This window comes from Pseudomonas sp. Van50 (assembly GCF_055390755.1).
Genome location: NZ_AP024343.1, coordinates 1,376,497 through 1,433,243 on the forward strand (window position 1 = coordinate 1,376,497; position 56,747 = coordinate 1,433,243).

At 61.4% G+C, this 56,747-nt stretch carries 49 protein-coding genes and 2 pseudogenes (2 of these 51 only partly in view); 36 read left to right on the top strand and 15 right to left on the bottom strand.

The features are described 5' to 3' along the window. On the bottom strand, positions 1–649 hold the start of the coding sequence (gene plsB / locus ACZ5M5_RS05940; protein ID WP_060739012.1) for a glycerol-3-phosphate 1-O-acyltransferase PlsB. The gene continues 1,850 nt to the left of window position 1, outside the view; the window shows 649 of its 2,499 coding nt (coding positions 1–649); its start codon is at positions 647–649; its stop codon lies beyond the left edge, outside the window. Positions 650–883: 234 nt separating this feature from the next. Between plsB and ACZ5M5_RS05945 the strand changes: the two genes are divergently transcribed. After that, the gene (locus tag ACZ5M5_RS05945; RefSeq protein WP_003198198.1) at positions 884–1,093 is read left to right on the top strand and encodes a cold shock domain-containing protein; all 210 of its coding nucleotides are present in this window, start codon (positions 884–886) and stop codon (positions 1,091–1,093) included. A gap of 161 nt (positions 1,094–1,254) precedes the next feature. Here the strand turns inward: ACZ5M5_RS05945 and ACZ5M5_RS05950 are convergent, their stop codons facing one another. The 3 genes from ACZ5M5_RS05950 to dapE all read right to left on the bottom strand — a co-directional run bounded on the left by ACZ5M5_RS05950 (position 1,255) and on the right by dapE (position 3,677). Further along, entirely contained in the window at positions 1,255–1,632 is a 378-nt protein-coding gene (locus tag ACZ5M5_RS05950) for a hypothetical protein (RefSeq protein WP_053182357.1), read from the bottom strand. 84 nt (positions 1,633–1,716) lie between these two features. After that, entirely contained in the window at positions 1,717–2,526 is an 810-nt protein-coding gene (locus ACZ5M5_RS05955) for a putative RNA methyltransferase (protein ID WP_060739011.1), read from the bottom strand. Then, positions 2,526–3,677, bottom strand: coding sequence for a succinyl-diaminopimelate desuccinylase (gene dapE / locus ACZ5M5_RS05960; RefSeq protein WP_060739010.1), 1,152 nt, complete (start codon positions 3,675–3,677; stop codon positions 2,526–2,528). The genes ACZ5M5_RS05955 and dapE overlap by 1 nt, the downstream gene beginning before the upstream one ends. A 285-nt stretch (positions 3,678–3,962) precedes the next feature. On the opposite strand from dapE, the gene tcdA reads away from it, so the two are divergent. After that, the gene (gene tcdA, locus ACZ5M5_RS05965) at positions 3,963–4,775 is read left to right on the top strand and encodes a tRNA cyclic N6-threonylcarbamoyladenosine(37) synthase TcdA (protein WP_404943344.1); all 813 of its coding nucleotides are present in this window, start codon (positions 3,963–3,965) and stop codon (positions 4,773–4,775) included. Positions 4,776–4,886: 111 nt separating this feature from the next. Here the strand turns inward: tcdA and ACZ5M5_RS05970 are convergent, their stop codons facing one another. The 4 genes and pseudogenes from ACZ5M5_RS05970 to ACZ5M5_RS05985 all read right to left on the bottom strand — a co-directional run bounded on the left by ACZ5M5_RS05970 (position 4,887) and on the right by ACZ5M5_RS05985 (position 8,098). Further along, positions 4,887–5,291 carry a SufE family protein gene (locus ACZ5M5_RS05970; RefSeq protein ID WP_464738767.1) on the bottom strand — a complete coding sequence of 135 codons (405 nt, stop codon included), beginning with the start codon at positions 5,289–5,291 and terminating at the stop codon, positions 4,887–4,889. Continuing rightward, positions 5,288–6,492, bottom strand: a pseudogene (locus ACZ5M5_RS05975) (aminotransferase class V-fold PLP-dependent enzyme). The gene ACZ5M5_RS05970 and the pseudogene ACZ5M5_RS05975 overlap by 4 nt, the downstream one beginning before the upstream one ends. 176 nt (positions 6,493–6,668) lie before the next feature. Then, positions 6,669–7,703, bottom strand: coding sequence for a 2,3,4,5-tetrahydropyridine-2,6-dicarboxylate N-succinyltransferase (gene dapD / locus ACZ5M5_RS05980; RefSeq protein WP_060739006.1), 1,035 nt, complete (start codon positions 7,701–7,703; stop codon positions 6,669–6,671). Between the two features lie 32 nt (positions 7,704–7,735). Continuing rightward, positions 7,736–8,098 (bottom strand): ArsC family reductase, encoded by a 363-nt coding sequence (locus ACZ5M5_RS05985; RefSeq protein ID WP_053119206.1) that lies wholly within the window; start codon positions 8,096–8,098, stop codon positions 7,736–7,738. 274 nt (positions 8,099–8,372) lie between these two features. Between ACZ5M5_RS05985 and ACZ5M5_RS05990 the strand changes: the two genes are divergently transcribed. Then, complete coding sequence (locus ACZ5M5_RS05990; RefSeq protein WP_464738768.1) at positions 8,373–10,019, top strand: Na+/H+ antiporter; 1,647 nt, start codon at positions 8,373–8,375, stop codon at positions 10,017–10,019. 178 nt (positions 10,020–10,197) lie between these two features. Here ACZ5M5_RS05990 and dapC read toward each other — a convergent pair whose 3' ends face one another. From dapC to map, 3 genes are all read right to left on the bottom strand, one after another. Continuing rightward, the gene (gene dapC / locus ACZ5M5_RS05995) at positions 10,198–11,397 is read right to left on the bottom strand and encodes a succinyldiaminopimelate transaminase (protein ID WP_060739004.1); all 1,200 of its coding nucleotides are present in this window, start codon (positions 11,395–11,397) and stop codon (positions 10,198–10,200) included. A gap of 136 nt (positions 11,398–11,533) precedes the next feature. Next, positions 11,534–14,236: a [protein-PII] uridylyltransferase gene (locus ACZ5M5_RS06000; RefSeq protein WP_060739003.1), complete on the bottom strand. Its 2,703-nt coding sequence runs from the start codon at positions 14,234–14,236 to the stop codon at positions 11,534–11,536. A 53-nt stretch (positions 14,237–14,289) separates the two neighbouring features. Continuing rightward, positions 14,290–15,072 (bottom strand): type I methionyl aminopeptidase, encoded by a 783-nt coding sequence (map, locus tag ACZ5M5_RS06005; protein WP_053118843.1) that lies wholly within the window; start codon positions 15,070–15,072, stop codon positions 14,290–14,292. Positions 15,073–15,551: 479 nt separating this feature from the next. Here map and rpsB point away from each other — a divergent pair, with 479 nt between their 5' ends. From rpsB to ispD, 23 genes and pseudogenes are all read left to right on the top strand, one after another. Then, the gene (gene rpsB, locus ACZ5M5_RS06010) at positions 15,552–16,289 is read left to right on the top strand and encodes a 30S ribosomal protein S2 (protein ID WP_003198231.1); all 738 of its coding nucleotides are present in this window, start codon (positions 15,552–15,554) and stop codon (positions 16,287–16,289) included. Between the two features lie 195 nt (positions 16,290–16,484). Then, complete coding sequence (tsf, locus tag ACZ5M5_RS06015) at positions 16,485–17,351, top strand: translation elongation factor Ts (RefSeq protein WP_060739002.1); 867 nt, start codon at positions 16,485–16,487, stop codon at positions 17,349–17,351. Between the two features lie 360 nt (positions 17,352–17,711). After that, positions 17,712–18,455: a UMP kinase gene (pyrH, locus tag ACZ5M5_RS06020; protein ID WP_024779012.1), complete on the top strand. Its 744-nt coding sequence runs from the start codon at positions 17,712–17,714 to the stop codon at positions 18,453–18,455. After that, the gene (frr, locus tag ACZ5M5_RS06025; RefSeq protein ID WP_060739001.1) at positions 18,452–19,009 is read left to right on the top strand and encodes a ribosome recycling factor; all 558 of its coding nucleotides are present in this window, start codon (positions 18,452–18,454) and stop codon (positions 19,007–19,009) included. Before pyrH ends, frr begins: the two co-directional genes overlap by 4 nt. 13 nt (positions 19,010–19,022) lie before the next feature. After that, positions 19,023–19,778, top strand: a complete 756-nt coding sequence (uppS, locus tag ACZ5M5_RS06030; protein ID WP_060739000.1) for a polyprenyl diphosphate synthase — start codon at positions 19,023–19,025, stop codon at positions 19,776–19,778. After that, positions 19,778–20,584, top strand: a complete 807-nt coding sequence (locus ACZ5M5_RS06035) for a phosphatidate cytidylyltransferase (protein ID WP_464738769.1) — start codon at positions 19,778–19,780, stop codon at positions 20,582–20,584. The genes uppS and ACZ5M5_RS06035 overlap by 1 nt, the downstream gene beginning before the upstream one ends. Next, positions 20,581–21,771 carry a 1-deoxy-D-xylulose-5-phosphate reductoisomerase gene (ispC, locus tag ACZ5M5_RS06040; protein ID WP_060738998.1) on the top strand — a complete coding sequence of 397 codons (1,191 nt, stop codon included), beginning with the start codon at positions 20,581–20,583 and terminating at the stop codon, positions 21,769–21,771. The genes ACZ5M5_RS06035 and ispC overlap by 4 nt, the downstream gene beginning before the upstream one ends. A gap of 52 nt (positions 21,772–21,823) precedes the next feature. Further along, positions 21,824–23,176: an RIP metalloprotease RseP gene (gene rseP / locus ACZ5M5_RS06045; RefSeq protein ID WP_072408283.1), complete on the top strand. Its 1,353-nt coding sequence runs from the start codon at positions 21,824–21,826 to the stop codon at positions 23,174–23,176. A gap of 74 nt (positions 23,177–23,250) precedes the next feature. Continuing rightward, positions 23,251–25,626: an outer membrane protein assembly factor BamA gene (gene bamA / locus ACZ5M5_RS06050; RefSeq protein ID WP_060738996.1), complete on the top strand. Its 2,376-nt coding sequence runs from the start codon at positions 23,251–23,253 to the stop codon at positions 25,624–25,626. 45 nt (positions 25,627–25,671) lie between these two features. Next, positions 25,672–26,175, top strand: coding sequence for an OmpH/Skp family outer membrane protein (locus tag ACZ5M5_RS06055; RefSeq protein WP_003184901.1), 504 nt, complete (start codon positions 25,672–25,674; stop codon positions 26,173–26,175). A 3-nt stretch (positions 26,176–26,178) separates the two neighbouring features. After that, positions 26,179–27,234, top strand: coding sequence for a UDP-3-O-(3-hydroxymyristoyl)glucosamine N-acyltransferase (lpxD, locus tag ACZ5M5_RS06060; RefSeq protein ID WP_060738995.1), 1,056 nt, complete (start codon positions 26,179–26,181; stop codon positions 27,232–27,234). 105 nt (positions 27,235–27,339) lie between these two features. Next, a complete protein-coding gene (gene fabZ / locus ACZ5M5_RS06065) occupies positions 27,340–27,780 on the top strand; it encodes a 3-hydroxyacyl-ACP dehydratase FabZ (protein WP_003184897.1) in 441 nt (146 codons plus the stop codon). Then, complete coding sequence (gene lpxA, locus ACZ5M5_RS06070; RefSeq protein WP_053118863.1) at positions 27,777–28,553, top strand: acyl-ACP--UDP-N-acetylglucosamine O-acyltransferase; 777 nt, start codon at positions 27,777–27,779, stop codon at positions 28,551–28,553. The genes fabZ and lpxA overlap by 4 nt, the downstream gene beginning before the upstream one ends. A gap of 2 nt (positions 28,554–28,555) precedes the next feature. After that, positions 28,556–29,686, top strand: a complete 1,131-nt coding sequence (gene lpxB / locus ACZ5M5_RS06075) for a lipid-A-disaccharide synthase (RefSeq protein WP_060738994.1) — start codon at positions 28,556–28,558, stop codon at positions 29,684–29,686. Further along, on the top strand, positions 29,683–30,336 hold the full coding sequence (gene rnhB, locus ACZ5M5_RS06080; protein WP_060738993.1) for a ribonuclease HII: 654 nt from the start codon (positions 29,683–29,685) through the stop codon (positions 30,334–30,336). Before lpxB ends, rnhB begins: the two co-directional genes overlap by 4 nt. 201 nt (positions 30,337–30,537) lie before the next feature. Then, positions 30,538–34,059, top strand: a complete 3,522-nt coding sequence (gene dnaE, locus ACZ5M5_RS06085) for a DNA polymerase III subunit alpha (RefSeq protein WP_060738992.1) — start codon at positions 30,538–30,540, stop codon at positions 34,057–34,059. Between the two features lie 149 nt (positions 34,060–34,208). Beyond that, positions 34,209–35,156 carry an acetyl-CoA carboxylase carboxyltransferase subunit alpha gene (locus ACZ5M5_RS06090; RefSeq protein ID WP_060738991.1) on the top strand — a complete coding sequence of 316 codons (948 nt, stop codon included), beginning with the start codon at positions 34,209–34,211 and terminating at the stop codon, positions 35,154–35,156. Between the two features lie 136 nt (positions 35,157–35,292). After that, positions 35,293–36,620: pseudogene (gene tilS, locus ACZ5M5_RS06095) on the top strand (tRNA lysidine(34) synthetase TilS). 274 nt (positions 36,621–36,894) lie between these two features. Continuing rightward, a complete protein-coding gene (locus tag ACZ5M5_RS06100; protein WP_003184880.1) occupies positions 36,895–38,526 on the top strand; it encodes a CTP synthase in 1,632 nt (543 codons plus the stop codon). 4 nt (positions 38,527–38,530) lie between these two features. Beyond that, positions 38,531–39,376: a 3-deoxy-8-phosphooctulonate synthase gene (kdsA, locus tag ACZ5M5_RS06105; RefSeq protein ID WP_060738989.1), complete on the top strand. Its 846-nt coding sequence runs from the start codon at positions 38,531–38,533 to the stop codon at positions 39,374–39,376. A 246-nt stretch (positions 39,377–39,622) separates the two neighbouring features. Further along, a complete protein-coding gene (gene eno, locus ACZ5M5_RS06110; RefSeq protein ID WP_464738770.1) occupies positions 39,623–40,912 on the top strand; it encodes a phosphopyruvate hydratase in 1,290 nt (429 codons plus the stop codon). Between the two features lie 171 nt (positions 40,913–41,083). Continuing rightward, entirely contained in the window at positions 41,084–41,362 is a 279-nt protein-coding gene (gene ftsB, locus ACZ5M5_RS06115) for a cell division protein FtsB (RefSeq protein ID WP_003184873.1), read from the top strand. Further along, the gene (ispD, locus tag ACZ5M5_RS06120) at positions 41,359–42,066 is read left to right on the top strand and encodes a 2-C-methyl-D-erythritol 4-phosphate cytidylyltransferase (protein WP_072408301.1); all 708 of its coding nucleotides are present in this window, start codon (positions 41,359–41,361) and stop codon (positions 42,064–42,066) included. Before ftsB ends, ispD begins: the two co-directional genes overlap by 4 nt. Before the next feature lie 161 nt (positions 42,067–42,227). Here the strand turns inward: ispD and ACZ5M5_RS06125 are convergent, their stop codons facing one another. Beyond that, entirely contained in the window at positions 42,228–43,124 is an 897-nt protein-coding gene (locus tag ACZ5M5_RS06125) for a LysR substrate-binding domain-containing protein (RefSeq protein WP_060738986.1), read from the bottom strand. A gap of 107 nt (positions 43,125–43,231) precedes the next feature. Here ACZ5M5_RS06125 and ACZ5M5_RS06130 point away from each other — a divergent pair, with 107 nt between their 5' ends. The 8 genes from ACZ5M5_RS06130 to rpoS all read left to right on the top strand — a co-directional run bounded on the left by ACZ5M5_RS06130 (position 43,232) and on the right by rpoS (position 50,355). Then, a complete protein-coding gene (locus ACZ5M5_RS06130) occupies positions 43,232–44,344 on the top strand; it encodes an S-(hydroxymethyl)glutathione dehydrogenase/class III alcohol dehydrogenase (RefSeq protein WP_060738985.1) in 1,113 nt (370 codons plus the stop codon). A gap of 8 nt (positions 44,345–44,352) precedes the next feature. Then, positions 44,353–45,198 (top strand): S-formylglutathione hydrolase, encoded by an 846-nt coding sequence (gene fghA / locus ACZ5M5_RS06135; RefSeq protein WP_464738771.1) that lies wholly within the window; start codon positions 44,353–44,355, stop codon positions 45,196–45,198. A gap of 43 nt (positions 45,199–45,241) precedes the next feature. After that, the gene (ispF, locus tag ACZ5M5_RS06140; RefSeq protein WP_057451684.1) at positions 45,242–45,715 is read left to right on the top strand and encodes a 2-C-methyl-D-erythritol 2,4-cyclodiphosphate synthase; all 474 of its coding nucleotides are present in this window, start codon (positions 45,242–45,244) and stop codon (positions 45,713–45,715) included. Continuing rightward, positions 45,712–46,770 carry a tRNA pseudouridine(13) synthase TruD gene (gene truD / locus ACZ5M5_RS06145; protein WP_464738772.1) on the top strand — a complete coding sequence of 353 codons (1,059 nt, stop codon included), beginning with the start codon at positions 45,712–45,714 and terminating at the stop codon, positions 46,768–46,770. The genes ispF and truD overlap by 4 nt, the downstream gene beginning before the upstream one ends. After that, complete coding sequence (gene surE / locus ACZ5M5_RS06150; protein WP_103308749.1) at positions 46,758–47,507, top strand: 5'/3'-nucleotidase SurE; 750 nt, start codon at positions 46,758–46,760, stop codon at positions 47,505–47,507. Before truD ends, surE begins: the two co-directional genes overlap by 13 nt. A gap of 41 nt (positions 47,508–47,548) precedes the next feature. Continuing rightward, entirely contained in the window at positions 47,549–48,184 is a 636-nt protein-coding gene (locus tag ACZ5M5_RS06155; RefSeq protein WP_161796107.1) for a protein-L-isoaspartate(D-aspartate) O-methyltransferase, read from the top strand. Between the two features lie 211 nt (positions 48,185–48,395). Then, positions 48,396–49,241 carry a peptidoglycan DD-metalloendopeptidase family protein gene (locus ACZ5M5_RS06160; protein WP_060738980.1) on the top strand — a complete coding sequence of 282 codons (846 nt, stop codon included), beginning with the start codon at positions 48,396–48,398 and terminating at the stop codon, positions 49,239–49,241. 106 nt (positions 49,242–49,347) lie between these two features. Further along, positions 49,348–50,355, top strand: coding sequence for an RNA polymerase sigma factor RpoS (gene rpoS, locus ACZ5M5_RS06165; protein WP_047227588.1), 1,008 nt, complete (start codon positions 49,348–49,350; stop codon positions 50,353–50,355). Between the two features lie 490 nt (positions 50,356–50,845). On the opposite strand, the gene fdxA is transcribed toward rpoS, so the two are convergent. The 3 genes from fdxA to ACZ5M5_RS06180 form a co-directional block, all read right to left on the bottom strand. Beyond that, the gene (gene fdxA, locus ACZ5M5_RS06170; RefSeq protein WP_030139464.1) at positions 50,846–51,169 is read right to left on the bottom strand and encodes a ferredoxin FdxA; all 324 of its coding nucleotides are present in this window, start codon (positions 51,167–51,169) and stop codon (positions 50,846–50,848) included. Between the two features lie 142 nt (positions 51,170–51,311). Next, entirely contained in the window at positions 51,312–53,879 is a 2,568-nt protein-coding gene (gene mutS, locus ACZ5M5_RS06175) for a DNA mismatch repair protein MutS (protein ID WP_185045849.1), read from the bottom strand. A gap of 641 nt (positions 53,880–54,520) precedes the next feature. Beyond that, entirely contained in the window at positions 54,521–54,862 is a 342-nt protein-coding gene (locus ACZ5M5_RS06180) for a DUF6124 family protein (RefSeq protein WP_060738978.1), read from the bottom strand. Between the two features lie 536 nt (positions 54,863–55,398). Here ACZ5M5_RS06180 and ACZ5M5_RS06185 point away from each other — a divergent pair. Beyond that, a complete protein-coding gene (locus tag ACZ5M5_RS06185; protein ID WP_003198297.1) occupies positions 55,399–56,133 on the top strand; it encodes a LexA family transcriptional regulator in 735 nt (244 codons plus the stop codon). A 466-nt stretch (positions 56,134–56,599) separates the two neighbouring features. Next, positions 56,600–56,747, top strand: partial view of a Com family DNA-binding transcriptional regulator gene (locus tag ACZ5M5_RS06190; protein WP_081015322.1) — the 5' portion only. Its footprint extends 35 nt past the window's final position; 148 of the gene's 183 nt are visible here — the first part of the coding sequence; its start codon is at positions 56,600–56,602; its stop codon lies off the right edge, out of view.

Genomic DNA, 56,747 nt, shown 5'->3' on the forward strand with positions numbered 1-56,747 from the left:
GGGAGATGTCGGGGCCGATGACCGCCGCTTTCAAGTTGCGAAAGTGCACCCGCAGGATCCGCTGGGCCATGCGCACGGTGCGTTCGTGGCCCTTGTCGTGTTCGATCAGTTCGCGCAGGTGGATCGGTGCGGAGAATTGCACGCGGGTCTTGCGCCCCAGGATCATGATGCTCAACAGGCGGCGCAAGCGCCCGGTGACGGCCCAGCTGTCGGCGAACAATAGCTTCCAGGGGCTGGATTCGCTGTCGGGCGACTGGCCCCAGAACACGCTGACCGGGATGATCTGCGCGTCTTCGGCGGCATTGTGGGTCAGGGCGTCGACCAATCGGGTCAAGGTAGGCGGCGCACCGCGCTTGTCCTGGCGCCCGATCCAGTCCGGTGCCGGCGTCAGGTAGAAAAACGCCGCTGGCTCCAGCAGGTTACCCACCGAGACCGGCAGCACCGGACGGGGCAGGCCGGCCTTGGTGCATTCGGTGTCGAGCACCGCCAGGTCGGTGAGCGAAGGGTCTTGCAGGACGTAGAACACCGGACGACTGCGGTCGAGGTTGAGGGTAAAGGACGACTGGTTGATGGTCTCGGAGCGAACCCAGAGGTACAACAGTCGGCGCAGGGTGCCAAACACAAGACGGCGGAACGGGGAGCGGGTCATACGGCTTCTGCATGAGTGGATAAAACCGAGCGGCTGCTCGGGCCCGCTAGTGTGCCGGATTCATCGAAAATCGGCAAAAAAGCGCCGAAGTAAAGTCAGTTGAGAGTTTTTCCGTGTGTCATATACTCGGCAGGTTACCGCCCCGGCCTCCCATGGACGGCCAGACGGTGGTGAAAGTTCGTACGGCTTTCCATCGAAAAGTCGACTTATAAGATAAAAATGGGAGTGAGCATCATGGCAGCACGGGAAACCGGCAGTGTGAAGTGGTTCAACGACGCCAAGGGGTACGGCTTCATCCAACGCGAAGGCGGGGCGGATGTGTTCGTGCATTACCGCGCCATCCGCGGTGAAGGCCACCGTTCCCTGACCGAAGGCCAGCAGGTCGAGTACGCGGTCGTGGAAGGGCAGAAGGGCTTGCAGGCTGAGGATGTGGTGGGGTTGTAAACCCACTTGAAGCCATAGTAGATCCCCTGTGGGAGCAAAGCTTGCTCGCGATAGTGGCAGGTCAGCTTGCATCAATGTTGAATGTACCTCAGCCATCGCGAGCAAGCTTTGCTCCCACAGTGCTCCCACGCATTGGGTCTAGGCCGGGCCTGAGACGGGTGTCACGCCGTCTTCCAGGTAATCTCTTCTTCCCCATCGGCGCTGATGCGAATCCAGCGGTCCGCCGATTCTTCCCCTTCTTCCTCCACCCATGACCCAGGCGCGCAGCGCACTTCGACGTTCAGTGCGGCGAAGGCGGCGCGGGCGCAGGCGATGTCGTCTTCCCACGGGGTCTGGTCGCTTTCCAGGTACAGGCTGTTCCATTTGCCCACGGCCTTGGGCAGCCAGGTCACTGGGATGCTGCCGGCCTTGCACTTGTAGGTCTGGCCTTTCTGTACCCAGTCACTGCACGGGCCCAGGGCCTGGCCGAGCCAGGCGGCGATGGCCTTGTGGTCGACGTCGGCGTCTTTGAGGTAAATCTCGATATCGGGTTGGCGCATGGATGTCCTCGCTGCGGTCTTGAAAAATCCATTCGCGGATTTAACTGGCCCCGAACGGTTGCCCGGGGCCCGGAATCAAAAAGGTTATTGAAGAACGAAATAATCGTAGCGCATCGACACCGTGACCTCGAATGGCTCGGCCTGCTCGATCACGCTGGCGCGGCGTTCGGCGCTGGCGCGCCAACCGTGGGGCGTCATGGCCAGCAGGTTGGCGCGATCCTGGCCATTGTCGAGGGTCAGCTTGAATTCGAGGGTTTCGCTGTGATCCAGCACCATGCCCGACGGCACCAGGGCCAGGTGCTTGTCGTCGGTGTAGGCGCGTACTTCGTCGTACAGGCGCTCGCGCAACTCCATCAGGTGGCCGGCGGTGGGGCCGACCTTCATCAGGCCGCCGCCGGGGCTGAGCAGGCGCTTGGCCTCTTGCCAGTCCAGCGGGCTGAACACGCTGGCCAGGAACTGGCAGCAACCGTCCGCCAACGGCACTCGGGCCATGCTGGCGATCAACCAGGTCAGTTGCGGGTTGCGTTTGCAGGCGCGCTTGACCGCCTCGCGGGAAATGTCCAGGGCATAGCCATCGGCCTGGGGCAACGCCTCGGCGATCTGTGCGGTGTAGTAACCCTCGCCGCAGCCGATGTCCAGCCAGCGCCCGGGTGTGCGCTCGGCGGCCAGTTCCGCCAGGCGCCGGGCGACCGGGGCGTAGTGCCCGGCGTTGAGAAAGTCGCGGCGGGCTTCGACCATCGCCTGGTTGTCACCGGGGTCGCGGCTGTTCTTGTGCTGCACCGGCAGCAGGTTCAGGTAACCCTGCCGCGCGCGGTCGAAGCGGTGACCGGCGGGGCACACCACGCCGTTGTCCACCGCGTTCAGCGGTTCACTGCAGATCGGGCAGGCGAGCATCAGGCGAGCAACTTGATCAGCGTCTTGTAGTAGATCTCGGTCAGCACGTCGAGATCGGCGGCCAGCACGCGCTCGTTGACCTGGTGGATGGTCGCGTTGACCGGCCCGAGTTCCACGACTTGCGTGCCCATGGTGGCGATGAAGCGACCGTCGGACGTGCCGCCGCTGGTGGACGCCTGGGTCTCGCGCCCGGTGACATCCCGGATGCTCGACGACACCGCATCGAGCAGTGCGCCCGGTTCGGTGAGGAACGGCAGGCCGGACAAGGCCCAGTCGATGTGCCAGTCCAGTTGATGCTTGTCGAGGATGGCGGCGACGCGCTGTTGCAGGCCTTCGACGGTGGACTCGGTGGAGAAGCGGAAGTTGAAGACCGCTTCCAGGTCTCCGGGGATCACGTTGGTCGCGCCGGTGCCGGAATTGAGATTGGAGATCTGGAAACTGGTCGGCGGGAAGAAGTCGTTGCCGTGGTCCCAATGCTCGGCGGCCAATTCGGCCAAGGCGGGCGCGGCCAGGTGGATCGGGTTCTTCGCCAGGTGTGGATAAGCCACGTGGCCTTGCTTGCCGCGCACGGTCAGTTTTGCGCCGAGGGAGCCGCGCCGGCCGTTCTTGACCACATCGCCCACCAAGGTGGTGCTCGACGGCTCGCCGACGATGCACCAGTCCAGTCGTTCCTGGCGGGCCTTGAGGCGTTCGACCACGGCTTTGGTGCCGTGGTGGGCCGGGCCTTCTTCATCGCTGGTGATCAGGAAGGTCAGCGAGCCCTTGTGGTCCGGGTAGTCGGCGACGAACCGTTCGGCCGCCACGACCATCGCCGCCAGGCTGCCTTTCATGTCTGCCGCGCCACGGCCGCAGAGCATGCCCTGTTCGTCGATGACCGCATCGAACGGGTCGAGCTGCCAGGCCTTTACCGGACCGGTCGGCACCACATCGGTGTGTCCGGCGAAACACAGCACCGGGCCGTCATGCTTGCCATGGCTGGCCCAGAAGTTATCCACATCCTCGATGCGCATCGGCTCGAGCGTGAAGCCCGCGTTGCCCAGGCGCTGCATCATCAGTTTCTGGCAATCGGCATCCACGGGCGTCACGGACGGACGGCGGATCAGGTCGCAGGCGAGTTGCAGGGTCGGCGAGAGGTCGGCGTGGGCCGTCATGGAAACTCCGGGAATATAGTGTGAACGCAAGGCTTGTGCAGGCGCGGGCTGGCTCGCGCAAAATGGCGGTTATCTTATAGCAAAACGACCACTATTGGCCCAAGTATGCCGACGGTGTGTGACACAAAACTTGTGGGAGCGAGCTTGCTCGCGATGGTGCTGGATCAGCCAGCATCGATGTCGACTGATACACCGCCATCGCGAGCAAGCTCGCTCCCACAGAGGTTTTGCTTAAATTGCCGAGACAAAGCCCTATAATGCGCGCCGGTTTTTGGGGTAATGGTCATGAGTACAGAAGATCCACGGTTTGCCGGCATCGCCCGTTTGTATGGCATTGAGGGCCTGGAACGCCTGCGGGCGGCCCATGTGGCGATCGTCGGCGTCGGTGGTGTCGGTTCCTGGGCGGCTGAAGCCATCGCCCGTTGCGGCGTGGGCGAGATTTCGCTGTTCGATCTGGACGATGTCTGTGTCAGCAACGCCAACCGCCAGTTGCACGCCCTGGACAGCACCGTCGGCAAACCCAAGGTCGAAGTGATGGCCGAGCGGCTGCGGGGGATCAACCCCGACTGCACGGTGCACGCGGTGGCGGACTTCGTCACCCGCGACACCATGGCCGAGTACATCACGCCGAACATCGACTGCGTGATCGACTGCATCGACAGCGTCAACGCCAAGGCTGCGCTGATCGCCTGGTGCAAGCGCCGCAAGATCCAGATCATCACCACCGGCGGCGCGGGCGGGCAGATCGACCCGACGCTGATCCAGGTTTGCGACCTCAACCGTACGTTCAACGATCCACTGGCCTCCAAGGTGCGCTCCACCTTGCGCCGCGACTACGGTTTCTCCCGCACCGTGACCCGCCACTACAGCGTGCCCTGCGTATTCTCCACCGAGCAACTGCGCTATCCGAAGCCGGACGGCAGCATTTGCTTGCAGAAGAGTTTTGTCGGCGACGGCGTCAAGCTCGACTGCGCCGGTGGGTTTGGTGCGGTGATGATGGTCACGGCGACGTTTGGCATGGTCGCGGCGACCAAGGCTGTGGATAAGATCGTGGCGGGTGTGCGGCGACCGGCTGACAGGGCCAAGCCTCAGGTTTGAGGGGGCTGATGGCCTCATCGCGAGCAAGCTCGCTCCCACATGGGATCGGGCTGAATGCAGTATTTGCGTACACCAAATCCCCTGTGGGAGCGAGCTTGCTCGCGATTGCGGTTACTGAGTCAACTCAAACATCCGCTTTAGCACCGCATTCAAGCCATTGCTACGCGACGGCGACAGTTGCCGCGACAATCCCAGCTGGCTGAACCAATCCGGTAAATCCACCTGTTGCAACTCGTCAGCGGACAACCCGTTGACCCGTGCCAGCAGCAACGCCACCAACCCGCGGATCAACCGCGCATCGCTGCTGGCGCAAAACTGCCAGTGCCCGTCGTGCAAGCGACCCACCAACCACACCTGGCTTTCACAGCCGTGGACGAGGTTGGCCTCGCACTTGTCCGCGTCGCTCAGGGGCGGCAGACGTTCGCCCCATTGCATCAGTAGCCGGGCCCGTTGCTCCCAGCCTGACGCGTCCCGGAAGATCTGCAGCGCCGTGGTGGCATCGGCCGGCAGGTTCATCGCAACATCTCCAAGGCTTGGTCGAGGGCTTCGAAGAACCGTTCGATGTCGGCGGAATCGTTGTACAACGCCAGCGACACCCGAATCGCCCCGGACAGCTGCAAATGCTTGAACAGCGGCATCGCGCAGTGATGCCCTGCGCGCACGGCAATGCCTTGCTCGGTCAGCAGGTGCGCCAGGTCGGCGTTGTGGATGCCTTCGACCACGAAACTGACCAGGGCCAGGCGCGGGTTGCCCAGCAGGCGAATGCCGTTGCGGGCCTGCAGGCCATGGCGCAGGTAGTCGTGCAGTGCCGCCTCATGGTCGATGACCGCTTGCGGATCGAGGGCGGACAGGTAGTCCAGGGTCGCGCCCAACCCGATCACACTGGCAATCGGCGGCGTGCCGGCTTCGAAGCCCAGCGGCGCCGGACGGAAGGTGGCGCTGTGGTAATCGGCCTGTTGCACCATTTCGCCGCCGAACTGCCAATGGCGCAGCTTGCCGAGGGCTTCGGTACGGCCGAACAGCACGCCCAGCCCGTCGGGGCCATAGAGTTTGTGGCTGGAAAACACGTAAAAGTCGCAGCCCAGCGCTTCCACGTCGTGGCGGCCATGGACCACGCCTTGGGCGCCGTCGATCACCGTCAGCGCGCCGTGGGCCTTGGCCAGCGCCAGCAGCGCCGGCACGGGTTGCCAAGCCCCAGCACATTGGATAACTGGCTCACCGCCAGCAAACGCGTACGGGGGCCGATCAGTTCGGCGGCGGCGCCAGGGTCGATCACCCCGTCGGCATCCAGTGGCAACACCACCAGGGTCAACGAACGACGCTCGGCCAACTGCTGCCACGGCAGCAGGTTGGCGTGGTGTTCCAGGGCGCTGATGACGATCTCATCGCCCGGGTTGAATAAATGTTCCAGCCCGTAGGCCAGCAGATTCAGCGCCGAAGTGGCGCCGTGGGTGAAGACCACTTGCCCGCAGTTTCCGGCATTGAGCCATTGCGAGGCCTTGAGGCGGCTGTCCTCGAACGCCTGGGTGGCATGGGCGCCCGGCAAATGTTGTGCCCGGTGCACGTTGGCCGCGCCGTTGGCGTAGTAATGCGTCAGGGCATCCAATAGGGCTTGGGGTTTTTGCGTGGTGGCGGCGCTGTCCAGGTAGGTCTGGCCTTGCCGTTGCAGGGCGGCGATGGCCGGGAAATCGGCACGCCAGGGGGATTGGATCAACATGCTTTCGGGCCCTGCTGGAATGACGCCGGACCCTGTGGGAGCGGGGCTTTTTTGTGTGGGAGCCGAGCTTGCTCGCGATGGCCGCGACACGGTTTAACTGCAAGACCGCGTCATCGTTCATCGCGAGCAAGCTCGGCTCCCACAAAGGCTCGCGCCCACAGGTGCTGGTGTGAAGCTTAGTTGTGGGCGTGCAGTGCTTCGTTCAGCTCGATGGCCGACTTATGCGTCTTGCATTCCACTGCGCCGGTCTCGGAATTGCGGCGGAACAACAGGTCGGGCTGGCCGGCCAGGTCGCGGGCCTTGACCACTTTCACCAATTGGTTGTTTTCGTCCAGCAGGGCGACCTTGGTGCCGGCGGTCACGTACAGGCCCGACTCCACGGTGTTGCGGTCGCCCAGCGGGATGCCGATGCCGGCGTTGGCGCCGATCAGGCAGCCTTCGCCGACCTTGATCACGATGTTGCCGCCGCCCGACAGGGTGCCCATGGTGGAGCAACCGCCGCCCAGGTCCGAACCCTTGCCGACGAACACGCCCGCCGAGACACGGCCTTCGATCATGCCCGGGCCTTCGGTGCCGGCGTTGAAGTTGACGAAACCTTCGTGCATGACCGTGGTGCCTTCGCCCACGTAGGCGCCCAGGCGGATCCGCGCGGCGTCGGCGATGCGCACGCCGGCCGGGACCACGTAGTCGGTCATTTTCGGGAACTTGTCCACCGAGAACACTTCCAGCAGTTCGCCACGCAGGCGGGCTTCGAGCTGGTGCTCGGCCAGTTCGGCCAGGTCGATCGCGCCCTGGCTGGTCCAGGCCACGTTCGGCAGCAGAGGGAAAATGCCGGCCAGGTTCAGGCCGTGGGGCTTGACCAGGCGATGGGACAGCAGGTGCAGCTTGAGGTAGGCCTCAGGGGTGGAGCTCAGTTGGGCATCTTCGGCCAGCAGGGTGGCGACCAGGGGCTTGTGGCTTTCAGCCAGGCGGGTCAGCAGGGCAGCTTGTGCGGCATCGACGCCCTTGAGGGCTTCAGCCAGTTGCGAGGCCTGGGCGGTGGTGAAGGTGATGGCCTGGTTGCCTTCGCTGTAGCCGAGGATCGGCGCGATGGCTTTGACGACGTCGGCCGACGGGTTGAGCAGCGGCTGTGCGTAGAACACTTCCAGCCAGGCGCCTTGACGGTTTTGGGTGCCGACGCCGAAGGCCAGGCTGAACAGGGTAGTGGACATGAAATTACCTCTACAAAATGGACTGGGCAGGCTTACTTGATCTCTGCCGCATAAATATCTGGCTTGAAGCCAATCAGGGTTCGGTCACCGAGATCGAGCACCGGGCGCTTGATCATCGAGGGTTGGGCGAGCATCAGTTCGATGGCTTTCGTCTGGTCGAGATCGGCTTTGCGTTCGTCGTCGAGTTTGCGAAAGGTCGTACCGGCACGGTTCAACACCACTTGCCAGCCATGCTCGTTGCACCATTGGGTCAGGTGTTCACGGTCGATGCCGGCGGTCTTGTAATCGTGAAAGTCGTAGTGCACAGCGTGATCATCGAGCCAGGTGCGCGCCTTTTTCATCGTGTCACAGGCTTTGATGCCGAAAAGGTGCAACGTTTTGCTTGAATCGGTCAAGGAACTGCCCCCTTTGCAGGTGCTGGAAATAAAAGGTGAAGGATTATGCCATGACCGGACGGTTGTGGGAGCGAGGCTTGCCCGCGATGAACGATGACGCGGTCTTCTGCCAGACCGAGGTGTTTTCATCGCGAGCAAGCTTTGCTCCCACAGCTTGCTCACTAAAGAGCTGCTGCGACATAGGTGTAACGGCCAAGTTAATCCTAGGCGGTTAATATGGCACTTCAACGGCAAGCTGTTGCCGGATGTGTGTCGCTGCCAGTGGAAAGCCGTTATGCAAAGCGCTTATACCGTCCTGATCCTGTTGATGCTGGTAGGCGTGTCGCGCCTGATCGGACGGTTGATCCCGCTGCCGCTGCCCCTGGTACAGATCGGCGCCGGTGCCGTGCTGGCCTGGCCGTCCCTGGGCCTGCACGTGGCCCTCGATCCTGAGCTGTTCCTGTTTCTCTTCCTGCCACCGCTGCTGTTCTCCGACGGCTGGCGCATGCCCAAGCGCGAGCTGTGGCGCCTGCGCGGGCCGATCCTGACGCTGGCGGTGGGGCTGGTGTTGTTCACGGTGGTGGGCGCCGGCTACTTCATTCATTGGCTCTTGCCGAGTATCCCGTTGCCGGTGGCCTTTGCCCTGGCAGCGGTGCTGTCACCGACCGACGCGGTGGCGGTGTCGGCGATTGCCCGCGACCGTCTGCCTGCGCCGTTGATGCACATGCTCCAGGGCGAGGCGCTGATGAACGATGCGTCGGGCCTGGTGACGTTCAAGTTCGCCCTGGCGGCGGCCATCACCGGGGTGTTTTCCCTGGCCAACGCGAGCCTGACGTTCGTGTTGGTGGCGGTGGGTGGCCTGCTGGTCGGTGTGGCCCTGAGTTGGCTGCTGGGCCGGCTGCGGGCGTGGATGATTGCCCGGGGTTGGGACGACCCGGCCACCCATGTGGTGTTCATGTTGCTGCTGCCGTTTGCCGCCTATGTGTTGGCTGAGCGCTTGGGCGCCTCGGGCATTCTCTCGGCGGTGGCGGCGGGGATGATGCAGAGCTGGCTCGACCTGCTGCCGCGCCAGACCGGCACGCGGCTGCTCAATCGCAGTGTCTGGTCGCTGTTGGAATTCGCCTTCAACGGCTTGATCTTCCTGCTGCTGGGCTTGCAACTGCCGGACATCATCAAGGCGGTGACCCGCCTCGAGACCACGCTCTGGCCGACGTTGTTCTACCGTTGCCTGGATGTGCTGGCGATTTTCCTGGTGCTGCTGGTGCTGCGGTTTGTCTGGGTGCAAAGCATCTGGCGCTTGTCCGGGCTGTTGCGACGCTGGCGTGGCCAGGGCGAACTGACCCCGGTGCCGACCGCACGTTCTTGCTGGTTGCTGACTTTCGGTGGCGTGCGCGGCGCGGTGACACTGGCGGGCGTGCTGTCGGTGCCGTTGCTGTTGAACGCCGCAGAGGCGTTTCCCGAGCGAGACCTGCTGATCTTCATTGCCGCCGGGGTGATTCTGCTGTCGTTGATCGCAGCTTGTATCGCCTTGCCGTTGTTGCTGCGGGGCATCGAGAAAAGCCCCGACGACAAACGTCGCAACGAAGTTCGCGAAGCCTGGCGCAAAACCGCTGAAGCGGCGATCCATGCGCTGGAGGTGGAAGAACCGCCCGAGGCGGGCAGTACGTCGGATGCGGCCCAAGCGGCGCTGGCGACCGAGGTCAAGGCGCGGTTGATGTCCGAGTATCGTCATCAGCTCGACGTGTTCAACGACTCCGCCGAAGCCCAGGCGCTGGCGTTCGAAATGGACCTGCTGGAACGCCGGCTGCGCTTGAAGGCTTTTCGGGCGCAGCGGCTGGAGTTGTATCGCCTCAGCCGTCATCACCAGATCGGGGATGATGTGCTGCGTGAAGTGCTGGGGGAGTTGGATCTGGCGGAGGCGAATTTGGGGTTGGGTAAATAGATTGCGCAAAGCTAATTGTGGCGAGGGAGCTTGCTCCCGCTGGGGTGCGAAGCGCCCCCAAAACCTGACAACCCAGTATTTCAGATAAATTGAGTTGACCGCTTTGGGGCCGCTGCGCAGCCCAGCGGGAGCAAGCTCCCTCGCCACAACAGCGGTCCACTTCAGTCCGATACAGCCATCAACCCCGACGCTGGATAAACGCGCGGATCCGCTCCGCCGCTTCCACGCATTCGGCCAATGGCGCAACCAGGGCCATGCGCACGCGCCCGGCGCCCGGGTTGACGCCATCCACATCGCGGGACAGGTAGGAGCCCGGCACCACGGTCACGTGTTCCTGTTCGAACAGGTCGCGACAGAACGCTGCATCATCGCCGGCCACGTTCGGCCACAGGTAGAAGCTGCCGTCGGGGCGTTGCACGTCCAGCACCGGGCTGAGGATTTCCAGCACGGCGTCGAACTTCTCCCGGTACAGCGCGCGGTTGGCCCGTACGTGCACTTCGTCGTTCCACGCGGCGATGCTCGCCAGTTGGGTCTGAACCGGCATCGCGCAGCCGTGATAGGTGCGGTACAGCAGGAAACCCTTGAGGATGTCCGCGTCGCCAGCGACGAAACCGGAGCGCAGGCCGGGCAGGTTGGAGCGTTTGGACAGGCTGTGGAACACCACGCAGCGCTTGAAATCCTTGCGACCCAGTTCGACGCAGGCGCTGAGCAGCCCTGGCGGCGGGGTCTGTTCGTCGAAGTACAGTTCGCTGTAGCACTCGTCCGCCGCGATCACGAAGTCATGCTCATCGGCCAAGGCGATGAGTTTTTTCAGCACGTCCACCGGGATCAACGCGCCGGTCGGGTTGCCCGGGGAGCACAGGAACAGGATCTGGCAGCGTTTCCAGATGTCCGGCGAGACGGCGTCGAAATCCGGGTTGAAGCCGTTCGCGTCCAGGCACGGCAAATAGTGCGGCTTGGCCCCGGCCAGGAACGCCGCGCCTTCGTAGATCTGGTAGAACGGGTTCGGGCTGACCACCAGGGCGTCGTCGCCCCGGTTGACCACGGTCTGGGTGAAGGCGAACAAGGCTTCACGAGTGCCATTGACTGGCAGCACATGGCGCGCCGGGTCCAGCCAGCCGGTCGGCACGTTGAAGCGACGCTCGCACCAGCCGGTGATGGCTTCACGCAGTTCCGGGATGCCGAGGGTGGTCGGGTACACGGCCATTTTTTCCAGATTGCTGGCCAGGGCTTCAGCCACGAAGCTGGGCGAGCGATGCTTGGGTTCGCCGATGGACAGCGCGATGGGGCGTTTGTCCGGGTTGGGCGTGACGCTGCCAAGCAGGGCGCGGAGCTTTTCGAAGGGGTAGGGCTGCAACTGGTTCAAAGCGTTGTTCATCGAGGGCCTCGTCAATGTGGGCGCGGTCCTTGTGGGAGCGAGCTTGCTCGCGATGGCGGTGAGTCAGGCAGCATCAATGCTGGATGTTCCGCCGCTATCGCGAGCAAGCTCGCTCCCACAGAGGGGGATTGTTCGTTCAGATGCTGATGCGTGTCAGGTGAGCATCGGGTTCCTGGTTGACGCTCAGGTGCCGGACGATGGCCTCCTGCAGGCGGCTGCACAGCTGCGGATCGGACAGCGGCTGGTTGTGAGCGTCGGTGATGAAAAACACGTCTTCTACCCGTTCGCCGAGGGTGGCGATCTTGGCGTTTTGCAGCGACAGGTCGAACTCCAGGAAAATATGGCCGATCCGCGCCAGCAGGCCCGGGCGGTCCGGGGCGCTGAGTTCCAGCACGGTGACCTGGCGCTGGGCGTCGTTGTGGATCGTCACCTGTGGCGCAAACGCAAAATGCTTGAGTTGTCGCGGCACCCGGCGCTGGATGATGGTCGGGTAGTCCGCCGGGTTGCGCAGGGCTTCGGTGAGGCCGTCGCGAATCTGCTTGACCCGCGCCGGGTTGTCGCCAATCGAGTCGCCGTCGGTGTCGAGCACGATGTAGGTGTCGAGGGTGAACTGGCTGCTGGAGGTGATGACCCGGGCGTCATGGATGTTGAGGTTGAGCTGGTCCATCGCCGCCACGGTCACGGCGAAGAAGTCGTGCTGGTCCGGAGCATAGATGAAAATCTGCGTGCCGCCCTCGAACTCGCGCTGGGTGGTTTCCTTGATCAGCACCAGCGGCCCGCCATCGGCCGGTTGCTGCAGGATCGCGTCGCTGTGCCAGGCCACGTCGCCGGCGGTGTGGCGCAGGAAATAGTCATCGCCCAATTGCGACCAGAGCTGCTCGACATCGTCCGGATCGGTGCCGCCGCGTACCAGGATGTCCAGGGCCGCGCTTTGGGTGCGGCGGATCTGTTCTTCGCGGTCCACCGGGTTTTCCAGGCCGCGGCGCAAGGCCCGCTTGGTCTCGGTGTAGAGCTGGCGCAACAGGCTGGCGCGCCAGGAGTTCCACAGGCTCGGGTTGGTGGCGTTGATGTCGGCCACGGTCAGCACGTAGAGGTAATCCAGGCGCGTTTCATCGCCGACGATCTGGGCGAAGTCGTGGATCACCTGCGGGTCGGACAAATCCTTGCGCTGGGCGGTGGTGGACATCACCAGGTGGTTCTGCACCAGCCAGACGATCAGCCGGCTGTCCCACAGCGGCAGTTGATGGCGCTGGCAGAACGCCTCGGCATCCACCGCGCCAATCTCGGAGTGGTCGCCCTGGCGGCCCTTGCCGATGTCGTGGTACAGCCCGGCCATGTAGATCAGCTCGGGCTTGGGCAGCTTGCCCATGAGCTTGCTGGCCAGCGGGAATTTCTCCGACACCTGGGTGTACTGCAGCTTACGCAGGTGCTTGATCAGGTTCAGCGTGTGGGCATCGACCGTATAGATGTGGAACAGGTCGTGCTGCATCTGTCCGACGATGAAGCCGAACTCCGGCAAATAACGCCCGAGAATCCCGTAGCGGTTCATCCGGCGCAGGTTGCGGTGCACGCCGATCTTGCACTTGAACAACTCGATGAAGAGGCTGGTGTTGCGGATGTCGTGACGGAAATCTTCATCGATCAGATGACGGTTTTCCCGCAGCAGGCGGATGGTGTCGGCGCGTACGCCCTTGATTTCCGGCTGCTGGGCCATGAGCACGAAGATCTCGAGCATGGCGAAGGGCGTGCGGCGGAACACATTGGCGTTGCGCGCTTCGATGTAGCCGTCGTGCAGTTGGAAGCGTGAGTTGATCGGCTGCGGCGGCTCTTCGTCTTCGGGTGCGAGGATGACTTCCTCGAAGTGCTGGATGATCAGTTCGCTGAGCTGGGCGATGCTCATCACCACGCGGTAGTACTGCTGCATGAAGTTTTCGATGGACTGCTTGGCATCCTGCCCCTCGAAACCCAACAGGCCGGCGATGGAGCGTTGGTGATCGAACAGCAGGCGGTCTTCGGAGCGCCCGGCGAGCATGTGCAGGGCGTAGCGGACCTTCCACAGGAATTCCTGGGACGAGGCCAGCAAGGCGTTTTCGCTTTCCACCAGGAAACCTTCGCCGGCCAGGGCGCGCAGGTTCAGCGTGCCGTACTGGCGACGGGCGACCCACAGGATCGTCTGGATGTCCCGCAGCCCGCCGGGCGAGCCCTTGACGTTGGGTTCCAGGTTGTATTCGGTGTCGTTGTACTTATGGTGGCGGGCCTTCTGCTCGGCGTGCTTGGCCAGGAAAAAATCCTTGCTGGGCCACATGTGCTCTGTGCTGGTGACATCCAGCATGCGCTGGCGCAGGCGCTCGGGGCCGGCGATGGTGCGGCTTTCCATCAGGTTGGTGATCACCGTCAGGTCGGCGCGGGCCTCCTCGGCGCATTCCTGCACCGAGCGCACGCTCTGGCCGACCTCCAGGCCGATGTCCCACAGCAGCGTCAGGAAACGCTCGATGGAATCGCGGAAAACCTCATGGTCGGCGCTGTCCAGCAGGATCAGCAGGTCGATGTCGGAGTAGGGGTGCAGCTCCCCGCGCCCATAGCCGCCCACCGCCACGAGGGCGATGTCGGCGTCTTCGCTCCAATCGAACTGCTCCCAGGCCTTTTGCAGGATGTTATCGACGAACCAGGCGCGGTCCTCGATCAGCCGGCGAATGTCCCGGCCATTGCGAAAGCGCTGGTCGAGCACTTCGTGGGCCTGGCGGATTGCCTTCTTGAACGCCGAGATGGGGCTTGCCTTCAGGGCCAGTTCAGCCTGGAACTGGCCGCGGTCGAAGAGTTCGGGATCCACCTGCGGCATTGAATGGCTTTCCTTTCTATCTATATCTATCGGATCTATAGGCTGGGTTCGGATCAGGCGGAAACGCGCGCGATGGTGTCATCGCTACGCAGGGTGAAGATTTCATAGCCCGTCTCGGTGACCAGCAGGGTGTGTTCCCACTGGGCCGACAGCTTGCGGTCCTTGGTGATGGCGGTCCAGCCGTCGCCCAGCACCTTGGTGTCGGCGCGGCCCTGGTTGATCATCGGCTCGATGGTGAAGGTCATGCCCGCCTGCAGTTCCATGCCGGTGCCGGCCCGGCCGTAGTGCAGGATCTGCGGTTCTTCGTGGAACACCTTGCCGATGCCGTGGCCGCAGAACTCGCGCACCACCGAGAAGCCGTTCTTCTGGGCGTGCTTCTGGATCACTTCGCCGATGTCCCCCAGGCGGCAGCCCGGCTTCACCAGTTCGATGGCCATGTACATGCATTCCTGGGTGACCTTGGACAGGCGCTGGGCCCACTCCGGCACGTTGCCGACATGGAACATGCGGCTGGTGTCGCCGTGATAGCCGTCCTTGATGACGGTGACGTCGATGTTCAGGGTGTCGCCATCCTTCAACGGTTTTTCGTTGGGGATGCCGTGGCAGACCACGTGGTTGATCGAGGTACAGATCGACTTCGGGAAGCCTTTATAGTTGAGCGGCGCCGGGATGGCCTTCTGCTCGTTGACGATGTAGTCGTGGCAGATGCGGTCCAGCTCTTCGGTGGTCACGCCCGGCTTGACGTAGTCGGCGATCATCTCCAGCACTTCGGCGGCGAGTTTGCCGGCGACACGCATTTTGGCGATGTCCTCGGGTGTCTTGAGGGTAACGGTCATACAGGCTCTCTCTGCGCCCGACGGCGCTGTTCAAAACGAAATGGGCGGCGGATGATGACCAGCGCGGCCCTGAAAACGCGATTCTAACAGACCATCGGGGCAAAGCGCTCCCGGCCTGGAACTCTGTGGCGAGGGCGAGTGGGAGCAAAGCTTGCTCGCGATAGCGGTAGACCGGTCGACACCGTTGTAGACTGGCCTGCCCCAATCGCGAGCAAGCTTTGCTCCCACAGGTTTGCGGCTTAACTGACCGACATTGGGGCAAGCCTTGCTCCCACAATTCCCTCGCCACAGAGGAATTCAGAATCCATGTTCCGTTTTCGCCCTTGCTGTGGTATAAAATGCGCCGCTTTCCGGGGATGACCCCGTAAGCTTAAATCCACACACGTGTCGACACGATGACCTGGGTGCCTCGGCTTATATAGCCGCTGGTTGGTCATTGGGATACGTGGAGGCCAAACCCGACTTATCAAGGAACTATCATGTCCCAAGTCAACATGCGCGATATGCTGAAGGCCGGTGTGCACTTCGGTCACCAGACCCGTTACTGGAACCCGAAAATGGGCAAGTACATTTTCGGCGCGCGTAACAAGATCCACATCATCAACCTTGAAAAAACCCTGCCGATGTTCAACGAAGCACTGACCTTCGTAGAGCGCCTGGCCCAGGGCAAAAACAAGATTCTGTTCGTCGGCACCAAGCGTTCCGCTGGCAAGATCGTTGCTGAAGAAGCAGCACGTTGCGGTTCGCCGTACGTCGATCACCGCTGGTTGGGCGGCATGCTGACCAACTTCAAGACCATTCGCGCTTCCATCAAGCGTCTGCGTGACCTTGAAGTCCAGTCCGAAGACGGTACTTTCGCCAAGCTGACCAAGAAAGAAGCGCTGATGCGCACTCGCGATCTTGAGAAGCTGGACCGCTCCCTGGGCGGTATCAAGGACATGGGCGGTCTGCCTGACGCACTGTTCGTGATCGACGTTGACCACGAGCGCATCGCGATCACCGAAGCCAACAAGCTGGGTATCCCGGTCATCGGCGTTGTCGATACCAACAGCAGCCCGGAAGGCGTTGACTACATCATCCCAGGCAACGATGACGCCATCCGCGCCATCCAGCTGTACATGGGTTCGATGGCTGATGCTGTGATCCGTGGTCGCAACAACGTGAATGGCGGCACCGAAGTCTTCGCTGAAGAAGCTCCGGCAGCAGCCGCTGAGTAATTGACGCCCCTGGCGTTGACTCAGTAAGCAAAAAGGGGGCTTGGCCCCCTTTTTGCCACCTCGAAAACCATTTGCCGCCAGCGCAGTGACCTGTTTGTAACCTGCCGCGGCCTATAAGCAATGGTTTTCCAGGAAGAATTGATCGCCCGTTCGATCGGGTGGAATGGTTGAAAACCTATCCAAGAGGATTTTGAAATGGCAGAGATTACTGCAGCGTTGGTCAAAGAACTGCGCGAGCGTACCGGCGAAGGCATGATGGATTGCAAGAAAGCCTTGACCAAGGCTGGCGGCGACATCGAGAAAGCCATTGATGACATGCGTGCTTCGGGCGCCATCAAGGCTGCCAAGAAAGCCGGCAACGTCGCCGCTGAAGGCGCCATCGCCATCAAGGACGACGGCAAGGCTGCCGTTCTGCTGGAAGTCAACTCCCAGACCGACTTCCTGGCTCTGCAGGATGACTTCAAGGCATTCGTCGCTGCCAGCGTCGAGAAAGCCTTCGCTGACAAACTGACCGACGCAGCTCCGCTGATCGAGTCCCAGGAAGAAGCGCGCCTGGTCCTGGTCGGCAAGACCGGCGAAAACGTCAACATCCGCCGTCTGGTTCGCGTTGAAGGTGACGTGGTCGGTACCTACCTGCACGGCAACAAGATCGGTGTTGCGGTTGTCCTGAAGGGCGGCGACACCGAGCTGGCGAAAGACATCGCCATGCACGTGGCAGCTACCAACCCTGAGTTCCTGCTGCCTTCGGACGTTTCGGCTGAAGCGATCGAGCGCGAGAAGGGCGTTTTCCTGCAGCTGAACGAAGAGAAGCTGAAAGGCAAGCCTGCTGAAATCGCAGAAAAAATGGTCAGCGGCCGTATCTCCAAGTTCCTGGCCGAAGCCAGCCTGGTTGAGCAGGCTTTCGTCAAGAACCCGGAAATCAAGGTTGGCGACCTGGCGAAGAAAGCCGGTGCTGAAATCGTTTCGTTCACCTACTTCAAAGTAGGCGAAGGCATCGAGAAGCCGGTTGATGACTTCGCTGCTGAAGTTGCTGCCCAGGTAGCTGCTGCCAGCAAGCAATAAGACGGTTTTTACAACTGTCGCCCTGAAGAGGCTGCCCGCTTAACGCGCGCAGCCTCTTTTCGGATGGGGATGCCGATTTTTATTGGTTTCCTGTCGGAACTGGCTTACAAAGCCGTGTTCCGATGGCGCTGTGTCAGCGTCAAGCTTGGCTTTGTACGAAAAGTCGCCGAGCGGCGATCAGACAAGGCGAAAACTGGCGAGGAAGCGGAGTTTACTGGTTGTAAATGAGCATTCCGAGCCAGTTTTCAACGCAGTATGATCGTCGCGCAGGCACTTTTCGTGCAAAGGCTAGAGTGAGCGCAGGCTGCAAACAGCCTGCAAAGAATTTTTTGAACACATACGCCGCAGGAGAGATTCGCAATGGCTCAGCAGGGCAGTGGTTATCAGGCTCGCTATAAACGCATTCTACTCAAGCTTAGCGGCGAGGCCCTGATGGGCTCGGAAGAGTTCGGGATCGATCCGAAAGTGCTGGATCGCATGGCCCTGGAAGTTGGCCAGTTGGTCGGGATCGGCGTTCAGGTCGGCCTGGTCATCGGCGGCGGCAACCTGTTCCGTGGCGCGGCGCTGAGCGCGGCCGGCATGGATCGGGTCACGGGCGACCACATGGGCATGCTGGCCACTGTGATGAACGCCCTGGCTATGCGCGATGCGTTGGAGCGTGCCAATATCTCGGCCATCGTGATGTCGGCCATTTCCATGGTTGGCGTGACCGATCACTACGATCGTCGCAAAGCCATGCGCCACCTCAACGCCAAGGAAGTGGTGATTTTTGCCGCCGGTACCGGTAATCCGTTCTTCACCACGGATTCGGCCGCCTGCCTGCGCGCGATCGAGATCGATGCCGATGTCGTGCTCAAGGCGACCAAGGTCGATGGCGTCTATACCGCTGACCCGTTCAAAGACCCGCATGCCGAGAAGTTCGATCATCTGACCTACGATGAAGTGCTGGATCGCAAGCTGGGTGTCATGGACCTGACGGCTATCTGCCTGTGCCGCGACCACAAGATGCCGCTGCGCGTCTTTAACATGAACAAGCCCGGTGCCCTGTTGAATATCGTCCATGGCGGCGCCGAAGGAACACTGATCGAGGAAGTTCAACAATGATCAATGAAATCAAAAAAGACGCTCAAGAGCGCATGCAGAAATCCCTGGACTCTCTGAACCACGCATTCGGCCAGATTCGTACCGGCAAGGCTCACCCCAGTATCCTCGGCAGCGTCATGGTGCCTTACTACGGCACTGACACACCGCTGAGCAGCGTTGCCAACGTCACCGTGAAAGACTCGCGCACCCTGCAGGTCGTGGCTTTCGAGCGCAACATGCTCGCTGCTGTAGACAAGGCGATCCAGAGTGCCGGTCTGAACCTCAACCCAACTAACTTGGGGGAGCTGCTGCTGATCCCGATGCCGGCCCTCACCGAGGAAACGCGCAAAGGCTTCACCAAACAAGCCCGTAGCGCAGCGGAAGATGCGCGTGTTGCTGTGCGCAATATCCGTCGTGACGCGTTGGGTGAGCTGAAGAAGTTGGTCAAGGATAAGGAAATCAGTGAAGACGAAGAGCGTCGTGCCATCGCTGATATCGATAAGCTGACCAAAGAATCCGAGGCCCAGATCACCAAGGCCACGGACGAGAAAGAAAAAGACCTGATGGCCGTATAAGGGTCTCGTTTTCATGGAAAAGACCAAGCAGGCCGTGCCGTTCGCGGTTCCGCGCCACGTGGCGATCATCATGGACGGCAACAACCGCTGGGCCAAGAAACGTTTTATGCCTGGCGTCGCCGGGCACAAGGCGGGGGTCGATGCGGTTCGTGCGGTCATCGAGGTGTGCGCCGAGGCGGGGGTCGAGGTGCTGACCCTGTTCGCCTTCTCCAGCGAGAACTGGCAGCGGCCGGCCGATGAAGTCAGTGCCTTGATGGACTTGTTCCTCAAGGCCCTGCGTCGTGAGGCCAAGCGCCTCAACGACAACAAGATCAGCTTGCGCATCATCGGTGATCGCTCGCGCTTCCATCCTGAATTGCAGGCTGCGATGCGCGAAGCCGAGGCTGCGACGGCGGGCACCAATCGGTTCGTCCTGCAGATCGCCGCCAACTACGGTGGCCAGTGGGACATTGCCCAGGCTGCCCAGCGGTTGGCGCGGGAAGTCCAGGCCGGGCACTTGCGCCCGGAAGACATCACTCCTGAACTGTTGCAGACCTGCCTGGCGACCGGTGACCTGCCATTGCCGGACCTGTGCATCCGTACCGGTGGCGAGCATCGCATCAGCAACTTCCTGCTCTGGCAGTTGGCTTATGCCGAGTTGTACTTCTCCGACCTGTTCTGGCCGGACTTCAAACACGAAGCCATGCGTACCGCACTGGCCGATTTCGCTTCCCGTCAGCGTCGCTTCGGTAAAACGAGCGAGCAGATCGAAGCTGGAGCCCGGGTTTAATGCTTAAACAACGAATCATCACTGCCTTGATCCTGTTGCCTATCGCCCTGGGTGGTTTCTTCCTGCTCGACGGTGGCAGCTTTGCGCTGTTCATCGGGCTGGTCGTGACCTTGGGCGCGTGGGAGTGGGCGCGGCTGGCGGGTTTCCCTGCGCAGTCGGCGCGCGTGACCTATGCGGTGGCCGTGGCGGCCATGCTGTTCATCATGTACGTGGTGCCCGGCCTCGCGCCATGGGTGCTGGGTGCCGCGGTGCTGTGGTGGGCGACGGCGACCTTCCTGGTCCTGACCTATCCACGGACCACGCATCATTGGGCCAATACGGCGACCAAGCTGGTGATCGGCCTGTTGATCCTTCTGCCGGCCTGGCAGGGGCTGATCTGGATCAAGCAAGGCCCGTTGGGCAACTGGCAGATCATGGCCGTGATGGTGCTGGTCTGGGGGGCCGACGTTGGCGCCTACTTCTCCGGTCGGGCCTTCGGCAAGCGCAAGCTCGCGCCGCAAGTCAGCCCAGGCAAGAGCTGGGAAGGGGTCTATGGTGGCCTGGCCTTGAGCCTGGTGATCACCACGGTGGTCGGTTTCGTGCGGGACTGGACGGTCGCGCAACTGTTCATAGGCCTTATTGGCGCCGCCCTGATCGTATTCGTGTCGGTGGTCGGTGACCTGACCGAAAGCATGTTCAAGCGTCAGTCCGGGATCAAGGACAGCAGTAACCTGTTGCCCGGTCACGGGGGTGTGCTGGATCGCATCGACAGCCTGACTGCCGCGATCCCGATCTTTGCCGTGCTGTTGTGGATGGCGGCATCGTGAGTCGCCCCCAGCAGATCACTGTCCTTGGCGCGACCGGTTCGATTGGCCTCAGTACGCTTGACGTCATTGGCCGGCATCCGGAGCGCTATCAGGTGTTCGCCCTCAGTGGCTTCACGCGTTTGAGCGAATTGCTGGCGTTGTGCATTCGCCACACCCCGCGGTTTGCCGTGGTGCCTGAGGTTGGCGTGGCGCGGGCGTTGCAGGACGATCTGCGCGCAGCCGGCCTGCAAACCCGTGTGCTGGTGGGGGAGGAAGGCCTTTGCCAAGTGGCTGCCGACCCTGAAGTCGACGCCGTGATGGCGGCGATTGTCGGTGCGGCGGGCCTGCGTCCGACCCTTGCGGCGGTGGAAGCCGGCAAGAAGATCCTGCTGGCCAATAAAGAGGCGCTGGTGATGTCCGGCGCGCTGTTCATGCAGGCTGTACGCAAGAGCGGCTCGGTGCTGCTGCCGATCGACAGCGAGCACAATGCGATTTTTCAATGCATGCCGCGGGATTTTTCCCGTGGTCTCGGCGCGGTAGGTGTCCGGCGGATTTTGCTGACAGCCTCCGGTGGTCCGTTCCGGCAGACGCCGCTGGAAGAATTGGTGCATGTTTCACCCGAACAGGCCTGTGCCCATCCGAACTGGTCCATGGGGCGCAAGATTTCCGTGGATTCGGCCAGCATGATGAACAAGGGCCTGGAACTGATCGAGGCCTGCTGGCTGTTTGATGCCAAGCCGTCGCAGGTCGAGGTGGTGATTCACCCCCAGAGCGTGATTCACTCCCTGGTGGACTACGTCGACGGGTCCGTGCTGGCCCAGTTGGGTAACCCTGACATGCGCACTCCGATCGCCAATGCCCTGGCGTGGCCGGAGCGTATCGACTCGGGCGTTGCGCCACTGGACCTGTTCGCTATCGCTCGCCTGGATTTCCAGGCGCCCGATGAGCAGCGCTTCCCCTGCCTGCGCCTGGCGCGCCAGGCGGCCGAGGCGGGCAACAGTGCGCCGGCCATGTTGAACGCTGCCAATGAAGTGGCCGTTGCCGCGTTTCTCGATGGACGTGTCCGTTACCTCGAGATCGCGAGTATCATCGAGGAAGTCTTGAATCTCGAGGCCGTGGTTTCGGTCGATGACCTCGATACAGTATTTACGGCGGATGCCAGGGCTCGTGAGTTGGCGGGCCAATGGCTGCAGCGCCACGGGCGTTGAAGCTGCGATACGTTAGCCAGGGTTGCCCTGGACAGGATTGCGGAGAAAACAGATGAGCGCGCTCTATATGATTGTCGGCACCCTGGTTGCCTTGGGGGTGTTGGTCACTTTTCACGAATTCGGTCATTTCTGGGTTGCGCGTCGCTGTGGCGTCAAGGTCCTGCGTTTTTCCGTGGGCTTCGGCATGCCATTGCTGCGCTGGCACGACAAGAAAGGCACCGAGTTCGTCGTGGCGGCCATCCCGTTGGGTGGCTACGTCAAGATGCTCGACGAGCGCGAAGGCGAAGTCCCGGCCGACCAGCTCGATCAATCCTTCAATCGCAAGACCGTCCGTCAGCGTATTGCCATCGTCGCGGCGGGGCCGATTGCCAACTTCCTGCTGGCCATGGTGTTTTTCTGGGGCCTGGCCATGCTGGGCAGCGAACAGGTGCGTCCGGTCATCGGTGGGGTAGAGGCCGGTAGCGTTGCCGCCCGTGCCGGGCTGGGTGCCGGGCAGGAAATCGTCGCCATCGATGGCGAGCCGACATCGGGCTGGGCGGCGGTCAATCTGCAGCTGGTCCGTCGCCTGGGTGAGAGCGGTTCGTTGCAATTGATGGTGCGCGAGCAGGGCTCCACGGTGGATTCGCCTCGCGAGCTCATCTTGGACAACTGGCTCAAGGGTGCGGACGAGCCGGATCCGATCCGTTCACTGGGGATCCGGCCATGGCGTCCGGCCTTGCCGCCGATCCTCGCCGAACTCGATCCGAAAGGCCCGGCCCAGACGGCTGGTCTGAAGACCGGCGATCGGTTGCTGGCCCTCGACGGCCAACCGGTCAGCGACTGGCAGCAGGTGGTCGATTCGGTTCGTGTACGTCCTGACACCAAAATTGTGCTGCGTATCGAGCGCGACGGTGCTCCAATCGACGTCCCGGTAACCCTGGCCGCCCGTGGCGAGAGCAAGGCGCCGACCGGTTACCTGGGCGCGGGCGTCAAGGCGGTCGACTGGCCGCCGGAAATGATCCGCGAGGTCAGTTTCGGCCCAGTGGCGGCGATTGGCGAGGGTGCGCGTCGTACCTGGACCATGAGCATTCTGACGCTGGACTCGCTCAAGAAAATGTTGTTCGGCGAGCTCTCGGTAAAAAACTTGAGTGGACCGATAACCATTGCTAAAGTGGCGGGCGCTTCTGCCCAGTCGGGCGTCGCTGATTTCCTGAATTTCCTTGCTTATCTGAGCATTAGCCTGGGGGTTCTGAATTTGCTGCCCATTCCGGTACTGGATGGGGGGCATCTGCTGTTTTATCTGATCGAGTGGGCGCGTGGTCGTCCCTTGTCGGATCGGGTGCAAGGTTGGGGGATACAGATCGGTATCAGCTTGGTGGTCGGGGTCATGTTGCTTGCCCTCGTCAACGATCTGGGTCGTCTGTAACGCTTCGCTGAATTGCGAATCTGCCGCATTTTGCGGCAGTTTGTTTATTGCCAGTTGGAATAAGAAAGGACTTCATGAAACGTCTGCTGCTAACTGCGGTTCTCACCGTATTGATGATCGCCGAAGTTCACGCCGAGTCCTTCACTATCTCTGATATTCGCGTCAATGGCCTCCAGCGGGTCTCCGCGGGTAGCGTCTTTGGTGCCTTGCCGTTGAACGTCGGCGAGCAGGCGGATGATCGGCGCCTGGTGGAATCCACGCGTGCGCTGTTCAAGACCGGCTTCTTTCAAGATATCCAGCTGGGCCGTGACGGCAATGTCCTGGTCATCACGGTAGTCGAGCGCCCGTCGGTCGCCAGTATCGAGATCGAAGGCAACAAGGCGATCTCCACTGAAGACCTGATGAAGGGCCTGAAACAATCCGGCCTGGCCGAAGGCGAGATCTTCCAGCGCGCCACCCTCGAAGGTGTGCGTAACGAGCTGCAGCGCCAGTACGTTGCCCAGGGCCGCTACTCGGCCACCGTCGACACCGAAGTGGTGCCGCAGCCGCGCAACCGCGTCGGCCTGAAGGTCAACATCAACGAAGGCACCGTGGCGGCCATCCAGCACATCAACGTGGTGGGCAACACGGTGTTCCCGGATGAAGACCTGATCGACCTGTTCGAGCTAAAGACCACCAACTGGCTGTCGTTCTTCAAGAACGACGACAAGTACGCCCGTGAAAAACTCTCCGGTGACCTGGAGCGCCTGCGTTCCTACTACCTGGACCGTGGCTACATCAACATGGACATCGCTTCGACCCAGGTGTCCATCACCCCGGACAAGAAGCACGTCTACATCACCGTCAACGTCAACGAAGGCGAGAAGTACACCGTTCGCGACGTCAAGCTCAGCGGTGACCTGAAGGTTCCCGAGGACCAGGTCAAGTCGCTGCTGCTGGTACAGAAGGGCCAGGTGTTCTCGCGCAAGCTGATGACCACCACCTCCGAGCTGATCACCCGTCGCCTGGGTAACGAGGGCTACACCTTCGCCAACGTCAACGGCGTGCCGCAGCCGCACGATGAAGACCACACCGTCGACATCACGTTCGCCGTGGACCCGGGCAAGCGTGCCTACGTCAACCGCATCAACTTCCGTGGCAACACCAAGTCCGAGGACGAAGTGCTGCGCCGTGAAATGCGCCAGATGGAAGGTGGCTGGGCGTCGACCTACCTGATCGACCAGTCCAAGACCCGCCTGGAGCGCCTGGGCTTCTTCAAGGAAGTCAACGTCGAGACACCGGCCGTGCCGGGCGTCGATGACCAGGTCGATGTGAACTACAGCGTCGAAGAGCAGGCTTCCGGCTCGATCACCGCCAGCGTCGGTTTCGCCCAGAGCGCCGGCCTGATCCTCGGTGGCTCGATCACCCAGAACAACTTCCTGGGTACCGGTAACAAGGTCAGCATCGGCTTGACCCGTAGCGAATACCAGACCCGCTATAACTTCGGTTTCGTGGACCCCTACTGGACCGCTGACGGCGTGAGCCTGGGCTACAACGCCTTCTACCGCACCACCGACTACGACGAGCTGGACTCTGACATCTCCAGCTATGCGGTGGACAGCTACGGTGTCGGCGCCAACATCGGCTACCCGATCAGCGAGACCTCGCGCCTGACCTTCGGCCTCACCGCCCAGCAGGACAAGATCAACACCGGTCGCTACACCGTCGACGAGATCTTCGACTTCGTTAACAAGGAAGGCGACAGCTACCTGAACTTCAAGGCGTCCGCCGGCTGGTCCGAGTCGACCCTGAACAAGGGCGTGCTGGCGACCCGTGGCCATTCCCAGAGCCTGGTGTTCGAAACCACCACCCCTGGCAGCGACCTGTCGTTCTTCAAGCTCGACTACCGTGGCCAGTTGTTCCAGCCGCTGTCTGACAACTACACCATGCGCCTGCACACCGAGCTGGGCTATGGTGACGGCTACGGCTCGACCGATGGCCTGCCGTTCTACGAGAATTACTACGCCGGTGGTTTCAACTCGGTACGTGGCTTCAAGGACAGTACCCTGGGCCCGCGCAGTACGCCGAGTCAGGGCAATAACCCGGGCACCATTAGAGACCCGGACCAGGATCCACTGCCGTTCGGTGGCAATGTCCTTATCCAGGGTGGCCTTGAGGTGCTGTTCCCAATGCCGTTCGTCAAGGATCAACGCTCCCTGCGTACCTCGGTATTCTGGGACGTGGGTAACGTTTTCGATTCAAGTTGCAGTGACACCACCAACGCCAACGGCACCAAGTCCGACACAAAGTGCAACGACATCAGCCTGAGCAACCTGGCCAGTTCCGTCGGTGTGGGCGTGACCTGGGTCACCGCGCTGGGTCCTTTGAGTTTCGCGCTGGCGATGCCGATCAAGAAGCCGGATGACGCTGAAACCCAAGTGTTCCAATTCTCCCTCGGCCAGACGTTCTAAGCGTCTGACCCATGACAACGACAATGGATTTTGTAGGAGTGCATCGTGCGTAAGTTGACTCAATTGGTTCTCCTGGCGACCGTACTGGTCGCCGGTCCGGCTTTTGCCGACATGAAGATTGCCGTGCTGAATTATCAGATGGCCCTGCTGGAATCCGACGCGGCGAAGAAGTACGCCGTGGATGCGGAGAAAAAATTCGGCCCGCAACTGACCAAGCTCAAAGGCCTGGAAAGCAGCGCCAAGGGCATTCAGGATCGTCTGGTCGCCGGTGGCGACAAGATGGCCCAGGGCGAGCGCGAGCGTCTGGAGCTTGAATTCAAGCAAAAGGCCCGTGACTTCCAGTTCCAGTCCAAGGAGCTGAACGAAGCGAAAGCCGTTGCCGACCGCGAAATGCTCAAGCAACTCAAGCCGAAGCTCGACAGCGCCGTGGAAGAAGTCATCAAGAAAGGTGGTTTTGACCTGGTGTTCGAGCGTGGCGCAGTGATCGATGTCAAGCCTCAATACGACATCACGCGCCAGGTTATCGAGCGCATGAATCAGCTGAAGTAATCCATGACAGCGACCATCAAGCTTGGCCAGTTGGCCGAGTTCCTCGGCGCCACCCTGCGTGGCGACCCGGAGAAGGCAATTACTGGGCTAGCCACTTTGCAAGAGGCTGGCCCAGCTCAGTTGAGCTTCCTGGCAAATCCTCAGTATCGCAAGTATCTGGCCGATAGCCGGGCCGCCGCGCTGTTGCTCAAGGCTGCCGATGCCGAAGGGTTTGCCGGCGACGCCCTGATCGTGCCCGATCCGTACCTGGCGTATGCGCGAATTTCCCATCTGTTCGATCCCAAGCCCAAGTCGGCTGCTGGTATTCATCCCAGCGCGGTGATCGCGGCGGATGCCGTGGTCGATCCCACGGCCAGCGTCGGTCCGTTCGTGGTCATCGAAAGCGCGGCCCGCATTGGTGCGGGTGTCACGCTGGGTGCCCATTGCGTCATTGGCGCACGCAGCGAGATCGGCGAAGGTGGCTGGCTGGCCCCACGGGTCACCCTGTACCACGATGTGCGCATCGGCAAGCGGGTGGTAATCCAGTCCGGCGCCGTGCTGGGTGGCGAAGGGTTCGGTTTTGCCAACGAGAAAGGCATCTGGCAGAAGATCGCCCAGATCGGTGGCGTCACCATTGGCGATGACGTGGAGATCGGCGTCAACACCGCGATCGACCGCGGTGCCCTGGCCGACACGGTCATCGGCAATGGCGTCAAGCTCGACAACCAGATCCAGATCGCCCACAACGTCCAGGTCGGTGACCACACCGCCATGGCCGCCTGCGTGGGCATCTCCGGCAGCACCAAGATCGGCAAGCACTGCATGCTCGCCGGTGGCGTGGGCCTGGTGGGCCATATCGACATCTGTGACAACGTGTTCCTGACCGGGATGACCATGGTGACCCACTCGATTACCGAGCCGGGTGCCTATTCTTCCGGCACAGCCATGCAACCGGCAGCCGAATGGCGCAAGAGCGCGGCGCGTATCCGCCAGCTCGACGACATCGCGCGGCGCCTCAAGCAGGTGGAAAAGCGTGTAGGGGACGTGACCCCTGGCGGCAATGCTTCATCAGATGGCTGATACCATTTCCATATCAAGTGTGCACAGCCGTTAGGGCATCTTGATTTGCTAGCGGAGTGCGCGTCACTCGTGCGCTCCCAATCTTTACATAGGCTTCCCCCCGAAATGATGGACATCAACGAGATTCGCGAATACCTGCCTCACCGTTACCCGTTCCTGCTGGTGGATCGGGTGGTGGACCTGGACGTTGAAGGCAAGCGCATTCGCGCCTATAAGAATGTCAGCATCAACGAGCCGTTCTTCAATGGTCACTTCCCCGCGCATCCAATCATGCCGGGCGTCCTGATCATCGAGGCGATGGCCCAGGCTGCCGGGATCCTTGGTTTCAAAATGCTCGACGTCAAGCCTGCCGACGGCACGCTCTATTACTTCGTCGGTTCCGACAAGCTGCGCTTTCGCCAGCCGGTCACCCCGGGCGACCAGTTGATCCTCGAAGCCAAGTTCATCAGTTGCAAGCGCCAGATCTGGAAATTCGAATGCCAGGCTTCGGTCGACGGCAAGCCAGTCTGCTCCGCTGAAATCATCTGTGCGGAACGCAAACTATGAGTTTGATTGACCCTCGCGCAATCATCGATCCGACGGCCGTCCTGGCCGCCGATGTCGAGGTCGGCCCGTGGTCGATTGTCGGCGCAGGTGTGGAAATCGGCGAGGGTACGGTGATCGGTCCCCACGTAATTCTCAAGGGGCCGACCCGGATTGGTCGGCACAACCGCATCTACCAGTTTTCTTCGGTAGGCGAGGACACGCCCGATCTCAAGTACAAAGGTGAAGAAACCCGTCTGGTCATCGGCGATCACAACGTGATCCGCGAAGGCGTGACGATTCACCGTGGCACCGTCCAGGATCGTTCCGAAACGACCCTGGGCGACCACAACCTGATCATGGCTTACGCACACATCGGCCATGACAGCGTGATTGGCAACCACTGCATCCTGGTCAACAACACCGCGTTGGCCGGCCATGTACACGTGGACGATTGGGCGATCCTGTCCGGGTTCACCCTGGTGCACCAGTATTGCCATATCGGCGCCCACAGCTTCTCTGGCATGGGCACCGCCATCGGCAAGGACGTCCCGGCCTATGTCACGGTGTTCGGCAACCCGGCTGAAGCCCGCAGCATGAACTTCGAAGGCATGCGCCGTCGTGGTTTCAGCGAAGAGGCGATTACAGCCCTGCGTCGCGCCTACAAGGTGGTGTACCGCCAGGGCCTGACCGTCGAACAGGCGCTCGCCGAACTGGCCGAGGCGTCGGCGCAATACCCGGAAGTCGCGATCTTCCGCGACTCCATCCAGTCTTCGACCCGCGGCATCACTCGCTGACCATGGCTAACGTGCGCGTTGCACTGGTGGCGGGAGAGGCTTCCGGTGACATTCTGGGCGCGGGTCTGATGCGAGCGCTCAAGGCGCAGCACCCCGCGGTTGAGTTCATCGGGGTCGGTGGGCCGTTGATGCAGGCCGAAGGCCTGACCTCCTATTTTCCGATGGAACGCCTGTCAGTGATGGGGCTGGTGGAAGTGCTCGGTCGCTTGCGCGAGCTGCTGGCACGGCGCAAGAAACTGATCCAGACCCTGATCGAAGAAAAACCGGATGTGTTCATCGGCATCGATGCGCCGGATTTCACCCTCACTATCGAACTCAAATTGCGTCAGGCCGGGATCAAGACCGTGCACTACGTCAGCCCGTCGGTCTGGGCCTGGCGGCAGAAGCGGGTGCTGAAGATCCGCGAAGGCTGCGACCTGATGCTGACGCTGCTGCCGTTCGAGGCCAGGTTCTACGAAGAGAAGGGCGTGCCGGTGCGGTTTGTCGGGCACACCCTGGCCGATACCATTCCCCTGGAAGCCGACCGCGAGGCCGCCCGCCAGGCGTTGGGCTTGCCCGACGGGCCGCTGGTGGCCTTGATGCCCGGCAGCCGGGGCGGCGAAGTGAGTCGCCTGGGTGGCCTTTTTTTCGACGCCGCCGAACGCCTTCTGGCGCTGCGCCCTGGTGTGCGTTTTGTCCTGCCGTGTGCCAGCCCGCAGCGTCGCGTCCAGCTGGAAGCCCTGCTGGTCGGTCGCGATTTGCCGGTGACGTTGCTCGACGGCCGTTCCCACGACGCGTTGGCGGCCTGTGATGCGGTGTTGATTGCCTCCGGCACTGCTACCCTTGAGGCGTTGTTGTACAAACGCCCGATGGTGGTCGCCTATCGCCTGGCGCCGCTGACGTTCTGGATTCTCAAGCGCATGGTCAAGAGCCCCTACGTGTCCTTGCCGAACCTGCTGGCCCAACGCCTGTTGGTGCCGGAGCTGCTGCAGGACGATGCGACCGCCGAGGCGCTGGCCAGCACGCTCTCGCCCTTGATCGACGGCGGCGAGGAACAGACTCGCGGCTTTGACGAAATTCACCGTACCCTGCGTCGCGATGCCTCCAACCAGGCGGCTGACGCGGTACTGACCCTGATTGGCGCAAAACCATGAGCAACGTAAAGCTACAGATGGGCTTGGACTTCAACCTGGTTGCCGAAGTGGAAGAACTGGTGGCCGGTGTCGATGAAGTGGGGCGCGGCCCATTGTGCGGCGCGGTGGTGACGGCGGCGGTGATTCTCGACCCGAACCGGCCGATCCTGGGGCTCAATGATTCGAAGAAGCTCACCGAAGCCCGTCGCGAAAAACTCTACGACGAAATCTGCGAGAAAGCCCTGAGCTGGTGCATCGCCCGGGCCGAAGTCGAAGAGATCGATGAACTCAATATCCTCCACGCCACCATGCTCGCCATGCAGCGTGCGGTGCAGGGCCTGCACATCACGCCGAAGCTGGCGATGATCGATGGCAATCGCTGCCCGAAACTGTCGATGCGCGCCGAAGCGGTCATCCAGGGCGACGGCAAGGTGCCGGCCATCGCGGCGGCCTCGATCCTGGCGAAGGTCAGTCGTGACCGGGAAATGGCGGCTTTCGAATTGATCTACCCAGGCTACGGCATCGGCAGCCACAAGGGCTACCCGACCCCCGTTCATCTGGAAGCCCTGGCGCGCCTGGGGCCGACGCCGATCCACCGGCGCTCGTTCGCCCCGGTGCGGCTGGCTTATGAAGCCCGTGATGGCTTGATCGAAAGCGAGAGATTCGCCTGACTCATTGTGGCGAGGGAGCTTGCTCCCGCTTGGGTGCGAAGCGCCCATAAGAAGGGGGCAGCTGCGCAGCCCAGCGGGAGCAAGCTCCCTCGCCACGGATTCAATCGCTTCAAAGAGCGGTATGGGTTGCAGGCTGATGTTTTACCCAAGGCCCGGTACAATCCGGGCCTTGTTGTTTTCATGACTTAACGCAGGATCACTATGCCGGCTTCATTCGTTCATCTACGCCTGCACACTGAATACTCCCTGGTCGACGGTCTGGTGCGGATCAAGCCCCTGGTCAAGACCCTGGTGGGCATGAACATGCCTGCCGTGGCGGTTACCGACCAGAACAACATGTGCTCGCTGGTCAAGTTCTACAAGGCCGCCATGGGCGCCGGGATCAAGCCGATCTGTGGCGCCGACCTGTGGTTGTCGAACAAGGACCCGGACGCGCCGCTGAGCCGTATCAGCCTGTTGGCGATGAACGCCGTGGGGTATCGCAACCTCACCGAGCTGATCTCCCGCGGTTTTATCGATGGCCAGCGCAACGGCTCGATCATCATCGAGCGCGAGTGGGTGGCCGAGGCCAGCGAAGGGCTGATCATGCTGTCGGCAGCCAAGGAAGGTGAAATCGGCCTGGCCCTGCTCAGTGGCAATCCCGACGAAGCCGAGACCCTGGCCCGTGACTGGATGGCGGTGTTCCCGGACCGCTTCTACATCGAGGTGCAACGCACCAACCGTCCCAATGACGAAGAGCACCTGCATGCCGCCGTGGCCCTGGCGGACAGGATCGGCGCGCCGCTGGTGGCGACCAACGACGTGCGGTTCATCAAGCGGGAAGATTTCGAAGCCCACGAAACACGGGTCTGCATCGGTGAGGGCCGCGCCCTCGACGACCCGCGTCGGTCGAAGAACTACAGCGACCAGCAATACCTCAAGAGCGCCGAGGAAATGGCCGAGTTGTTCAGCGACTTGCCCGAGGCGCTGGAAAACACCGTCGAGATCGCCAAGCGCTGCAACATCGAAGTGAAGCTGGGCAAGCACTTCCTGCCCAACTTCCCGATTCCCGATGGCATGACCATCGACGAATATTTCCGCAAAGTCTCCTTCGACGGCCTCGACGAACGCCTCCGTGTCCTGTTGCCCAAGGACACCACCGAAGATTACGAAGCCAAGCGCCAGGTCTATGTCGATCGGTTGAATTTCGAGCTGGATATCATCATCCAGATGGGTTTTCCCGGTTACTTCCTGATCGTGATGGACTTCATCCAGTGGGCCAAGAGCAACGGCGTGCCGGTGGGCCCTGGCCGTGGATCGGGTGCCGGGTCGCTGGTGGCCTACGTGCAGAAGATCACCGACCTCGACCCACTGGAATATGACCTGCTGTTCGAACGTTTCCTCAACCCGGAACGGGTATCCATGCCCGACTTCGACGTCGACTTCTGCATGGACGGCCGCGACCGGGTCATCGACTACGTGGCCGAGAAATATGGCCGCAACGCGGTAAGCCAGATCATCACCTTCGGTTCCATGGCCGCCAAGGCGGTGGTGCGTGACGTGGCGCGGGTGCAGGGCAAGTCCTACGGTCTGGCGGATCGCCTGTCGAAGATGATTCCCTTCGAAGTCGGCATGACCCTGGAGAAGGCCTATGAGCAGGAAGAAATCCTGCGGGACTTCATCAAGGTCGACGAAGAGGCCGCGGAAATCTGGGAGATGGCCCGCAAGCTCGAAGGCGTGGTGCGTAACGTCGGCAAGCACGCCGGGGGCGTGGTCATCGCGCCGACCAAGCTGACGGACTTCTCGCCGATCTATTGCGATGAAGAAGGCGACGGCCTGGTAACCCAGTTCGACAAGGACGACGTCGAGGCGGCGGGCCTGGTGAAGTTCGACTTCCTCGGCCTGCGGACCCTGACGATCATCGACTGGGCGTTGAAAACCATCAACCGCGACCGGGCCAAGGTCGGCGAAGAGCCGCTGGACATTGCCTTCATCCCGCTGGACGACAAGCCGACCTACAGCCTGTTGCAAAAAGCTGAAACCACGGCGGTGTTCCAGCTTGAATCCCGGGGCATGAAGGAGCTGATCAAGAAGCTCAAGCCCGACTGCCTGGAAGACCTGATCGCACTGGTGGCCCTGTTCCGTCCGGGGCCCCTGCAATCGGGCATGGTGGATGACTTCATCAACCGTAAGCACGGTCGCGCCGAGCTGGCGTACCCGCACCCGGATTATCAGTACGACGGCCTCAAGCCGGTGCTGGCCCCGACCTACGGCATCATCCTGTACCAGGAACAGGTGATGCAGATTGCCCAGGTGATGGCCGGCTACACCCTCGGCGGCGCGGACATGCTGCGTCGAGCCATGGGTAAGAAAAAGCCCGAGGAAATGGCCAAGCAGCGCGGTGGTTTCATCGAAGGTTGCGCGAACAACGGCATCGATGCGGACCTGGCGGGCAACATCTTCGACCTGGTGGAAAAATTCGCCGGCTACGGCTTCAACAAATCCCACTCCGCTGCCTATGGCCTGGTGTCGTACCAGACGGCATGGTTGAAGGCCCATTACCCGGCGCCATTCATGGCCGCGGTACTGTCGGCGGATATGCACAACACCGACAAGGTCGTGACCTTGATCGAAGAAGTGCGGACCATGAAGCTGCGCCTCGACGCACCGGACGTGAACGCTTCGGAGTTCAAGTTCACGGTGAACGACGAAGGCCGCATCATCTATGGCCTCGGCGCGATCAAGGGCGTGGGCGAGGGGCCGGTGGAAGCCATCACCGAAGCGCGCCAGGACGGGCCGTTCAAGGACCTGTTCGATTTCTGCGCGCGGGTTGACCTCAAGCGCATCAACAAGCGCACCCTTGACGGTTTGATCCGCAGTGGCGCCCTGGACCGGCTCGGGCCTTACTTCCAGGATGAGCCCAAGGCCTACCAGGCCAACATCGACCGCAACCGCGCGGTGTTGCTGGCGGCGATGGAGGAGGCGATCAAGGCCGCCGAACAGACCGCCCGTACCCACGACAGCGGCCACGCCGACCTGTTTGGCGGGCTGTTCGTCGAGGAGGACGCCGATGTCTACGGCAACCATCGCAAGGCCAAGGAGCTGACCCTCAAGGAACGCCTCAAGGGTGAAAAAGACACCCTGGGCCTGTACCTCACCGGTCACCCGATCGACGAATACGAAGGCGAGATCCGCCGCTTCGCCCGCCAGCGCATCATTGACCTCAAGCCGGCGCGCGACACCCAGACGGTCGCCGGCATGATCATCGCCCTGCGGGTGATGAAGAACAAAAAGGGCGACAAGATGGGCTTCATCACCCTCGACGACCGCTCCGGGCGCATCGAGGCGTCACTTTTCGCCGATGCGTTCCATTCGGCGCAGTCGCTGTTGCAGACCGACGCGATGGTGGTGGTGGAAGGCGAAGTCAGCAACGATGACTTCTCCGGTGGCCTGCGGTTGCGGGTCAAGCGGGTGATGAGCATGGAAGATGCCCGTACCAACCTGGCCGAGAGCCTGCGCCTGAAGTTGCAGACCCAGGACCTCAAGGGCGATCAGCTACGCTGGTTGGGCGAATTGTTCAAGCGCCATCGCGGTGCCTGTCCGATCACCATGGAGTACGTACGCCCCGATGCCAAGGCCGTGCTGCAGTTCGGCGAAGGCTGGCGGATCGATCCGGCGGATGCGTTGATTCAAGCCTTGCGTGACCAGTTCGGCAAAGACAACGTCTTCCTCCAATACCGTTGACGGCCAGGGGCCACTGTTGAAACCGGAATGCCCCTGATCTCGACCTGAATTTTTAATCTCGACCTGAACGCGCCTCTCCCTTAAGGTAGGCGCGAATAGACAACCGGCCGGCCCAAGCTCTCTTGGACGTCGACCCAAGACGGACGCCTATGAACCCGAATTTTCTAGATTTCGAACAGCCGATCGCCGACCTGCAAGCCAAGATCGAAGAGTTGCGCTTGGTCGGTAATGACAATTCGCTGAATATCGGCGATGAAATCTCTCGTCTGCAGGACAAAAGCCGCACGCTGACCGAAGACATCTTCGGCAAGCTCACCAGCTGGCAGATCGCTCGCCTGGCACGTCACCCGCGTCGTCCCTACACCCTGGACTACATCGACCACATCTTTACCGAGTTCGATGAGCTGCATGGCGACCGTCACTTCTCCGACGACGCCGCGATCGTCGGCGGCGTTGCCCGCCTGGACGAGCAGCCAGTGATGGTGATCGGTCACCAGAAAGGCCGCGAAGTCCGCGAGAAGGTGCGCCGCAACTTCGGCATGCCGCGTCCGGAAGGCTACCGCAAGGCGTGCCGCCTGATGGAGATGGCCGAGCGCTTCAAGATGCCGATCCTGACCTTCATCGACACCCCGGGCGCCTACCCGGGCATCGATGCCGAAGAGCGCAACCAGAGCGAAGCGATTGCCTGGAACCTGCGCGTCATGGCACGCCTGAAAACCCCGATCATCGCCACCGTGATTGGCGAGGGTGGTTCCGGCGGTGCGTTGGCCATCGGTGTCTGCGACCAGTTGAACATGCTGCAATATTCCACTTATGCGGTGATCTCGCCGGAAGGCTGCGCCTCGATCCTGTGGAAAACTGCCGAGAAGGCGCCGGATGCCGCCGAGGCCATGGGCATTACCGCCGAGCGTCTCAAAGGCCTGGGCATCGTCGACAAAGTGATCAACGAGCCCGTGGGCGGCGCCCACCGCGACCCGGCTGCGGCGGCGGCACTGATCCGCGCCGAGCTGAGTTCCCAGCTGTCGATGCTCAAGAAGTTCGACAACGACGCGCTGCTGGCCCGTCGCTACGAGCGGTTGATGAGCTACGGTCTCTGATCCAAGCGCTGTACCCCTGTGTGGGAGCGAGCTTGCTCGCGATAACGGTTTAACATTCAACAGATAAGTTGACTGATACACCGCCAATCGCGAGCAAGCTCGCTCCCACATTTGATTTGTGTGAAGGCCAGTTTCTATGAATCAGCCCAGGATCGACCTGCCCACCCGGCTCCTCACACAGCTATCCCCCTGGCGCAACGCCGCCACCTGGCGCATCGCCTTCTCCGGCGGCCTCGACTCCACCGTCCTGCTGCACCTGCTCGCGACCCTTTCGCAACACCACGTCCTGCCCGCGTTGAGTGCTATCCATGTGCATCACGGCCTTCAGGCAGTGGCCGAGGCGTGGCCGGATCATTGCCGTTCGGTCTGTGCGGCTCTTGGCGTACCGCTGGACGTGGTGAATGTACAAGTGCGCCCTGGCGCCAGTATCGAGCGTGCTGCCCGGGAGGCGCGTTATGGCGCGTTCGTGGCGGCCCTCCATGGCAATGAAGTGCTGCTCACCGCCCAGCATCGTGATGACCAGGCCGAAACCTTGTTGTTTCGCCTGCTGCGGGGGCAGGGGTGAGGGGGTTGGCGGCGATGCCACGGCAGCGACCTTTGGGTCTGGGGCATCTGCTGCGGCCGTTGCTCGAGGTGTCCCGTGCCGAGCTGCAAGCCTATGCGACGCAACAGGGCTTGAGCTGGATCGACGACCCGTCCAACGATGATCACCGGTACGCGCGCAACTACCTGCGCCAGCGGGTTTTTCCAGTGCTGGCCGCGCACTGGCCGCAAGCCTCGGCGACCCTGGCCCGAAGTGCTGCACACATGGGTGAAGCCCAAGGCTTGCTGGACGACTTGGCGCGGATCGACTTGGCCCAGGCCGTGACGCCAGATGCGTTCGACTGGCTTGGGCTGCCATCGCTGGTGCTGGCGCCGTTGCGGGCGTTGTCGTCGGCCCGTCAGCGCAACGCATTGAGCCACTGGCTGGCGCCGCTGACCCTGCTGCCCGACAGCGATCACTGGGTGGGCTGGGACTCGTTGCGCGATGCCGCGGACGATGCCCGGCCCATCTGGCGCCTGGCCGGTGGCGAGCTGCACCGGGCCGCCGGGCGGGTCTGGTGGTTATCCGACCACTGGCTATGTTCGCTGCCAGGCCCCGTCGACTGGGCGGATCCGGCGCTGCCGCTGCCCTTGCCGGGCAACGGTCAGGTGGTGCTTATCGGCCAGCCGCCTGCGGGGCCGCTTAGCGTGCGCTATCGTCAAGGCGGCGAGGTGCTGGCGTTAGCGAGTCGTGGTCATCGTGATCTCAAGCGTTTGCTCAATGAAAAGGGCGTGCCGGCGTTCGTTCGCGGCCGATTGCCGCTGCTCTATCAAGGCGAGCAATTGCTGGCGGTGGCCAACCTGGCCGGGCTCGACACACCCGCTGATGGCAGTTGGCAATTGATCTGGACGCCAGGAAACCAAGATCTGGGTTTGAGCTGAAAGGGGCTTTCCGGTAGACTACGCTCCCTTCTTGATACAACTTCTGTGGATTCGCCTGAATTGCAGGAGTTGCCGATTACCAAGCAGTCTTTGCTGGGCGATTCCAAAAAATGTGTAGCGAGCAACGTACCGGTGATTTCACTTCCGGTCTGTCCCAACGCGGCGGTTTTTTTGAAAGGTGCACTGTGATTAATGCAGGTGATCGGGGGCTTCGGCCTTCCTTCGCTTTCCCCGGCGGCTCGGACCGCTTTAACGCAGACTTCTAGGGTTTTTCATGACGCGCTACATATTCGTCACGGGCGGTGTTGTTTCTTCATTGGGGAAAGGCATTGCCTCGGCTTCATTGGCGGCCATCCTGGAGGCGCGGGGACTTAAGGTCACCATGCTCAAGCTGGACCCGTACATCAACGTCGACCCGGGCACCATGAGCCCGTTCCAGCACGGTGAAGTGTTCGTCACCCACGACGGCGCCGAGACCGACCTGGACCTGGGCCACTACGAGCGGTTCATCCGCACGACCATGACCCAGAACAACAACTTCACCACCGGCCGTGTCTACGAGCACGTGCTGCGCAAGGAGCGTCGTGGTGACTACCTGGGCGCGACCATCCAGGTCATCCCGCACATCACCGACGAAATCAAGCGCCGCATCATCAAGGGTGCCGGCGACGCCGACGTGGCGATGGTCGAAATCGGCGGGACCGTGGGCGATATCGAGTCCCAGCCGTTCCTCGAAGCCATCCGCCAGCTGCGTTTCGAAATCGGCGCCAAGCGCGCGATGCTGATGCACCTGACCCTGGTCCCGTACATCGCCACTGCTGGCGAAACCAAGACCAAGCCGACCCAGCACTCGGTCAAGGAACTGCGTTCCATCGGCCTGCAGCCGGACGTGCTGATCTGCCGCTCCGATCACCCGATCGACATCTCGTCGCGTCGCAAGATCGCCCAGTTCACCAACGTTGAAGAGCGCGCGGTCATCGGCCTGGAAGACGCCGACACCATCTACAAGATCCCGGGCATCCTGCACTCCCAGGGCCTGGACGATTTCGTCGTCGAGCGCTTCGGCCTGCAGTGCGCCGGTGCCGACCTGTCCGAATGGGACGCCGTGGTCGATGCCAAGCTCAACCCGGAGCACGAAGTCACCATCGCCATGGTCGGCAAGTACATGGAGTTGCTGGACGCCTACAAGTCGCTGATCGAGGCGATGAGTCACGCCGGTATCAGCAACCGCACCAAGGTCAACCTGCGCTACATCGATTCCGAAGACATCGAGAACCAGGGCACCGGCCTGCTCGAAGGCGCCGATGCGATCCTCGTGCCGGGCGGTTTCGGCCTGCGGGGCGTGGAAGGCAAGATCACCGCCGTGCAATACGCTCGCGAAAACAAGGTGCCTTACCTGGGGATCTGCCTGGGCATGCAAGTGGCGGTCATCGAGTTCGCCCGTAACGTGCTGGGCTGGAAAGACGCCAACTCCACCGAGTTCGATCGCGCCAGCGGCCATCCGGTCGTGGGCCTGATCACCGAGTGGGAAGATGCCACCGGCGCTGTGGAAGTGCGCACCGAAAGCTCGGACCTGGGCGGCACCATGCGTCTGGGCGCTCAGGAATGCCTGCTCGAAGCCGGCTCCAAGGTGCACGATTGCTACGCCAAGGATGTGATCGTCGAGCGTCACCGTCATCGCTACGAAGTGAACAACAACCTGCTGCCGCAACTGATCGAGGCCGGCCTGAAGATCTCCGGTCGTTCCGGTGATGGCGCGCTGGTGGAAGTGGTCGAGTCCCCGGACCATCCGTGGTTCGTCGCCTGCCAGTTCCACCCTGAGTTCACCTCGACGCCACGGGACGGTCATCCGCTGTTCAGCGGTTTCGTGAAGGCCGCTTTGGCTCAACACCAGAAAAAGGCATAAGACGATGGCCCAGAAGATCATCCGCGTCGGCGACATCGAAATTGCCAATGACAAGCCCATGGTGCTGTTCGGCGGCATGAACGTGCTGGAAAGCCGCGACATGGCGATGCAGGTCTGCGAGGAATACGTGAAGGTGACCCAGAAACTGGGTATCCCTTACGTGTTCAAGGCCAGCTTCGACAAGGCCAACCGCTCGTCCGTGACGTCCTACCGTGGCCCGGGCCTGGAAGAAGGCATGCGGATCTTCCAGGACATCAAGCAAGCCTTTGGCGTGCCGATCATCACCGACGTCCACGAGCCTGCCCAGGCCGCGGTCGTCGCCGAGGTCTGCGACATCATCCAGTTGCCGGCCTTCCTGTCGCGCCAGACCGACCTGGTGGTGGCGATGGCCAAGACCGGTGCGGTGATCAACATCAAGAAAGCCCAGTTCCTCGCGCCCCAGGAAATGAAGCACATCCTGAGCAAGTGCGAAGAGGCCGGCAATGACCAGTTGATCCTCTGCGAGCGTGGCTCGAGCTTCGGCTATAACAACCTCGTAGTGGACATGCTCGGCTTCGGCATCATGAAGCAGTTCGAGTACCCGGTGTTCTTCGACGTGACTCACGCCTTGCAGATGCCCGGTGGTCGTTCCGACTCCGCTGGCGGTCGTCGCGCCCAGGTCACCGATCTGGCCAAGGCGGGCATAAGCCAGTCCCTGGCCGGCCTGTTCCTCGAGGCCCACCCCGATCCGGACAACGCCAAGTGCGACGGCCCTTGTGCCTTGCGCTTGAACAAGCTGGAACCTTTCCTGTCTCAGCTCAAGGCATTGGATGAGCTGGTCAAGGGTTTTCCGACGATAGAAACCGCGTAACGCGGTTTTCTCCGGTAAAGTACCGCTCGATTATCGCTCTGGCCTGCTGGCCGCACTGCTCTTGTGGGAGCATGGCCTGCGATGGTGTCCTTCAGGGCTCATCGTCGGCAAGTCTTGCTCTTTGTGGCGAGGGAGCTTGCTCCCGCTGGAGCGCGAAGCGCTCCCATCCAGGCGCTTGGCTGCTTCGCAGCTGAGCGCGAGCAAGTTTTCTGCAACGTTCTAGTCAACTTTGGAGTGTTTACAACAATGGCAAAAATCGTCGACATCAAAGGTCGTGAAGTTCTCGACTCCCGCGGCAACCCCACTGTTGAAGCGGACGTGCTTCTCGACAACGGTATCATCGGCAGCGCTTGCGCGCCGTCCGGTGCTTCCACTGGCTCGCGCGAAGCGCTGGAGCTGCGTGATGGCGACAAGAGCCGTTACCTGGGCAAGGGCGTGCTCAAAGCCGTCGCCAACATCAACGGTCCGATCCGTGAACTGTTGCTGGGCAAGGACCCTGCCGACCAGAAAGCCCTCGATCATGCGATGATCGAGCTCGACGGTACCGAGAACAAAGCCACCCTGGGCGCCAACGCGATCCTCGCCGTGTCCCTGGCCGCTGCCAAGGCCGCTGCCCAGGATCAGGACCTGCCGCTGTACGCGCACATCGCCAACCTCAACGGTACCCCGGGTGTCTACTCGATGCCGGTGCCGATGATGAACATCATCAACGGCGGCGAGCACGCCGATAACAACGTCGACATCCAGGAATTCATGGTGCAGCCGGTTGGCGCCAAGACCTTCTCCGAAGGCCTGCGCATGGGCACCGAGATTTTCCACCACCTCAAGGCCGTGCTGAAGGCCCGTGGCCTGAGCACTGCCGTTGGCGACGAAGGCGGTTTCGCACCGAACCTGGCGTCCAACGAAGACGCGTTGAAAGTGATCTCCGAAGCCGTGGCCAACGCTGGCTACAAGCTGGGTACCGACGTGACCCTGGCCCTGGACTGCGCCGCCAGCGAGTTCTTCGAAGACGGCAAGTACAACCTGTCCGGCGAAGGCCAGGTGTTCACCGCCGAAGGTTTCGCCGACTACCTCAAGGGCCTGACCGAACGTTATCCGATCATCTCCATCGAAGACGGTCTGGACGAGTCCGACTGGGCTGGCTGGAAAATCCTCACCGACAAGATCGGCGAGAAGACCCAACTGGTGGGTGACGACCTGTTCGTGACCAACACCAAGATCCTGAAAGAAGGCATCGACAAGAAGATCGCCAACTCGATCCTGATCAAGTTCAACCAGATCGGCACCCTGACCGAAACCCTGGAAGCCATCCAGATGGCCAAGGCCGCCGGCTATACCGCCGTGATCTCCCACCGCTCCGGCGAAACCGAAGACTCGACCATTGCCGACCTGGCCGTGGGCACTGCGGCAGGCCAGATCAAGACCGGTTCGCTGTGCCGTTCCGACCGCGTTTCCAAGTACAACCAACTGCTGCGTATCGAAGAGCAATTGAATGGCAAGGCCAAGTACAACGGTCGCGCCGAGTTTCGCGGCTAAGCGGTAAATGGTAAAAAGACAGCGGGTTTGGTCGCAAAGTCGCCCATGGTGGCGGTTTTGCCTCTAATCTGATGCCTTATCAAGCACAAGCCTGGTTCTTCCAGGCTTCGTGCTATCAGACGCTTCAAAGTTTGGCATGGCGGTCTTTTTTCACTGGATACCTGATATTCGATGCGCAGTCCCAATTGGTTGTTTCTTGTCTTGCTCCTGTTGCTGGCCGGCCTGCAGTACCGCCTGTGGGTGGGCAATGGCAGCTTGGCGCAAGTGGCCGACCTGACTCAGCAAATTGCCGACCAACACGCCGAAAACGAGGCGCTGCTGGAGCGTAATCGGGTGATGGACGCCGAAGTGACAGAGTTGAAAAAAGGCATGGAGACCGTTGAAGAGCGGGCTCGACATGAACTGGGCATGGTCAAGGAGGGCGAAACCCTCTACCAGTTGGCCCAATGAGTATGCGTTTGCCGGCCTTCTGGGCCGTGATTCCTGCCGCGGGCGTTGGCGCCCGGATGGCCGCCGACCGTCCCAAGCAATACCTGCAACTGGGCGGACGCACAATTCTCGAACACAGCCTCGGCTGTTTCCTCGACCATCCCACCGTCAAGGGTGTGGTGGTCAGCCTTGCACACGATGATCCTTACTGGCCGACCCTGGCCTGCGCCAGCGACACACGTATCCAGCGTGTCGACGGTGGCGAGCAACGTTCGGATTCGGTGCTCAATGCCTTGCTGCATCTGCACGGGCAGGGCGCCGACGACCACGATTGGGTGCTGGTGCACGACGCTGCCCGGCCCAACCTGGCTCGGGCCGACCTGGACACACTGCTCAGCGAGTTGGCGAACGACCCGGTCGGCGGCCTGCTGGCCGTTCCGGCGCGCGACACTCTCAAGCGCGTCGACAAGCATGGCCGCGTGCTGGAAACCGTTGATCGCAGCGTGATCTGGCAAGCCTACACGCCGCAGATGTTCCGCCTCGGTGCCTTGCACCGAGCCCTGGCCGACAGCCTGGTGGCGGATGCGGTGATTACCGACGAAGCATCCGCCATGGAATGGGCAGGGCAGGCGCCTCGGTTGATTGAAGGGCGTTCGGATAACATCAAGGTCACCCGGCCGGAAGATTTGGAGTGGTTGCGCCAGCGTTGGGCGAATCGGCATTGAGCGGGACCTGTCCCCTCGTTAGATCTTCAGCATCTGGGCCGGCGCCATCGCGAGCAAGCTCGCTCCCACAATGGGGACCGGTGCCCATCATTCGACGATAAACCCCTGTGGGAGCGAGCTTGCTCGCGATAGCAATCGTTCAGGCAACATAAAATTCACTGTCATCCCCGATACTCCGGCCGCTGCGCCAACCCCTCCTTCAAATACTCCACCAACTTGCGCACCTTCGGCGACAGATGCCGCTGCTGTGGATACAACGCCCACACCGCCGTATTCGGCGGCTGATGGGCTTCCAACAGCGAGATCAACGCACCACTGTGCAGATGCTCCAGCACGTAATAATCCGGCAACTGACACAACCCCACCCCTTGCAACGCCGCATCGAGCACCGCTTGCCCACTGTTGCAGCGCCAGTTTCCCTGCACTCGTTGGGAAAATTCCCGCCCGTTCTGCTCCAGTTGCCAGATGTCGGAGCTGCCGATCAGGCAATTGTGGCGGCTCAGTTCCGACACGCTGTGGGGCCGGCCATAGCGTTCCAGGTAAGAGGGTGAGGCGCACACGTACATGCGCCGGGGCGCCAGGCGCGTGGCGACCAGGCGGGAGTCCTGCAAGCGACCCAGGCGAATCGCCAGGTCCAGGCTCTCATGCACCAGGTCCAGCGGGCGATTGCTCAGCTCGACGTCGACCCGCAACTGTGGGTAGAGCCCCATGAACCGCGTCACCAGTGGCACGATAAACCGTTCGCCATAGGCCACGGCACAGGTCATGCGGAGCATGCCCTTGGGTTCACTGGTCAGGTCGCCGACGGCTCGCAGTGCTTCTTCGCGTCCATCCTGCAGGCGCTGGCAATGCTGCAAAAAAGTTTGTCCGGCTTCGGTCAGGGTCACCCGGCGGGTGCTGCGGTACAGCAAACGTGTCTGTAGACGCTCTTCGAGCCGTACGATTTGTCGACTGATATGGGAGGACGAAACCCCGAGACGCTCGGCCGCAGCGGTGAATTGACTGCATTCGGCCACGGCCACGAATTCGTCGATGCCTTCCCAGCGGTTATCGGACATGGAGGATTATCCCTGTACAGCAATAATGTTTTGCTTTTGGCTGGATTATTCATTGTCCGGCGGAGGATTACACTCCCGGTCCTGTATTTATTTGCTGGAGAACCCGGATGATCAAGTCGCGCGCTGCCGTTGCCTTCGAGGCCAAGAAACCCCTGGAAATCGTTGAAGTCGACGTCGCCATGCCCAAGGCGGGCGAGGTGCTGTTGCGCGTGGTGGCTTCCGGTGTCTGCCACACCGACGCCTATACCCTGTCGGGCGCCGACCCGGAAGGGATCTTCCCGTCGATCCTGGGTCATGAAGGCGGTGCCATTGTCGAAGCCATCGGCGAAGGCGTGACTTCGGTGGCGGTGGGTGATCATGTGATCCCGCTGTACACGCCGGAGTGCGGCCAGTGCAAGTTCTGTAAGTCGGGCAAGACCAACCTCTGCCAGGCGATTCGCGCCACCCAGGGCAAAGGCCTGATGCCGGATGGCACTTCGCGCTTTTCCTACAAGGGCGAGACGATTTTCCACTACATGGGCACGTCGACGTTCTCCGAGTACACCGTGCTGCCGGAAATTTCCGTGGCGAAGATTCCAAAAGAAGCGCCGCTGGAAAAAGTCTGCCTGCTGGGTTGCGGCGTCACCACTGGCATCGGCGCGGTGCTCAACACCGCCAAGGTCAAGCCGGGTGACACCGTGGCGATCTTCGGCCTGGGCGGCATTGGCCTGTCGGCCGTGATCGGCGCCGTGAAGGCCAAGGCCGCGCGGATCATCGCCATCGACATCAACCCGGCCAAGTTCGAAATCGCCAAGCAACTGGGCGCCACCGATTGCGTCAACCCGAAAGACTTCGACCGTCCGATCCAGGAAGTCATCGTCGACATGACTGACGGCGGCGTGGACTTTTCCTTCGAGTGCATCGGCAATGTCCAGTTGATGCGCGCCGCGCTGGAATGCTGCCACAAGGGCTGGGGCGAGTCGGTGATCATCGGCGTGGCCGGCGCCGGCCAGGAAATCGCTACCCGTCCATTCCAGTTGGTGACCGGGCGCGTCTGGCGCGGTTCGGCCTTTGGCGGCGTGCGCGGGCGCAGCGAATTGCCAAGCTACGTGGAAATGGCCGAGAAGGGCGAGATCCCGCTGGATACCTTCATCACCCACACCATGGGCCTGGAAGATATCAACAAGGCGTTCGACCTGATGCATGAAGGCAAGAGCATCCGCACCGTTATCCATTTCTGAGGTCGGTCATGAGTCTGGAAAACATTTCCTGTCAGAAAAGCTTCGGCGGCTGGCACAAGCGCTACCGGCACCGTTCCGACGTGCTGGGTTGTGACATGGTGTTTGCCGTGTACCTGCCACCGCAAGCCGAGCAGGGCGGCAAGTTGCCGGTGCTGTATTGGTTGTCCGGGCTGACCTGCACCGACGAGAACTTCATGCAAAAGGCCGGCGCCCAGCGCATGGCTGCCGAGCTGGGCCTGATCATCGTCGCGCCGGACACCAGCCCTCGTGGTGCCGACGTGCCGGGCGATCCGGACAATGCCTGGGACTTCGGCCTGGGGGCGGGCTTTTATCTGAACGCCACGCAGGATCCGTGGGCGCGGCACTATCGGATGCATGACTACGTGGTGCAGGAATTGCCGGCGCTGGTCGAAGCGCATTTCCCTGCTTCGGATAAACGCGGCATCAGTGGCCACTCCATGGGCGGTCACGGTGCGCTGGTCTGCGCCTTGCGCAACCCGGGGCGTTACGGTTCGGTGTCGGCCTTTTCGCCGATCAACAATCCAATGGATTGCCCTTGGGGCCAGAAGGCGTTCTCCCGTTACTTGGGAGAAGACCGCTCGAAATGGCGGGAATGGGATGCCTGTGCATTGATTGCCGAGGCGCAGGAGAAGCTGCCATTGCTGGTGGACCAGGGCGATCGCGATGATTTCCTGGCCAACCAGCTCAAGCCCGAAGCCTTGCAACAGGCGGCCAAGTCCGCCGGCCATCCGTTGGAGTTGCGCCTGCAACCGGGCTACGACCACAGCTACTTCTTCATCGCCAGCTTCATTGACGACCACTTGCAGCATCATGCGCGCGCTCTAAACGCCTAATGCAGGTAGAATCACGCCCTGACAAAAATCGGGGCGTTTTTTTATGCGTATTGGCCACGGCTACGATGTTCACCGTTTCGCTGAAGGCGACTTCATTACTCTGGGCGGCGTGCGGATCGCACACGGCTTCGGGCTGCTCGCGCATTCTGACGGTGATGTCCTGCTGCATGCCTTGAGCGATGCCTTGCTCGGCGCCGCGGCGCTGGGTGACATCGGCAAGCACTTCCCCGACACCGACCCGCAATTCAAAGGCGCCGACAGCCGCGTGCTGCTGCGCCATGTGGTCGCGCTGATCCATGCCAAGGGCTGGAAAGTCGGCAATGTCGATAACACCATCGTTGCCCAGGCCCCCAAAATGGCTCCGCACATCGAAGCGATGCGCCAGTTGATCGCCGAGGATCTTCAAGTTGAGTTGGACCAAGTGAACGTGAAAGCCACCACCACCGAGAAGCTTGGTTTCGTCGGGCGCGAAGAAGGCATTGCCGTCCATTCCGTTGCCTTGTTGCTGCGCCCATGACCGAACTGGAACTGTTGGGGCCGCGTGCCTATGGCCCATCGCTGGGCAGCGCGGTCCTCAAGGCCACCGCTGAAGATTTCCAGGTCGACGAAGTGCTCGATATCCCGTTGACGGGCGATGGCGAGCATTTGTGGATCTGGGTGGAAAAGCGCGGCCTGAACACTGAAGAGGCCGCCCGGCGCATCGCCAAGGCCGCCGGCGTGCCGTTGCGCACCGTCAGCTACGCCGGGCTCAAGGATCGCCAGGCCCTGACCCGCCAGTGGTTCAGCGTCCAACTGCCGGGCAAGGCCGATCCGGATCTGTCGGCGGCACAGAACGACACGCTGAAGATCCTCAAGACCGGCCGGCATCGACGCAAGCTGCAACGCGGCGCGCACTCGGCCAATGGCTTCACCCTGCGCCTGACCCAGTTCAAGGGGGACGTGGCCGCCATCGAGGCGCGGCTGCAACAGATCATGCGCCAGGGTATCCCCAATTATTTCGGCGCCCAGCGCTTCGGCCATGACGGCGGTAATGTCGCCGACGCCCGTGCCTGGGCGGCGCGCAAGGCCTTGCCGGAACAGCGCAATGTGCGCTCGCGACTGTTGTCCACCGCCCGCAGTTTCCTGTTCAACCGGGTGCTGGCGGCGCGGGTCGCCGATGGCACCTGGCAACAAGCGCAGGTCGGCGACTTGCTGGCCTTCACTGACAGCCGCAGTTTTTTCCCGGCCGGTGAGGCTGAATGCAGCGATCCACGCCTGGCGATCCTCGATCTGCATCCGACTGGGCCGCAGTGGGGCGAGGGATCATCGCCTGCCGCCGGCGCGACCTTTGAGTTGGAGCAGGCCATCGCCGAGGGCGAGGCCGATCTGCGGGACTGGTTGATAAACGCGGGAATGAGTCACGAACGTCGCATCCTGCGACTGCCCATTGGCGGGCTGTCGTGGCATTATCCCCAGCCTGACATTCTGCAATTGGAATTCGTCCTGCCGGCCGGATGTTTCGCCACTGTCTTGGTGCGCGAACTCGTCGATCTGGTGCCGGTGGGGCAGACGGACAGCCCATGCGTATTCTGATTTCTAACGACGACGGGGTGACAGCACCCGGTCTTGCCGCGCTTTATGCTGCGCTGGCGGATTTTGCCGAGTGCGTGGTCATCGCTCCGGACCAGGACAAAAGCGGCGCCAGCAGCTCGCTGACGCTCGACCGTCCGTTGCACCCCTGCTATCTGGATAACGGTTTCATCAGCCTCAACGGCACCCCGACCGATTGCGTGCACCTGGGTATCAACGGGTTGCTGGAACGAGCACCGGACATGGTGGTGTCGGGCATCAACCTGGGCGCCAACCTGGGGGATGACGTGCTTTATTCCGGGACAGTCGCCGCTGCCCTGGAAGGTCGCTTCCTGGGAAACACGTCGTTCGCCTTTTCCTTTGTTTCACGCCAGGTCGACAACTTGCCGACCGCCGCCTACTTCGCCCGTAAATTGGTCGAAGCCCATGGTGCGCTGGACCTGCCGCCACGTACGGTGTTGAACGTGAATATCCCGAATCTGCCGCTCGATCATATCCGTGGCATCCAGCTCACGCGCCTGGGCCACCGCGCCCGCGCTGCCAGGCCCACGCACGTGGTCGACCCACGCGGCAAGGCCGGCTACTGGATCGCCGCCGCCGGGGATGCCGAGGACGGCGGGCCGGGCACCGATTTCCATGCAGTGATGCAAGGTTATGTCTCGATCACGCCGTTGCAGTTGGACCGCACCTTCAATGACGCCTTTCGAAGTCTCGATGGCTGGCTGGAGGGGCTGCGCTGATGGCTCGTGAGCAAGACGATATGATGCGCCGCGGGATTGGCATGACCTCCCAACGCACCCGTGAACGACTGATCCAGCGTCTCTACGAAGAAGGCCTGTCCAACGCCCAGGTGTTGGAGGTGATTCGCCGCACACCGCGCCATCTGTTCGTCGATGAAGCCCTGGCCCATCGCGCCTACGAAGACACGGCGTTGCCCATCGGCCACAACCAGACCATTTCCCAGCCGTACATGGTGGCCCGCATGAGCGAGTTGCTGCTGGAGGCCGGGCCGCTGGACAAGGTGCTGGAGATCGGTACCGGTTCGGGTTACCAGACGGCGGTGTTGTCGCAGCTGGTCGAGCGGGTGTTTTCCGTCGAGCGGATCAAGGTGCTGCAGGATCGTGCCAAGGAACGCCTGGTGGAGCTGAACCTGCGCAACGTGGTGTTTCGTTGGGGCGATGGCTGGGAAGGGTGGCCGGCCTTGGCGCCCTACAACGGCATCATCGTGACCGCGGTGGCCACCGACGTGCCCCAGGCCCTGCTGGACCAGCTCGCCCCTGGTGGACGGCTGGTCATTCCCGTGGGCGCCGGTGAAGTCCAGCAACTGATGCTGATCGTGCGCGAAGAACACGGTTTTTCGCGACACGTCCTGGGAGCGGTGCGGTTCGTGCCGTTGCTCAATGGACCGTTGGCCTGAGCATTTATAAACAGGCGCTGAATTCCGTGGCCACGCCTGTGTCTTACAGCGGCACCGATTCGCTGAACAGAGCCCAATGGCGTCGAGCAAACGTGTGCGGCGGCGCGTTGCGCTTCATTAATAGAGGCGCAGTGGTTGCCAGCTATATTTGTATGAACGCTGCCTGGACAGGCAGCCTCCAATTTTTCAGCCACCACAAAGGGAGCGGCGGGTGAGTCTCACAGTCATTGCGCAGCGTATGGGTATCACGAGCTTTCAGCGCCTGGTGACTGGCCTTGTCTTGAGCACTTTGCTGGTCGGTTGTTCCAGTACGCCGTCGAGCAATGTCCGGGTTGTCGATCGCAACAGCGCAACACCTCAACGTCCTACGGTAACGACCGGCCAATATGTAGTCCGTCGCGGCGATACGCTGTTTTCCATCGCTTTTCGCTACGGCTGGGACTACAAGGCCCTCGCGGCACGCAACAACATTCCTGCGCCTTATACGATTCACCCCGGTCAGACGATTCGCTTCGATGGCCGTAGCGGTTCAACGCCTACCGCAGTGGTGACACAGTCCGGTTCGACGGCTTCGTCGTCGAGCAAAACCACGGTCATTCGCCGGCCGGCGGGGTCTGGGACAGCGGTAATACCGTCCGTCGCGAGCAAACCAGCCCCTGCTCCGATGCCTCCTGCGGGTCCCGCCCCGACTGGCTGGGGATGGCCTTCTAATGGCGTTCTCATTGGAAAATTCTCTTCAAACGGTAGTTTGAATAAAGGAATTGATATCGCCGGGGATTTGGGACAGCCTGTTTTAGCCGCGTCTGATGGCACGGTTGTGTACGCCGGGAGTGGTTTGAGGGGCTACGGCGAACTCGTGATCATCAAACACAGCGATACCTACGTCAGTGCCTACGGTCACAACCGCAGGCTGTTGGTTCGGGAGGGGCAGCAGGTCAAGGTCGGACAGACAATTGCCGAAATGGGATCAACGGGAACGGACCGGGTGAAACTGCACTTTGAGATTCGCCGACAAGGTAAACCAGTCGATCCGCTGCAATTCCTGCCACGTCGTTGATTTGATTGTCAGCCTGTTCCGTCACGTAGAGGGAACAGGCTCCAGCGTTGCCAAGGATAAAGGCGTCGCTTGAGCTTGAGGTCGAACTCACCAAAGGACTATAACAATGGCTCTCAGTAAAGAAGTGCCGGAGTTTGACATCGACGATGAGGTTCTCCTTATGGAGACCGGCATCGCTATGGATTCGATGTCGAATGATGAAGGGGCGACTCCACCTTCCGTTCGTGCCAAATCCAGACACTCCGCTTCACTTAAACAACATAAGTACATCGATTACACGCGGGCGCTCGACGCTACCCAGTTGTACCTCAATGAAATCGGTTTCTCGCCACTGCTCTCCCCCGAGGAAGAAGTTCATTTTGCGCGGCTGTCGCAAAGTGGCGACCCGGCCGGTCGAAAACGCATGATTGAAAGCAACTTGCGCCTGGTGGTGAAAATCGCCCGACGCTACGTCAATCGTGGGCTTTCGCTGCTGGACCTGATCGAAGAGGGCAACCTGGGCCTGATTCGCGCCGTCGAGAAATTCGACCCCGAGCGCGGCTTCCGCTTCTCGACCTACGCGACCTGGTGGATCCGCCAGACCATCGAACGGGCGATCATGAATCAGACCCGGACGATCCGGTTGCCGATTCATGTGGTCAAGGAACTGAACGTCTACCTGCGGGCCGCCCGCGAGTTGACCCAGAAACTCGACCATGAACCGTCACCCGAGGAAATCGCCAACCTGCTGGAAAAACCGGTGGGTGAGGTCAAGCGCATGCTTGGGCTCAACGAGCGGGTCTCCTCGGTGGACGTTTCCCTGGGGCCGGACTCGGATAAAACCTTGCTGGACACCCTCACCGATGATCGACCTACCGATCCATGCGAGCTGTTGCAGGACGATGACCTGTCCCAGAGCATCGACCAGTGGCTTTCGGAGCTGACCGACAAGCAACGGGAAGTGGTGATCCGCCGCTTCGGCTTGCGGGGGCATGAAAGCAGCACCCTTGAAGATGTAGGCCTGGAGATTGGTTTGACCCGTGAACGGGTCAGGCAGATCCAGGTGGAAGGCCTCAAGCGTCTCCGGGAGATCCTGGAGAAGAATGGCCTGTCGAGTGAGTCGCTGTTTCAATAACCCGAGTGCAGCGCAGCAAGAAAAGCCCCGACTGGTTCGGGGCTTTTCCGTTTCCGAAGGGATGTTTTTCCAGGGCCGCTCTATTTGTAGGTTCGACTTGTAAGCCTTTGCCTAGTGTTGCGTAAGCGATCGGTTTCTCATTGGCGGGACAGACAGCTATAAGTGTCGTGATTTTTCTGTACTTATATGATTTATAAGGACTTTTATTTTGTGAATGTGGCGTGACAGAACAAGCCACCTGTATCAGCCGCGTTGCACTCGCCTGGGAAAATACTAATATCAGTCCTGTGTCGACGGACAGACACACCCGTCAAGGATGATGGGAAGGAAGGACATCGCAGGACGCGATTCATCAGGACGATGAATAGGATTAAAGGGATTAGGGAAAAAATGTGGGCGGGTCAAACCGCCCCTTTTTTTTGCCTGCGATTTCTTGAATCCGGAAAAGCAAAAAGGCCCGCAAGGGGCCTTTTCAGCGAACGATGGGTAATCAGCGTTCCAGGTCTGCGATCTTGCCAGTCTTGCCATCCCACTCTTCGGCGTCGGGCAGAGCGTCTTTCTTCTCGGTGATGTTCGGCCAGATGTCCGCCAGTTCGGCGTTCAGCTCGATGAAGTTCTCCATGCCGGCCGGCACTTCGTCTTCCGAAAAGATGGCGTTCGCCGGGCATTCCGGTTCACACAGGGCGCAGTCGATGCACTCGTCCGGGTGAATGACCAGGAAGTTCGGGCCTTCGTAGAAGCAGTCCACCGGACAGACTTCTACACAATCGGTGTACTTGCACTTGATGCAGTTGTCGGTGACGACGAAGGTCATTTCTAATTCTCTCCTCAGGCGGCGGCAGCGAAGACCCTTCACGGTGGGCTCGCAAGGTTTGGGAGCGATAGTCTGCGAACCAGGCTAAAAGCCCGCAGCATCCCAAACCGCGCGAGATTCTAACAGCTTGAAAGCCTGTGCGTTAGATCCGTGTCTTCAATGTATAGAGTAAATCGAGCGCCCGGCGTGGGGTCAGGTCGTCCAGATCGAGTTTGGCCAGCTCGTCGAGCACCGGATGTGGCAGGCTGGCGAACAGATCGCTTTGCTGCGGTGCGGCCGGTTTGCCCTTGGTCGGGCGTGGCGCTTCGTGGGGCAGGCTGGTGGTTTCCAGGCGGCTCAGGTGCTCACGGGCACGGCTGATCACTTCGCTCGGCACGCCGGCCAATTGCGCCACTGCCAGGCCGTAGCTCTGGCTGGCCGGGCCGGGCAGCACATGGTGCAGGAACACGATACGCTCGTTGTGCTCGGTGGCGTTGAGGTGCACGTTGGCCACCAGCGGCTGGCTTTCCGGCAATACGGTGAGTTCGAAGTAGTGAGTGGCGAACAACGTGTAGGCCCGCAGGTGCGCGAGGCGTTCGGCTGCTGCCCAGGCCAGGGACAAGCCGTCGAAGGTGCTGGTGCCTCGTCCGACTTCGTCCATCAGCACCAGGCTGCGTTCGGTGGCGTTGTGCAGGATATTCGCGGTTTCGCTCATCTCTACCATGAAGGTCGAACGCCCACCGGCCAGGTCGTCGCTGGAACCGATCCGGGTGAAAATCCGGTCCACCAGGGACAATTCGCAACTGGCCGCCGGGACGAAACTGCCGATGTGGGCCAGCAGCACGATCAACGCGGTCTGGCGCATGTAGGTCGATTTACCGCCCATGTTCGGACCGGTGATCACCAGCATGCGGGTGTTGTCGTCCAGGCTCAGGTCGTTGGCCACGAACGGCGTGGTCAGGACCTGCTCGACCACCGGGTGACGACCCTGGCTGATGCGCATGCACGGCTCGCTGACGAAGCGCGGGCAATTCAGGTCCAGGTTCAGCGCACGTTCGGCCAGGTTGCTCAGCACGTCCAGTTCCGCCAAGGCGCCGGCGGTGTCCTGCAAGGGGGGCAATTGGCTGATCAGGTCCTCGAGCAATGCTTCGTAGAGCATCTTTTCCCGGGCCAGGGCGCGGCTCTTGGCGGACAGCGCCTTGTCTTCGAACGCCTTGAGTTCCGGGGTGATGAAACGCTCGGCGCCCTTGAGGGTCTGGCGGCGAACATAATCGGCGGGGGCTTGCTCGGCCTGCTTGCTCGGCAGCTCGATGAAGTAGCCGTGGATGCGGTTGTAGCCGACCTTGAGGTTGGCCAGGCCGGTGCGGGCTTTTTCCCGGGCTTCGAGGTCGATCAGGAACTGGCCGGCGTTTTCGCTCAGTGACTGCAACTCGTCGAGTTCGGCGTCGTAGCCGGTTTTCAGCACGCCACCGTCGCGGATCACCGCCGGCGGGTTATCGATAATGGCCTTTTCCAGCAGCGCGGCCAGTTCCGGGTAGGTGCTGGTGGTGCGCGCCAGTTGTTGCAGGTGCGGCGCTTCGAGGTCGGTCATCGCCACTTGCAGTTCGGGCAAGGCGCCGAGGGCATCGCGCAGGCGCGCCAGGTCACGGGGACGAGCGTTGCGCAGGCCGATACGGGCGAGGATTCGCTCGATGTCACCGATTTCCTTGAGCTGCGGTTGCAACTGCTCGAAGCGATAACGATCCAGCAGGCAGGTAATGGAGGATTGACGCGCCAGCAGCACAGTCAGGTCCCGCAGCGGCCGATTCAACCAGCGGGTCAGCAGGCGGCTGCCCATGGCGGTCTGGCAGCGATCGACCACCGATTGCAACGTGTTGTCGCGCCCGCCGGCCAGATTGGTGTCCAGTTCCAGGTTGCGGCGGCTCGCACCGTCCAGCACCACGGTGTCATCCAGGCGTTCGTGACGCAGGCTGCGCAAGTGGGGCAGGGCGGTGCGCTGGGTTTCCTTGGCGTAGGCCAGCAGGCAACCGGCCGCGCCAATGGCCAGGGTCAGGTTTTCGCAGCCGAAGCCCTTGAGGTCCTGGGTGGAAAACTGCTGGCAGAGACTTTTCAGCGCCGAGTCGCGCTCGAAATCCCACGGTGCCCGACGACGCACGCCACGGCGTTTTTCTGCCGGCAGGTCTTTGGGCCAGTCGTCCGGGATCAACAGTTCTACCGGATTGACCCGTTCCAGCTCCGCCAGCAGGTTTTCCCAGCCCTTGATTTCCAGCACCGAGAAATTGCCGCTGGTGATGTCCAGCACCGCCAGGCCGAACAGGCGTTCATCCCCCAGCACCGCGGCGATCAGGTTGTCCCGGCGTTCATCCAGCAAGGCCTCGTCACTGACTGTACCCGGGGTGATGATCCGCACGACTTGGCGTTCCACGGGGCCCTTGCTGGTGGCCGGGTCGCCGACTTGCTCGCAAATCACCACGGATTCGCCGAGCTTGACCAGCTTCGCCAGGTAACCTTCCGCCGCGTGGTAAGGAATCCCACACATCGGAATCGCCATGCCAGCCGATTGCCCACGCGCCGTCAGGGTGATGTCCAACAGTTTGGCGGCCTTCTTCGCGTCCTCGTAGAAGATCTCGTAGAAGTCGCCCATGCGGTAGAACATCAACTGGTCGGGGTGCTGGTTCTTCAGGCGCCAGTATTGCTGCATCATGGGCGTGTGGGAGGACAGGTCGTTCACGGCTGTATTCATGGGTGTCAGGGAAGCTCGTTGAAAGGTGTGGGGCAAAAGGAGGGGCATTGGCCCGGCTTTTCCGCGATGGGCGCAAGGTTAACATGGGTGGTCGGGGGGGACCCAGGCGTGAGTGGTTTTTAGGATTGGGTGAATATCCGTTGCTGCGGTAATGGCTGCTGACGGTTCCGCTCTTACAGCGGCTCACTTTTGAGAAGCGCAAAAGTAAGCAAAACGCTCATGCCCCACCACTCGGTGCCTCGCCTAGGCTCGGCATGCCTGAACGAAGGCATTGCTCCGTGGGCCGCCGCGAAGGGCCATCCATGGCCCAGCGCGGCTAACCCGGCATCCATGCCGGGTTGCCCACTGCGCAATACCTTCGTTCAGCCAGCGTGGTTAATGGGGCGCCGAGATCAACGTCCACCGCGAGGCGGCCTGATAGCCGACCTGATTCTTGGCGGGACCGCGTTTCCCCTGTGGGAGCGGGCTTGCTCGCGAAGGCAGCCTGACAGCCGACCGTACCCCGATCCAACTGTGGGAGCGAGCTTGCTCGCGATGAAGGCTGCCAATACAACTGGGTGGTAACTGGACTACCGCTATCGCGAGCAAGCTCGCTCCCACAGTGATTACTCGGGTTTCTCTTAAAAGGCCTACCTCACTTCAACCACATCCAACGCCCGATTCGCCAGCAATTGGCCCAGCTCAATCATCTGCTGGACCCCCAACGCGATATGTCGTCGTGAGCCCTCCAGGTCGAACGCCAGATCACTGACCATCGCATTGGCCGAGGCCAGGGTTTCGCTGAGGTTGGCGAGCAGGCATTCGGCGTCGATGTCGGGGGCGATGATGAAAAGGGTATCGGGTGTGTCGCAGGTTTCTTTGTCGGCTTTCGGCTTGAGGTAATAGTCCAGGGCGCGGGTGGCCGCGTCATCGAGTTTCTTGGTGTTGCGGGAGACGTGATCGTCTGGGGGATTTGGAGTGTTCTTCGGCATTCTATGGATCCTTGAAGTTGAGCCACCACTCACTCGCGACTAAACGAGGGGCGGCAGCTGTACGCAGGTTAGTCGACCGGGGATCCAAGAAACCGGCGCGCCCGAAGGCGCCCTGCGCACAGCTACCATCAAGTGCAGGAATAGAAGTACCTGACTGAATGGAGCAATGAGCACCTTGGAATACCGAGCGACTAAACCCGATCACTGATGGGCAGTGACGAGACCAAAGTACCGATGGGATCCAAGGTGGACAAGCCGGCGGATTCTGGCGCAGTTGTAGGCAGAGGCGCAAGGCGATGTAGCCTGGTGTCGCACATTTGAAGGACGGGGGCGGAGCCTTTTCCTAAGGGAGTGTAGGGCGATTCCGTGGCGAGGGAGCTTGCTCCCGCTGGGCTGCGCAGCAGACCCTTTTTGTGGGCGCTTCGCACCCAAGCGGGAGCAAGCTCCCTCGCCACAATGAATTCAAAAGGCCTGCATTGCCTATTTATGCAAAACAGCATTTGTCTTCTGCGAAAAGAACAAGCACTATGCGCGTTATGCAAAAACGCAACGTTTCTACCGTATTAAGAGCATTGCTCGATCAGCACGGGATCTCCCCCACGGAGCTTCACCGGCGTACCGGCGTGCCTCAGTCCACCCTCTCGCGGATCCTCAGCGGCAAGATCGTCGATCCTTCGGATAAACACATCTCGAAGATCGCCGAATATTTTGCCGTGAGCACCGACCAGTTGCGCGGGCGCGCAGACGTTGTGCCCGCCGGCAATGCTCGCCGCGATGAGCCGCATTCCGAACTCAAGGACATAAGCCTGTGGGACGACGAAACACCCGTCGAAGAAGACGAAGTGTCGGTCCCTTTTCTGCGCGAGGTTGAATTGGCTGCTGGATCAGGAAGATTCGTCATCGAGGAAAGCGAGCGCTCAAGCCTGCGCTTCGGCAAGCGCAGCCTGCGCCATAACGGCGTGCAGTTCGACCAGGCCAAGTGCGTGACGGTGCGCGGCAACAGCATGTTGCCGGTGCTGCGCGACGGTGCCACGGTCGGGGTGAACGCAGGCAAATGCGGGATCGGCGACATCGTCGACGGTGACCTCTACGCCATCAATCACAACGGCCAACTGCGGGTGAAGCAGCTTTATCGCCTGCCCACCGGCATCCGCCTGCGCAGCTTCAATCGCGACGAACATCCGGATGAGGACTACACGTTCCAGGAAATGCAGGACGAGCAAATCGTCATCCTCGGTCACGTCTTCTGGTGGGGCATGTACGCCCGTTAACCCCTCCGCTGTCAGATAAAACCCGCCGCCGTGCGGGTTTTTTTTCGTCTCCCGAAAACCTTCAACCCCGTATTTGCAAGGGTTCCATGCGTTTATGCACTCTTAATGCATAAATAAATGCATTAACGCATTGACTGTATATGCATCCATGCATATTCTGTGTCCAAGCCGCTCGACAAAGTGGCTGGCAACGAAGCTCTTTAGTTCCACCAACAGGCAGCGATGAACCGGCCTTAACGGTTCAGAGGGTTGGCAACTGACCCGGGTGTGCAGCGTAAAGCACCAGAAGCAGTTATCCGGCGGGCAGGGACCGCGGCCGGAGGAACAATTTGAATGGATCCGTACCGCGCCAGTCGCGCCGAAAGATCAAGCGCATTACTGAAAAGCCTGGGCAACCGGGCTTTTTGGAATGCCTGCATCGTGAGGTGCGTTCAAACACATCACCACCGCCAATGGAGGGCTTTCAATGCTGAAGGATTTCAGATGCGGTCACTGCAAACGACTTCTGGCCCGCGTGGGCGAGAACACCGAACTCCAGATCAAATGTTCCCGGTGTGGGACGTTGAATCATGTGAAGGCCGTTGAGCCTCGAGTGAACGCCGGCGAGCGAACAG

What these genes read in the sequence shown, in the direction of transcription:
- ACZ5M5_RS05945 (WP_003198198.1), top strand. Translation starts at nt 884, where the DNA reads ATGGCAGCACGGGAAACCGGCAGTGTGAAGTGGTTCAACGACGCCAAG.
- ACZ5M5_RS05950 (WP_053182357.1), bottom strand. Translation starts at nt 1,632, where the DNA reads ATGCGCCAACCCGATATCGAGATTTACCTCAAAGACGCCGACGTCGAC.
- ACZ5M5_RS05955 (WP_060739011.1), bottom strand. Translation starts at nt 2,526, where the DNA reads ATGCTCGCCTGCCCGATCTGCAGTGAACCGCTGAACGCGGTGGACAAC.
- dapE (WP_060739010.1), bottom strand. Translation starts at nt 3,677, where the DNA reads ATGACGGCCCACGCCGACCTCTCGCCGACCCTGCAACTCGCCTGCGAC.
- tcdA (WP_404943344.1), top strand. Translation starts at nt 3,963, where the DNA reads ATGAGTACAGAAGATCCACGGTTTGCCGGCATCGCCCGTTTGTATGGC.
- ACZ5M5_RS05970 (WP_464738767.1), bottom strand. Translation starts at nt 5,291, where the DNA reads ATGAACCTGCCGGCCGATGCCACCACGGCGCTGCAGATCTTCCGGGAC.
- dapD (WP_060739006.1), bottom strand. Translation starts at nt 7,703, where the DNA reads ATGTCCACTACCCTGTTCAGCCTGGCCTTCGGCGTCGGCACCCAAAAC.
- ACZ5M5_RS05990 (WP_464738768.1), top strand. Translation starts at nt 8,373, where the DNA reads ATGCAAAGCGCTTATACCGTCCTGATCCTGTTGATGCTGGTAGGCGTG.
- dapC (WP_060739004.1), bottom strand. Translation starts at nt 11,397, where the DNA reads ATGAACAACGCTTTGAACCAGTTGCAGCCCTACCCCTTCGAAAAGCTC.
- ACZ5M5_RS06000 (WP_060739003.1), bottom strand. Translation starts at nt 14,236, where the DNA reads ATGCCGCAGGTGGATCCCGAACTCTTCGACCGCGGCCAGTTCCAGGCT.
- map (WP_053118843.1), bottom strand. Translation starts at nt 15,072, where the DNA reads ATGACCGTTACCCTCAAGACACCCGAGGACATCGCCAAAATGCGTGTC.
- rpsB (WP_003198231.1), top strand. Translation starts at nt 15,552, where the DNA reads ATGTCCCAAGTCAACATGCGCGATATGCTGAAGGCCGGTGTGCACTTC.
- tsf (WP_060739002.1), top strand. Translation starts at nt 16,485, where the DNA reads ATGGCAGAGATTACTGCAGCGTTGGTCAAAGAACTGCGCGAGCGTACC.
- pyrH (WP_024779012.1), top strand. Translation starts at nt 17,712, where the DNA reads ATGGCTCAGCAGGGCAGTGGTTATCAGGCTCGCTATAAACGCATTCTA.
- frr (WP_060739001.1), top strand. Translation starts at nt 18,452, where the DNA reads ATGATCAATGAAATCAAAAAAGACGCTCAAGAGCGCATGCAGAAATCC.
- uppS (WP_060739000.1), top strand. Translation starts at nt 19,023, where the DNA reads ATGGAAAAGACCAAGCAGGCCGTGCCGTTCGCGGTTCCGCGCCACGTG.
- ACZ5M5_RS06035 (WP_464738769.1), top strand. Translation starts at nt 19,778, where the DNA reads ATGCTTAAACAACGAATCATCACTGCCTTGATCCTGTTGCCTATCGCC.
- rseP (WP_072408283.1), top strand. Translation starts at nt 21,824, where the DNA reads ATGAGCGCGCTCTATATGATTGTCGGCACCCTGGTTGCCTTGGGGGTG.
- bamA (WP_060738996.1), top strand. Translation starts at nt 23,251, where the DNA reads ATGAAACGTCTGCTGCTAACTGCGGTTCTCACCGTATTGATGATCGCC.
- lpxD (WP_060738995.1), top strand. Translation starts at nt 26,179, where the DNA reads ATGACAGCGACCATCAAGCTTGGCCAGTTGGCCGAGTTCCTCGGCGCC.
- fabZ (WP_003184897.1), top strand. Translation starts at nt 27,340, where the DNA reads ATGATGGACATCAACGAGATTCGCGAATACCTGCCTCACCGTTACCCG.
- lpxA (WP_053118863.1), top strand. Translation starts at nt 27,777, where the DNA reads ATGAGTTTGATTGACCCTCGCGCAATCATCGATCCGACGGCCGTCCTG.
- lpxB (WP_060738994.1), top strand. Translation starts at nt 28,556, where the DNA reads ATGGCTAACGTGCGCGTTGCACTGGTGGCGGGAGAGGCTTCCGGTGAC.
- rnhB (WP_060738993.1), top strand. Translation starts at nt 29,683, where the DNA reads ATGAGCAACGTAAAGCTACAGATGGGCTTGGACTTCAACCTGGTTGCC.
- dnaE (WP_060738992.1), top strand. Translation starts at nt 30,538, where the DNA reads ATGCCGGCTTCATTCGTTCATCTACGCCTGCACACTGAATACTCCCTG.
- ACZ5M5_RS06090 (WP_060738991.1), top strand. Translation starts at nt 34,209, where the DNA reads ATGAACCCGAATTTTCTAGATTTCGAACAGCCGATCGCCGACCTGCAA.
- ACZ5M5_RS06100 (WP_003184880.1), top strand. Translation starts at nt 36,895, where the DNA reads ATGACGCGCTACATATTCGTCACGGGCGGTGTTGTTTCTTCATTGGGG.
- kdsA (WP_060738989.1), top strand. Translation starts at nt 38,531, where the DNA reads ATGGCCCAGAAGATCATCCGCGTCGGCGACATCGAAATTGCCAATGAC.
- eno (WP_464738770.1), top strand. Translation starts at nt 39,623, where the DNA reads ATGGCAAAAATCGTCGACATCAAAGGTCGTGAAGTTCTCGACTCCCGC.
- ftsB (WP_003184873.1), top strand. Translation starts at nt 41,084, where the DNA reads ATGCGCAGTCCCAATTGGTTGTTTCTTGTCTTGCTCCTGTTGCTGGCC.
- ispD (WP_072408301.1), top strand. Translation starts at nt 41,359, where the DNA reads ATGAGTATGCGTTTGCCGGCCTTCTGGGCCGTGATTCCTGCCGCGGGC.
- ACZ5M5_RS06125 (WP_060738986.1), bottom strand. Translation starts at nt 43,124, where the DNA reads ATGTCCGATAACCGCTGGGAAGGCATCGACGAATTCGTGGCCGTGGCC.
- ACZ5M5_RS06130 (WP_060738985.1), top strand. Translation starts at nt 43,232, where the DNA reads ATGATCAAGTCGCGCGCTGCCGTTGCCTTCGAGGCCAAGAAACCCCTG.
- fghA (WP_464738771.1), top strand. Translation starts at nt 44,353, where the DNA reads ATGAGTCTGGAAAACATTTCCTGTCAGAAAAGCTTCGGCGGCTGGCAC.
- ispF (WP_057451684.1), top strand. Translation starts at nt 45,242, where the DNA reads ATGCGTATTGGCCACGGCTACGATGTTCACCGTTTCGCTGAAGGCGAC.
- truD (WP_464738772.1), top strand. Translation starts at nt 45,712, where the DNA reads ATGACCGAACTGGAACTGTTGGGGCCGCGTGCCTATGGCCCATCGCTG.
- surE (WP_103308749.1), top strand. Translation starts at nt 46,758, where the DNA reads ATGCGTATTCTGATTTCTAACGACGACGGGGTGACAGCACCCGGTCTT.
- ACZ5M5_RS06155 (WP_161796107.1), top strand. Translation starts at nt 47,549, where the DNA reads ATGACCTCCCAACGCACCCGTGAACGACTGATCCAGCGTCTCTACGAA.
- rpoS (WP_047227588.1), top strand. Translation starts at nt 49,348, where the DNA reads ATGGCTCTCAGTAAAGAAGTGCCGGAGTTTGACATCGACGATGAGGTT.
- fdxA (WP_030139464.1), bottom strand. Translation starts at nt 51,169, where the DNA reads ATGACCTTCGTCGTCACCGACAACTGCATCAAGTGCAAGTACACCGAT.
- ACZ5M5_RS06180 (WP_060738978.1), bottom strand. Translation starts at nt 54,862, where the DNA reads ATGCCGAAGAACACTCCAAATCCCCCAGACGATCACGTCTCCCGCAAC.
- ACZ5M5_RS06185 (WP_003198297.1), top strand. Translation starts at nt 55,399, where the DNA reads ATGCAAAAACGCAACGTTTCTACCGTATTAAGAGCATTGCTCGATCAG.